This window comes from Flavobacterium plurextorum (assembly GCF_024638035.1).
Classification (GTDB): Bacteria; Bacteroidota; Bacteroidia; order Flavobacteriales; family Flavobacteriaceae; genus Flavobacterium; species Flavobacterium plurextorum.
Window position 1 is genome coordinate 230,052 of the sequence record NZ_CP100442.1, and the last position, 57,671, is coordinate 287,722.

The 57,671-nt window shown below is 33.8% G+C and carries 41 protein-coding genes, 4 tRNA genes, 3 rRNA genes and 2 pseudogenes (2 of these 50 cut by a window edge); 15 read left to right on the forward strand and 35 right to left on the reverse strand.

The features are described 5' to 3' along the window. The 6 genes from ffh to NLG42_RS01170 all read right to left on the reverse strand — a co-directional run. Positions 1-888 carry the 5' portion of a signal recognition particle protein gene (gene ffh / locus NLG42_RS01145; RefSeq protein WP_257682772.1) on the reverse strand. It extends 477 nt beyond the left edge of the window, so the window shows 888 of its 1,365 coding nt (coding positions 1-888); it begins with the start codon at positions 886-888; its stop codon lies beyond the left edge, outside the window. Between the two features lie 290 nt (positions 889-1,178). Then, on the reverse strand, positions 1,179-2,858 hold the full coding sequence (locus NLG42_RS01150; protein WP_089057951.1) for an MBOAT family O-acyltransferase: 1,680 nt from the start codon (positions 2,856-2,858) through the stop codon (positions 1,179-1,181). A 1-nt stretch (position 2,859) separates the two neighbouring features. Then, positions 2,860-4,191, reverse strand: a complete 1,332-nt coding sequence (locus NLG42_RS01155) for a GDSL-type esterase/lipase family protein (protein ID WP_257682773.1) — start codon at positions 4,189-4,191, stop codon at positions 2,860-2,862. A gap of 82 nt (positions 4,192-4,273) precedes the next feature. After that, on the reverse strand, positions 4,274-5,755 hold the full coding sequence (locus tag NLG42_RS01160) for an SGNH/GDSL hydrolase family protein (protein ID WP_257682774.1): 1,482 nt from the start codon (positions 5,753-5,755) through the stop codon (positions 4,274-4,276). 233 nt (positions 5,756-5,988) lie between these two features. After that, on the reverse strand, positions 5,989-7,080 hold the full coding sequence (locus NLG42_RS01165) for an HmuY family protein (RefSeq protein ID WP_257682775.1): 1,092 nt from the start codon (positions 7,078-7,080) through the stop codon (positions 5,989-5,991). Positions 7,081-7,097: 17 nt separating this feature from the next. Next, positions 7,098-9,212: a TonB-dependent receptor plug domain-containing protein gene (locus tag NLG42_RS01170; protein WP_257682776.1), complete on the reverse strand. Its 2,115-nt coding sequence runs from the start codon at positions 9,210-9,212 to the stop codon at positions 7,098-7,100. Positions 9,213-9,316: 104 nt separating this feature from the next. Between NLG42_RS01170 and NLG42_RS01175 the strand changes: the two genes are divergently transcribed. After that, a complete protein-coding gene (locus NLG42_RS01175) occupies positions 9,317-10,222 on the forward strand; it encodes a DUF6607 family protein (RefSeq protein WP_257682777.1) in 906 nt (301 codons plus the stop codon). Between the two features lie 185 nt (positions 10,223-10,407). On the opposite strand, the gene NLG42_RS01180 is transcribed toward NLG42_RS01175, so the two are convergent. From NLG42_RS01180 to argS, 5 genes are all read right to left on the reverse strand, one after another. Continuing rightward, the gene (locus tag NLG42_RS01180; protein ID WP_257682778.1) at positions 10,408-11,910 is read right to left on the reverse strand and encodes a SusD/RagB family nutrient-binding outer membrane lipoprotein; all 1,503 of its coding nucleotides are present in this window, start codon (positions 11,908-11,910) and stop codon (positions 10,408-10,410) included. Between the two features lie 9 nt (positions 11,911-11,919). Further along, positions 11,920-15,123, reverse strand: coding sequence for a SusC/RagA family TonB-linked outer membrane protein (locus NLG42_RS01185; RefSeq protein WP_257682779.1), 3,204 nt, complete (start codon positions 15,121-15,123; stop codon positions 11,920-11,922). Between the two features lie 643 nt (positions 15,124-15,766). Further along, on the reverse strand, positions 15,767-16,063 hold the full coding sequence (locus NLG42_RS01190) for a hypothetical protein (protein WP_257682780.1): 297 nt from the start codon (positions 16,061-16,063) through the stop codon (positions 15,767-15,769). Between the two features lie 75 nt (positions 16,064-16,138). Further along, positions 16,139-16,477 (reverse strand): YgdI/YgdR family lipoprotein, encoded by a 339-nt coding sequence (locus NLG42_RS01195; RefSeq protein ID WP_257682781.1) that lies wholly within the window; start codon positions 16,475-16,477, stop codon positions 16,139-16,141. 332 nt (positions 16,478-16,809) lie between these two features. Beyond that, positions 16,810-18,588: an arginine--tRNA ligase gene (gene argS, locus NLG42_RS01200; protein WP_089057942.1), complete on the reverse strand. Its 1,779-nt coding sequence runs from the start codon at positions 18,586-18,588 to the stop codon at positions 16,810-16,812. A gap of 323 nt (positions 18,589-18,911) precedes the next feature. On the opposite strand from argS, the gene NLG42_RS01205 reads away from it, so the two are divergent. After that, the gene (locus NLG42_RS01205) at positions 18,912-21,329 is read left to right on the forward strand and encodes a TonB-dependent receptor (protein WP_089057941.1); all 2,418 of its coding nucleotides are present in this window, start codon (positions 18,912-18,914) and stop codon (positions 21,327-21,329) included. 93 nt (positions 21,330-21,422) lie between these two features. Here the strand turns inward: NLG42_RS01205 and NLG42_RS01210 are convergent, their stop codons facing one another. From NLG42_RS01210 to NLG42_RS01220, 3 genes and pseudogenes are all read right to left on the reverse strand, one after another. Next, positions 21,423-22,094: a copper homeostasis protein CutC gene (locus NLG42_RS01210; protein ID WP_257682782.1), complete on the reverse strand. Its 672-nt coding sequence runs from the start codon at positions 22,092-22,094 to the stop codon at positions 21,423-21,425. Positions 22,095-22,313: 219 nt separating this feature from the next. Further along, a pseudogene (locus tag NLG42_RS24470) lies at positions 22,314-22,523 on the reverse strand (GIY-YIG nuclease family protein); the annotation flags it as partial. A 228-nt stretch (positions 22,524-22,751) separates the two neighbouring features. Further along, positions 22,752-23,759, reverse strand: a complete 1,008-nt coding sequence (locus NLG42_RS01220) for a 3-oxoacyl-ACP synthase III family protein (protein ID WP_056200855.1) — start codon at positions 23,757-23,759, stop codon at positions 22,752-22,754. Positions 23,760-24,024: 265 nt separating this feature from the next. On the opposite strand from NLG42_RS01220, the gene NLG42_RS01225 reads away from it, so the two are divergent. Next, positions 24,025-26,436 carry a S9 family peptidase gene (locus NLG42_RS01225; protein ID WP_257682783.1) on the forward strand — a complete coding sequence of 804 codons (2,412 nt, stop codon included), beginning with the start codon at positions 24,025-24,027 and terminating at the stop codon, positions 26,434-26,436. 61 nt (positions 26,437-26,497) lie between these two features. Here NLG42_RS01225 and NLG42_RS01230 read toward each other — a convergent pair whose 3' ends face one another. The 3 genes from NLG42_RS01230 to NLG42_RS01240 all read right to left on the reverse strand — a co-directional run bounded on the left by NLG42_RS01230 (position 26,498) and on the right by NLG42_RS01240 (position 28,775). Further along, a complete protein-coding gene (locus NLG42_RS01230; protein ID WP_089057938.1) occupies positions 26,498-27,448 on the reverse strand; it encodes an ABC transporter ATP-binding protein in 951 nt (316 codons plus the stop codon). Positions 27,449-27,553: 105 nt separating this feature from the next. Next, positions 27,554-28,249, reverse strand: coding sequence for a YiaD family glycine zipper/OmpA-like lipoprotein (locus NLG42_RS01235; RefSeq protein WP_257682784.1), 696 nt, complete (start codon positions 28,247-28,249; stop codon positions 27,554-27,556). A 19-nt stretch (positions 28,250-28,268) separates the two neighbouring features. Further along, complete coding sequence (locus NLG42_RS01240) at positions 28,269-28,775, reverse strand: lipocalin family protein (RefSeq protein ID WP_165768057.1); 507 nt, start codon at positions 28,773-28,775, stop codon at positions 28,269-28,271. 203 nt (positions 28,776-28,978) lie between these two features. On the opposite strand from NLG42_RS01240, the gene htpG reads away from it, so the two are divergent. From htpG to NLG42_RS01255, 3 genes are all read left to right on the forward strand, one after another. Next, positions 28,979-30,862, forward strand: coding sequence for a molecular chaperone HtpG (htpG, locus tag NLG42_RS01245; protein WP_257682785.1), 1,884 nt, complete (start codon positions 28,979-28,981; stop codon positions 30,860-30,862). Between the two features lie 121 nt (positions 30,863-30,983). Next, the gene (locus NLG42_RS01250) at positions 30,984-31,811 is read left to right on the forward strand and encodes a hypothetical protein (protein WP_257682786.1); all 828 of its coding nucleotides are present in this window, start codon (positions 30,984-30,986) and stop codon (positions 31,809-31,811) included. A gap of 131 nt (positions 31,812-31,942) precedes the next feature. Beyond that, positions 31,943-32,659, forward strand: coding sequence for a DUF4369 domain-containing protein (locus NLG42_RS01255; RefSeq protein WP_089057934.1), 717 nt, complete (start codon positions 31,943-31,945; stop codon positions 32,657-32,659). 897 nt (positions 32,660-33,556) lie between these two features. Here NLG42_RS01255 and rrf read toward each other — a convergent pair. The 13 genes and pseudogenes from rrf to idi form a co-directional block, all read right to left on the reverse strand. Next, a 5S ribosomal RNA gene (gene rrf / locus NLG42_RS01260) occupies positions 33,557-33,666 on the reverse strand. Positions 33,667-33,823: 157 nt separating this feature from the next. Beyond that, a 23S ribosomal RNA gene (locus NLG42_RS01265) occupies positions 33,824-36,707 on the reverse strand. Between the two features lie 137 nt (positions 36,708-36,844). Beyond that, positions 36,845-36,918: transfer RNA gene (locus tag NLG42_RS01270), tRNA-Ala, on the reverse strand. 99 nt (positions 36,919-37,017) lie between these two features. Beyond that, positions 37,018-37,091 (reverse strand) — tRNA-Ile (locus tag NLG42_RS01275). Positions 37,092-37,217: 126 nt separating this feature from the next. Further along, positions 37,218-38,731: ribosomal RNA gene (locus tag NLG42_RS01280) — 16S ribosomal RNA — on the reverse strand. Together the 16S, 23S and 5S rRNA genes with 2 tRNA genes alongside form the textbook arrangement of a ribosomal RNA operon. A 961-nt stretch (positions 38,732-39,692) precedes the next feature. Continuing rightward, positions 39,693-40,184: pseudogene (locus tag NLG42_RS01285) on the reverse strand (DUF4294 domain-containing protein); the annotation flags it as partial. 112 nt (positions 40,185-40,296) lie between these two features. Further along, positions 40,297-40,373 (reverse strand) — tRNA-Thr (locus tag NLG42_RS01290). Positions 40,374-40,482: 109 nt separating this feature from the next. Then, positions 40,483-40,556, reverse strand: a tRNA-Thr gene (locus tag NLG42_RS01295). Between the two features lie 77 nt (positions 40,557-40,633). Further along, positions 40,634-40,900: a hypothetical protein gene (locus tag NLG42_RS01300; RefSeq protein ID WP_068843886.1), complete on the reverse strand. Its 267-nt coding sequence runs from the start codon at positions 40,898-40,900 to the stop codon at positions 40,634-40,636. A 57-nt stretch (positions 40,901-40,957) separates the two neighbouring features. Further along, positions 40,958-41,926 (reverse strand): type I phosphomannose isomerase catalytic subunit, encoded by a 969-nt coding sequence (locus NLG42_RS01305; RefSeq protein WP_257682787.1) that lies wholly within the window; start codon positions 41,924-41,926, stop codon positions 40,958-40,960. A 59-nt stretch (positions 41,927-41,985) separates the two neighbouring features. After that, positions 41,986-42,444 (reverse strand): peroxiredoxin, encoded by a 459-nt coding sequence (locus NLG42_RS01310; RefSeq protein ID WP_089059631.1) that lies wholly within the window; start codon positions 42,442-42,444, stop codon positions 41,986-41,988. A 3-nt stretch (positions 42,445-42,447) separates the two neighbouring features. Beyond that, entirely contained in the window at positions 42,448-42,858 is a 411-nt protein-coding gene (locus tag NLG42_RS01315) for a 6-carboxytetrahydropterin synthase (RefSeq protein WP_099720455.1), read from the reverse strand. Between the two features lie 20 nt (positions 42,859-42,878). Then, the gene (gene idi / locus NLG42_RS01320) at positions 42,879-43,406 is read right to left on the reverse strand and encodes an isopentenyl-diphosphate Delta-isomerase (RefSeq protein ID WP_089059633.1); all 528 of its coding nucleotides are present in this window, start codon (positions 43,404-43,406) and stop codon (positions 42,879-42,881) included. A gap of 299 nt (positions 43,407-43,705) precedes the next feature. Between idi and msrB the strand changes: the two genes are divergently transcribed. Next, entirely contained in the window at positions 43,706-44,263 is a 558-nt protein-coding gene (msrB, locus tag NLG42_RS01325) for a peptide-methionine (R)-S-oxide reductase MsrB (protein ID WP_257682788.1), read from the forward strand. Between the two features lie 8 nt (positions 44,264-44,271). Next, positions 44,272-44,880, forward strand: coding sequence for a peptide-methionine (S)-S-oxide reductase MsrA (gene msrA / locus NLG42_RS01330; RefSeq protein ID WP_089059635.1), 609 nt, complete (start codon positions 44,272-44,274; stop codon positions 44,878-44,880). A gap of 64 nt (positions 44,881-44,944) precedes the next feature. On the opposite strand, the gene NLG42_RS01335 is transcribed toward msrA, so the two are convergent. Beyond that, positions 44,945-45,382, reverse strand: coding sequence for an META domain-containing protein (locus tag NLG42_RS01335; RefSeq protein ID WP_257682789.1), 438 nt, complete (start codon positions 45,380-45,382; stop codon positions 44,945-44,947). Positions 45,383-45,699: 317 nt separating this feature from the next. On the opposite strand from NLG42_RS01335, the gene NLG42_RS01340 reads away from it, so the two are divergent. Beyond that, complete coding sequence (locus NLG42_RS01340; protein ID WP_257682790.1) at positions 45,700-47,103, forward strand: aminopeptidase P N-terminal domain-containing protein; 1,404 nt, start codon at positions 45,700-45,702, stop codon at positions 47,101-47,103. Between the two features lie 122 nt (positions 47,104-47,225). Beyond that, positions 47,226-48,182: a quinone oxidoreductase family protein gene (locus NLG42_RS01345; protein ID WP_257682791.1), complete on the forward strand. Its 957-nt coding sequence runs from the start codon at positions 47,226-47,228 to the stop codon at positions 48,180-48,182. 94 nt (positions 48,183-48,276) lie between these two features. Here NLG42_RS01345 and NLG42_RS01350 read toward each other — a convergent pair whose 3' ends face one another. Both NLG42_RS01350 and NLG42_RS01355 read right to left on the reverse strand, forming a co-directional pair. Then, positions 48,277-49,356: a DUF6630 family protein gene (locus tag NLG42_RS01350; protein ID WP_257682792.1), complete on the reverse strand. Its 1,080-nt coding sequence runs from the start codon at positions 49,354-49,356 to the stop codon at positions 48,277-48,279. Positions 49,357-49,515: 159 nt separating this feature from the next. Continuing rightward, on the reverse strand, positions 49,516-51,075 hold the full coding sequence (locus tag NLG42_RS01355) for an NAD(P)/FAD-dependent oxidoreductase (RefSeq protein WP_257682793.1): 1,560 nt from the start codon (positions 51,073-51,075) through the stop codon (positions 49,516-49,518). A gap of 308 nt (positions 51,076-51,383) precedes the next feature. On the opposite strand from NLG42_RS01355, the gene NLG42_RS01360 reads away from it, so the two are divergent. Beyond that, positions 51,384-51,623, forward strand: a complete 240-nt coding sequence (locus tag NLG42_RS01360) for a hypothetical protein (RefSeq protein WP_099720447.1) — start codon at positions 51,384-51,386, stop codon at positions 51,621-51,623. A gap of 63 nt (positions 51,624-51,686) precedes the next feature. On the opposite strand, the gene recQ is transcribed toward NLG42_RS01360, so the two are convergent. Continuing rightward, positions 51,687-53,882 carry a DNA helicase RecQ gene (gene recQ / locus NLG42_RS01365; RefSeq protein ID WP_129024667.1) on the reverse strand — a complete coding sequence of 732 codons (2,196 nt, stop codon included), beginning with the start codon at positions 53,880-53,882 and terminating at the stop codon, positions 51,687-51,689. An 88-nt stretch (positions 53,883-53,970) separates the two neighbouring features. Here recQ and NLG42_RS01370 point away from each other — a divergent pair, with 88 nt between their 5' ends. The 4 genes from NLG42_RS01370 (at position 53,971) to lptB (ending at position 56,976) form a co-directional block, all read left to right on the forward strand. Then, on the forward strand, positions 53,971-54,936 hold the full coding sequence (locus tag NLG42_RS01370; protein WP_164975037.1) for a KpsF/GutQ family sugar-phosphate isomerase: 966 nt from the start codon (positions 53,971-53,973) through the stop codon (positions 54,934-54,936). Continuing rightward, positions 54,936-55,751 carry a twin-arginine translocase subunit TatC gene (tatC, locus tag NLG42_RS01375; RefSeq protein WP_257682794.1) on the forward strand — a complete coding sequence of 272 codons (816 nt, stop codon included), beginning with the start codon at positions 54,936-54,938 and terminating at the stop codon, positions 55,749-55,751. Before NLG42_RS01370 ends, tatC begins: the two co-directional genes overlap by 1 nt. Continuing rightward, on the forward strand, positions 55,744-56,094 hold the full coding sequence (locus NLG42_RS01380; protein WP_257682795.1) for a carboxymuconolactone decarboxylase family protein: 351 nt from the start codon (positions 55,744-55,746) through the stop codon (positions 56,092-56,094). The genes tatC and NLG42_RS01380 overlap by 8 nt, the downstream gene beginning before the upstream one ends. Before the next feature lie 141 nt (positions 56,095-56,235). Further along, positions 56,236-56,976 carry an LPS export ABC transporter ATP-binding protein gene (lptB, locus tag NLG42_RS01385; RefSeq protein ID WP_089055265.1) on the forward strand — a complete coding sequence of 247 codons (741 nt, stop codon included), beginning with the start codon at positions 56,236-56,238 and terminating at the stop codon, positions 56,974-56,976. An 85-nt stretch (positions 56,977-57,061) separates the two neighbouring features. Here lptB and NLG42_RS01390 read toward each other — a convergent pair whose 3' ends face one another. Next, positions 57,062-57,671: the 3' portion of a glycoside hydrolase family 25 protein gene (locus tag NLG42_RS01390; RefSeq protein ID WP_257682796.1), read on the reverse strand. 248 nt of this gene lie beyond the right edge of the window; the window shows 610 of its 858 coding nt (coding positions 249-858); the start codon falls outside the window, past its right edge; it ends in the stop codon at positions 57,062-57,064.

Consider the following 57,671-nt stretch of genomic DNA (forward strand, 5'->3'; position numbering starts at 1 on the left):
CATACCAAGAATACGCTCAGCCATACGATCTGGATAGAAAACATCAATTGCTTCCATCTTCTCGCCTGTACCTACAAATTTGATTGGCTTATTTACAACCGATTTAATCGAGATTGCAGCTCCACCACGAGTATCACCATCTAATTTCGTTAAGATAACTCCATCAAAGTTTAAGATATCGTTAAAGGCTTTTGCTGTATTTACAGCATCTTGTCCTGTCATAGAGTCTACAACGAACAATGTTTCTTGTGGTTGAATTGCTTTGTGAACACGTGCAATTTCATCCATCATTTCCTGATCAACTGCTAAACGTCCAGCTGTATCGACAATAACAACGTTGAAACCGTTTGCTTTTGCATGTTTAATTGCATTTTGAGCAATCTCTACAGGATTTTTGTTTTCTGGTTCTGAGTAAACCTCAACACCTATTTGATCTCCAACAACATGTAACTGATTAATCGCCGCAGGACGGTAGATATCACACGCTACAAGAAGTGGTTTTTTATTTTTCTTTGTTTTTAAGAAGTTGGCTAATTTTCCTGAGAAAGTAGTTTTACCAGAACCTTGAAGTCCAGACATTAAAATAACGCTTGGATTTCCAGAAAGATTAACTCCGGCTACATCACCTCCCATTAATTCTGTCAGCTCATCTTTTACCAGCTTCACCAATAATTGTCCTGGTTGAAGCGTTGTTAAAACGTCCTGACCAATTGCTTTTTCTTTTACTTTTGTTGTAAAATCCTTAGCAATTTTAAAGTTAACATCGGCATCAAGTAAGGCACGACGAACTTCTTTTAAGGTATCGGCAACGTTTACTTCTGTAATTTTACCGTGTCCTTTTAATATATGGAACGCTTTATCTAACTTATCACTTAAATTATCAAACATACTATTTTCTTTATTTGAAGTGCAAAGATAATCTAAATAGCTATTTCAGGCAATTTTTATTTATACGCATTTTTTGCCACAAAGACACATAGGCGCAAAGTTTTTTTGCCACGAATTACACTAATTTCCCTAATTGCAAAAATTATTTTTTCACTCTCGCAGATTGGGCAGATTACTTTTTAGAGTAAACATAAAAATCAGCTATATCTGCTAAATCTGCGAGAAACAAAAAAGGCGCAAAGAATAAAACCTTTGCGCCTTTGTGACTTTGTATCTATGAACCTATTATTTTAAAACTGGAAGTAAATAAATGGCTGTGAACCAGCAACCGCTGTTGCATAAACAATCCAATAAACGAAACCTAGAATTACTGCTTTTAGTAATAATGGTGTTTTGTCAAAAACGAATTTCATTTTATCTGTTATTACTTCTGGCAAGAAATGCCAAACGTACCCAAACAACATTAATAAAAACACATTTTTATAGCCTAAAATTATTGCCTGCCAATGTTCTGGTTCGAAAGTTAGCTGACCAATATTATTAATTACCTGCAAAGCGGTTTCGAAATCTCTTGCACGGAAAAAGATCCAACAGAAAACTACAAAATGAAATGTAATCACGATTGAAAAGAATCTCCATAAAAAATTTGAACCTTCTTTTTTAGATGGAAAAAATTCCATAAAAATCTTATGAACGGCTAATGCTAAACCATGTAATGCTCCCCAAACAATAAATTGTGCTCCTGCTCCATGCCATAATCCTCCTAAAAGCATTGTTGTAAACAAATTCAAATTTGTTACTAAAGTTTGTTGGCGCTTGCTTGAAAGTAAAAAAGACAAGCAAAAAAGTGCAATTGAACCAAATGCAATTATTAACGGAATTACACTAGTATTATAACTTGTTATTCCCCATAACAGCAATCCGAAAAAGAACAAACTCGGAAATAAATATCCTGCAAATGATCCTTCTCTGTTTCCACCGATCGAAATATACAAGAAATCTTTTAACCAGGTTGAAAGCGAAATATGCCATCTTCTCCAGAAATCTGTAATCGATGTTGACTTATATGGTGTTCTAAAGTTGGCTGGTAATTTGAATCCGAGCAATAAAGCGATTCCTATTGCCATATCTGAATATCCAGAGAAATCACAATAAATTTGAATAGCATAACCGTAAGAAGCCATTAAATTTTCGAATGAAGTATAACTCATCGGCGTATCAAAAACACGGTCGACAAAATTTACTGAAATGTAATTTGAAATTACTGTTTTCTTAATTAATCCTCCAATAATCAAAAACAAAGCATTGTTAACGTCTTGCTTTGTCAAGTTTAATTTTTGATAAATCTGAGGAAGGAAATCTTTAGCGCGTACAATTGGCCCAGCAACTAATTGCGGAAAAAAGGAAACGAAAAACAAATATTCGATGTAGTTTTTTGTAGGCTTAATTTCTTCTCGATAAATTTCAATAATATAACTCATCGATTGAAAAGTATAAAACGAAATCCCGACTGGAAGAAATATATCATGGAGCTTAAAATTACCATTGAACATATCATTATAAGTCGCAATCATAAAGTTAGTGTACTTGAAATATCCAAGCAATCCTAAATTTAAAATTACACTAATAACTAGATATAGTTTTTTTCGACTGTCTTTTGTTTCATTATAGATAATTTGGCTCAAACCATAATCTACAACTGAAGAAAGCAGCAACAGTAAAAAGTAAATTCCACTTGACTTATAATAAAAGAAAAGCGAGAAGAGAATAACGTACGTTAATCTTAAATAAAATGTTTTGCGCAAAAAGCCATACACAAAATAAAAAACCAGAAATAATCCTAAGAATAATCCCGTATTAAATAATAGCTTTTCCTCTGGATTATAAATAAACCAGCTTTTTACTTGTTCTATTGTTATTGCACCAAAATGACCTATGAACCAATCATTAATGCTGTCTATTGTTATCAATTTAATTCTTTGATTTAAAATTTTCGTATGCTTTTAAAAATGCCTCTGTAAACAAATTCCCTTGTTTTTCATATCCTTTTTTGGAATAATGAACCCAATCTGGCCCAATTAATCCGGTAGTTTTCAGATTCCGAATTCCTTCCATTCCGCCAAGTTCTCCATATAAATCCCAAACTGCAAAGCCATCTTTTTTTGCAATTTCAAGAATACTTTTTGCATAATCTCTAATATAAACATTTGGTTTTCTCGCTTTGAGTAAAGAAGGCGGCGGTGTTGTTACTATTATAGAAACATTACTGTTGTGTTCTTTTACTTTTTTTATAAAATCGCGTAATTCTTCTATATAAGCAGTACTCTCCATATGATCATAACTTTCATTTGTTCCTAGTGAAAGAACTAACAAGTCTGGATGCAATGATTTTAACTGCTCAAAAAACAAAGGATATTTATTATAATCCGAGAACTTTGCGCCATTCACACCAATTCCGCTATAAATAATTCCTGGAGCATCTTTTTCTAAAACAATTCCATTAAGCTCATATTTATCTGCATTTTTGTTAGGAAGCAAATAAATTTTATCCAGCGGTTTGTCTGAATGATAGGTATGAGAAAAAGAATCTGATTCTAAATCTAAAGTGACAAATTCTGAACTTACAATATTCTTTGGTCTGGTTTCGTTTGTTGAAATTTTTAATGTTCGTCCTGCACGAATATTGTTTGATTTTAAATGATTTTCTCTTTTTATTTCGGCAATTGACACATTGTATTTATCTGCAATTGTTGAAATTGCTTCTCCCTTTTTTATTTTATGTGTTATGACTTTTCGCTCTGTTGTCTGAATCGTTTTTGTTTGGGTTGATGTTGCCAAATTAAACATATCCTCGTTTTGAGGTGTTATTATATAAATGGAATTAAATTTATAGGCTGCATCTTTAATATTCAATTCAACAACAAAACCGTCATTATTCCTCCAAAGTGCAATTCCGCTTAAACCAACAGGACAGTTTTTAAAAGGAAGAATATTGCGATAGCTTTCCCAAGCTCTATTTGAATAAAAACGTTCGTTGTAAGAGCCGTTTGTTTTTGCCAGTTGATAAGGAAAAACTAAACCTCGGCCTGCATTTCCAAATTTTTGCTGGAGATTTTTCCTAATTTCATTGGTCATTAAATCACTCTGAATATGAGAATCTCCAATGTGAGCAATATTAATTTTATGATTATTATTACTTTCATTATCCTTTACTTTCTTAAAAAACGACTCTAATACAACTGCATTATAAATTTGATTACCTGAAATAGGCTCAACTACTGCTGTATCAATCTTATGAATCATGTTTTTTGTTATTGAAAGTGAATCTGTCTTGGGAGTTTTATCGTTTGTTGAGAAAAAGAGACAACAAAAGAAAATAATTAGTCTATTCATTTACGCTGTCTATTTTTACAGATACGGAATCTGTTTTGGGCTTTTTACTTGTTCTAGTTGTAACGCCTGATTCGCGTTTTTCACGTAAAACCTTATATTGCTCGTAACCTTTGTTTAATTGATTGTACAACAAATTACCAATTGCTTTTGCACCTCTTTGATTAAAGTGTGTATAATCTTTATTGGCTTTTGCCGGAGCTTCGTCAACCCATTTTACCATTGAACCATCACCTCCCATTAAGGTATATAAATTGACAAATCCAGATTCTGTTTCCAGTGCATATCTTTTTTGAGCTTTCATTAAAGGAACTACTGCCGAATCTGTTTTCATTTCCAAATCATATTTAGTCGATTTATCTGCGGTTGAAACAATTAAAATAGAAACTCCCGGAAATGATTCTTTTATTTTGTTTACGGTTTTTGTCATTCCTTTTTCGTACCAGAAATAATTTTTGGTTCCGTAATTCAATACGTTGGTTCCGTAATGAAGAATAATCAAATCGTATTTTAAGCTGTTATTAAAAGCCTTCATCACACTGGCATCGAACATCGAAATTGGAAGTCCTGAGTTTCCTCTTTGAGAGAAATTATCAACATGAACACCGCTGCCATTATCAAAATTAAATCCATAAATTGGAATTGAATCGGCATGAATAAAATTTGCTTTAAATCCTTTTATACTTCCCGAAGTCACTTTTAAACTGTTTACTAGATTACTTGGAGCAAGCGTTTTTCGAAGTGTATCTTTTCCGATTATAAAGTTTACATTTCCTTTTTTAGAAGATCTTCCGTAAAATAACGTTGGATTATCTAAGGTTTTTGTATGTTTTGGAAGCCCGGCTTCGTACTGAACCCAAGTTGTATTTGATTTGTCATTTGCAAAAAACACATGTCCGTTTACACCAAAAGGACTTGCTGGTCTTTTTACATTTAAATAGGATTGGGTTTTCCAGTTTTTAGAATAAGTCGATTTTACTGATCCGCGTGAAGCTGCAGATTCTGATGTTATAGGTACAAAACCAACTCCATTTCCGCCAAATCGATCTTGATAATTTGTTCGAACATCTTGCACAATTAAATCTCCGTCTGTCATCGAATCTCCATAATAAGCAATTCGGACTTTACTTTGCGGATTTTGTTCCAGCTGATATAATTTTTCATAAAAAGAAATCAGGTATTGATATCCTTTATAGTTATCAAAAGTTTCTGACGGAAATTCGATTCCTTCAGATGCATCATAAACAATTTTTTCCTGCCCAAGTTTACGTTCGCTTTCCTCAATACTGTCGCTTTTTGAAGACAAAGAATCTTTTGCGACAGACTCTAGAAGCAGACTGTCGATTAGTACATTTTTTGAATCTACTTTACTGTCAGAAAAAATCTTATCTGGCAAGATTTGCTTAAATCCAATGAAAGCTACAAACGCTAATGCTACGATTGCAAAAGACTGAAAGAAATATGATTTTGTATTCACTTACTAATTATAATTTGAAGAATAGAATGACAAGAATTAATTATCAAAATTCCTGTTAATTCTGTTTAAAAAAATTGATGCGCAAAGATAGAATTAAATCATTCATTTTTGGTTCATTTTAACAATAAAGAAAACAAAAAAAAGAGGTTAGAAAAATCTAACCTCTTTATCAAAAAAAAATAAAAAAACAAAGTTAATGATTAACTGAATTTTAGTTTGGTATTATTTAAAAATTACTTTAAGATAGCGTATTCCAAAACAATATTACCTCTTTCTCCCGCATCATTTGTCATTGCAAGGAATTTAACTTTATAATAGTTTCCTGCAGCATCTTTAACTACATAAAAACGATCTGTTCTAATGCTTGGTAATGAACCATTTTGACCTCCGCCATTTCTCCAGTTAGCCCCAATCATTCTTTGATCAGTAACAGAAGGTTTAAAACTATCTTCTACCACTTTTGCTTTTGTAAAATCAGCGTAAGATCCTCCCGCGGAAACTAAAACTTGGTAAACTTGCGTTCCTCCTTTTAAATTTGTAGTAATAAAATCTGAATATCCATAAGTAACTTCACCGCTAGGTCCCATGTTTAAATAATTCGTAAACACAGTGAAGTTTAAGTCCCATTTCGCTTTTGCAGGTTCAACTGAAACCGTATTTCCTGAAGTTAAACTAAAAAATGTGAAATTAAAATCAGCATCTTTAGAAACTGTTTTTTCTGTAAACGTTTTTGAAGCTAAATCAGCATACTGAATTTTATACCCATTACCACTTCTTAAAATTCTAATTTTTTTCCATCCTCTAGGATCTCCGTCAACTACAACACTACCAACATTTGGTTTTGCTGTACCTACTGCATATCCAAGATTTACCAAATACACTTTGTTATCAGCATCTGTAGCCGAAATTTCTGCAATTGCAGTACCGACACCTGCTCCTGCTCCTGTCAAAACCCCAGTAGGATTATCAACATATCCGTTGGAAGCTAGAGTTTCTCCTCCTCCTGCTAAAACTTTTATATCGATTTCTTGTGTTACTGTAATGTCAGATGTTTCTAATTTTTTAACAGCCATTTTAAGTGATCCATTAATGATTACTCTAAAATCTGTACCTGTAGAAAATCCAAAATCCCAAGCTGCTCTATTTATAGACTTAGATTCTGCTGTACTTAAATCAAGATAAACTTGATTTGGCTGATTGCCTCCACCTACTGATTCTTTCAAAGTTTCTCCTACCGTTGGAACTTCAACTGGATTACTATCATCATCACTTGAACATGCAGCCAGCGACAATAGGGCGATTGATAAAAATAAAAGTTTTTTCATTGTATTCTGTATTTATATTAAAGATTAAGGTTATATGCTAATTTTAAAAAATAGGAACGGCCGTATGCAAGCATTACTTCTCCTGGTGAAGCATGCACCGCATTTTGATTTGTTCCAGATTGAATCACATTGGTTACATCTAGAATATTTCTTGCTCCTATAGTGACTTCAAATTGATCTTTAAAGAAGTTTTGTCGAATTGAAGCATCAAGCCAATTGCTTGGGTCAATTGTAGATAAAAGATAAGATGATGACCCTTCTACAAATTGCTGTGTTCTACCGTTATATTTATAATAACCAGAAATTATAGTTTTCCATTTCGGAATTGTATATGAAGCACTTACATTTAGATTGAAGGAATAAAGAAACTTATAGTCTGATGTAAATACTTGATTTTTTATCTCTTGAGAAATTCCAACAATCGCTGCACCAAAATTAAAAGATAGATTGCCTTTTTTAAATTGGTTCATTGTCGAGAAATTCCACATTCTGTATTTACTGATATTAACGTATTCGTATTCTGGATTACCTGTGTCAGGATTGAATCTTACCAAAGCCATATCAATTCTATCATCAACATCTAAATAACTTCCAGCAAACGTGTTTGAAAGTTGAATTCCTGATGAAAAAACAGTTGTTTTTTTAAGACTAGCTTCATAAGACATACTTGTTTCTGGAATAAGATTTTCGTTTCCAGTAAAAAAATGCCCGTCAAAGATTTGTTTTGAATATAACTCTTCGAAAGTCGGCGTTCTAAATGAGCTTCCGTAAGAGCCTCGAAGTTCAATCCCTTTATCAAACAAATATCTCAAACCAAGAGATGAAGCATATTGATTATCAAATTGAGATTGCGCAGAAAATCGTATTCCTGGTCTAATAGAAAATCGCTGCGTTGCCATGATTTCTGAAGAAGCAAAAAAATCATAGTTTTCAAGTGTTTTTCGAACGGGCGACATAATATTATTTGCTTCTTGAACAAGGGAATAACCACGATTATTGACAAACTCATATCCAATTTGCAGATCAACTTTTTTGTCTGAAAAAAAGTTATTCAACGTTCCTGTAGAATAAAGTACTTCCATCGACTGATCTTTGACCGTAACATTATTTGCTTCTGTTTTAGTAGATAAGTAATATCTAAAATCTTCTACATCACGCGCTTGTTTTTGATGAGAAAGAGAAACATTGTAATTCAATTGTGAAAACAGTTTACCTGTCGCATTTAAGTTATGAAAATAACGATTTGTTAAATATCGTTTATCATCAGCATAACGATACGAACCCAAAGTAGAATTGTATCCAGATTGTACTGTACTATTATAATAATCTACATTTTCATCCAAATACTCGAATTTGTAGAAAAATCGAAAATTATCTTTATGGTATGCGATTACTGCCGAACCGTTTAACTGGTCTTTTGGAAGCCATCGATATCCTCTTGTACCATCATTTTCACTATAATCAATTCCATTTTTATCGCTCAAATATCCTTGAAAATCATTTCGATTGGCACCTAATGAAAAATACCAGTTTTTATTAAATGTATGAGATACTTTTAAAGCCTGTACGTGGCGTCCTTCCTTAAAAAGAGAATATTCATCACTAACCGTTTCTTCTTGAACTGATGCTGTAATTCCCCATTTATATTTCGAAGATTTTTTGGTTATAATATTTAAAACACCACTTACAGCATTAGCCCCATAGGTAACTCCCATTGAACCTTCAACAATTTCAATATGATCAACATCATTTAAATTAATTTGCGATAAATCAACATTATTTCCTAAACCTGCCTCATTAACCAATGGAACATTATCTATCAAAATTTTAAAATACTGTGCATCTAATCCAAATAAAGAAACTGTAGATCGACCGCTTGTTCCACTTGGTCTTACTGTAATATTTAAATATTGATTTAAAACATCAGCCAAATTATTTGCTGCTAAATTTTGTATATCCTGATTTGAAATCACACGAACATTAAACACCGATTTCTTAATTGATTGTGGTTCAAACTGCCCGGTAACAACCACTTCAGAAAGTTTTTCTCGTGAAGCAATAGTATCTTTTTGCTGTGCAAAAGAAATTTGACAAAAAGGCAATGCTGCAAAAAGGATAAATTTTAGTTTCATTATTTTTATTCAGTCTTAATAATCGATGCAAATATATAACTATTTTTAATTGTTCTAAATAAAATTTATATATTTGCAAAAATTTAAAAACAAAACAATAAGTTATGATTTCAAAAAGCCTCTACTTTTCAGCCATTATGGCTTTGACATGCAGCCTTGGTTTCAGTCAGGACGCAAAAAAACAGCAAGACATTAAATCGATCAAATCGATGTGCGGTTGTTATGAAGTGAAATTTAATTTTGCAGAAACTTTTCAATATGCTAAAGATTCAGCAACATACAAACCATCACAAACTAAGCATGAATCTGCTTTAGAATGGGTAGAATTGCTAGAAGACACTCCTAACAAAATTGTAATGCAGCACTTATTAATTGTAAGTGATGATATGATTATTAAACACTGGAGACAAGATTGGCTTTACGAAAACACAGACTTATATTCATTTGATAAAGGGAATTCTTGGAAGTATAAAAAATTAGATAAAAAAGCCGTAAAAGGACAGTGGACTCAAAAAGTATATCAAGTAGATGATAGTCCAAGATATGAAGGATCTTCAACTTGGGTACATGTTGACGGAAAAGATTATTGGGCAAACGTTGCTGATGCACCATTACCAAGAAGAGAGCAAACTCACCGTAATGATTACAATGTTTTAAAAAGAAGAAACATTCATGAGATCACTGCAACTGGCTGGAATCATGAGCAAGATAATGACAAATTAATTAGAGATGACAGCGGAAAAGATGTTTTGTTAGCTCAGGAAAAAGGATTTGATGTTTATACAAAAGTACCAGATATTAAATGTATCGCTGGTCAAAAATGGTGGGCTGCAAACAATGCACTTTGGAAAAATGTTCGTGATAAATGGCAAACTTTGTTCGACAGACATCAAGATTTAAACTTAGAAGCTAAAGTTGACAGAAAAGCACTTTACTCACTTTTGTTTGACTTAAAACCAAACGCAACAAAAGCTGAGAGTGATGCAATCATCAACAAGTTCGTAAAATAAAAAATGTTTGTGTTAGTTGTAAAAAAGCCGGTAGTTATAAAAACTATCGGCTTTTTACTTTAAACAAAATATGATTTGAAATTTAATTACAATTGCTAACTCTTAATTTCTTTTTTATCAAAAGCAACCAATCTTAAATAGTTAAAATCAAGTAATACTTATTTACTTTGAAGGATTAAAACTGCTTAATTTTTATCCCAAAATAATTTTGTAGATAATTTATCTCCTCCAATTGCTGCGGCAGCAGCATTATAATTTGTAGCATTTAAAGTTTGTTCTCTAATTGGATAAGCCATTCTTGAAGGAATTTGTCCATCTGAAGCCGCATCAGCATTTGGCGGCGGCGTCAAAGCAGGAAAATTCAATCTTCTTGTAAATGTCCAACCTTCAAAACCTCTGTTATACATGGCATACCATGCCTGCTCTCCTATTTTTTGCTGCCAAGTACCTGCAGCAGTACTATACGCTACGGTCGGCTGAGCTAAATAACTATCAGCAGCATCTGTTGGTATTCCCCAATCTTGCATTGAAGCTTTAATTGCATTATTGTAATGGGACTCAGCACTACCGCTAACCGCAATACCTCTTTCTACCGCTTCTGCTAATAGAAATTCAACTTCTGCATAGTCTAAATAAGTTCCTTTGAAATCAGGTGCTTGGATTAGATCATTTATGTGTGTAAATTTTCCAAAACTATTTTTAACTCCAATGACTCCTCCTTTATAAGGTAACGGATTTCCATTTTCATCTTGTAAATTTTGAGCAAAATAAACTTTTGTTCTAGGATCGTTCTTAGCTACTAATACATCAACAAATGGCTTTGCAGGTACAAAATCATGTCTTCCTCCAAAAACTAAATCTACAAAAAGAGGATTAGTATTAGGTACACTTTTCTCATACGCTATTTTTGCATTATCACCATTAGATGTAAATACATTTTCTGAAGCTGATACAATAGCAGCATCTGCAATAGCATCTTCTAAACCTGAAGCTTTAAGATTTATACCTAATTTTAATTTAATGCTATTTGCAAATTTTATCCAAGAAGTTAAATTATCTCTGTAAATAACATCTGCGCTTCCAAATGCCGCATATCCATTCTCAATGTTTGCAATGTCATTATCAAGACGTACAATCAAATCTTTATAGATATCAACAGCTTTGTCATATTTTGGAAGATAATTCCCTGATCCTTTTAACGCATCTGAGTAAGGGATATCTCCAAAAGTATCCACCAAAATTTGATAAGAGTAAACAGTTAAAATATCAATTAAAGCAAGTTTATTCTTTTTTATTGCTGTCTTAGCCGCAAAATTAGGATCAGAGGCCAAGATAAATTCATTTTCTACTGCCAATTTTGCCATGACTAAATCACTTAGAGACCCATCATTTGTCGTTGTCCCTGAAAAATAAGCATTCCAATGATTCCCTGAGATATTTCTGGTTGTCCATTGATAAACCGATTCATCAATATAAGTAGTCTCAGTCCACTGCTGATTCACTAATCTGAAGATGTTTTTATTTACACTGGTATTTACAACTTGTTCCGCAATACCTTTTTGAGCACTTGTAAAAAGTGAAGCAGCTGGAACTTCAGAAGGATTTTTTTTATCTGTATTTAGATCCGTCAAATCACTGCAAGAACTTGTAAGTGCTAAAACACTTAAAAAATAAATTATTTTTTTCATGATATTGTATTAAAATTTAAATGTTAAGTTAAACCCAATGTCTCTTGTTGTAGGCAATGATCCAACAGAATAACCTCTCGAATTATTCCCAGAAGACAATCCACTTTCAGGATCTGCATAAGGCAGATTTTTGCTTATAATCCATAAATTGGATCCTAACAAACTAAAAGTAGCGGAGTTAACAAATGTTCCTTGGAACATACTCTTAGGGAAATTGTATGAAATAGAGACTTCTCTCAATTTTACATATGAAGCATCGTAAACAAATGCTTTAGCCGGTTCTGCTAAATAACCATAGTTATTAGAATAAACTCCAGGATTTTGTGACATTACTGTATTTGGAGTTCCATCAGGAGCAACTCCAGCATTTAAAATACCTGTTTCACGAATAGTACCCACGGCAGTTTCTTTATATAAACCGGTAGCTAGTCCGTAGTACATATCTAGAGAAAAAATATCGCCTCCTTTTTGAGTATCTATTAAGAAGCCTAAAGAAACATTCTTATACGTAAATTTGTTTCGAATACCGCCTATCCAATCAGGTGTAATATTTCCTATTGTATTATCAGATGTATTTGTGACCATATACTTACCAGTCTTTTGATCTATTGTAGGCTGGCCATTTGTATAAACATAATCAGTACCCTTTATACTTCCATAAGCCTCATTAAGAGTTGCATTAGTCGTAACTCCTCCCTGAAAAGCAGCTAGTTGTAAGTTTTCTATACCGCCTGGTAAGGAAACAACTTTACTTCTATTATTAGACCAATTCACAATAATGTCCCAACTAAAATCCTTTGTTTTTATGGGAGTTCCTATGATTTGAATCTCCAAACCTTTATTCTCTATATTACCACCATTTACCCAAGCATTAGTAAATCCTGATCCAGAAGATACTGCTGCAGATACAATTTGATCTACAGAATTTGTTTTATAATAAGTAACATCTAATCCTAAACGTCTATTAAACATGCTCGTTTCTAAACCAACTTCGAAAGATTTTGTCCTTTCAGGTTTTAGATTAGGATTTCTATTAAGATTAGGTAAAGTATACATTGGTTCATTATTAAAATTAGAACTTCTTGTATAAGTATTTGTTAGTTGCAATGCATCTGCATCATTACCAACTTCTGCATAATTCATTCTAAACTTCCCTAAATTCATCCATTCTGCTTTCATTAAATTGGAGAATAAAACAGATCCTGAAACTGCTGGATATATATAAGAATTATTTCCTTTTGGAAGTGTTGAAGACTCATCACGTCTAACAGAGGCATCTATAAAATAAGTGTCTTTAAAGCCCAAAGATGCTTGTGCATAAATGCCGTTTACCTGTTTTGTATATTTTGCTTCGGTAGGAAAGGGCAATGCATACCTTGAATTTGATAATGCATATATCCCAGGTGTTACTAAACCCCCAATTGTAGATGAAAGAACACTCTCTTTATCGTCTCTTCTTACATTCGCCCCTAATATTCCGGTCAAGCTAAAATTCTCTGCAAATTTCTTATTGAAGTTTAACATAAAATCATAATTGATTTCCTGAAAATTATTGTCATATCTTTTGTAACCTGAAGTTTCATTGACAGGAGATAAACCAAAACCTGAAGCAATAGAACCAACAGCTCTTCTTTCTTCTTGAAGTTCTTTATAAGTATCTAGAGATACACGACCTAAAGCACTTAACCAATCAGTAATTTTATAATCTAGAGAAGCATAACTAAACAAACGTGTTCTGTTATCTGAAGAATAATTTTGATAACGAGTAAAATAAGGATTATCCCAATAAGCAGGTACTAAACCTTCTGCCGAAGTGGGATCAGACCAATTCCAAGTAACATTTTGTCCTCCAGAAGCTTTATAAACATTTTCTAACTCTTTTAGGTCAGTATTGGTTTGCCACCATTGTCTAAAATTTCCTAAAATATTATCATTGTAACCTGTAGAGTTTCTACCAACAGTACTTTGCAGCGTCACAGCAGCATATGCATTTGCAGTTAATTTGTCGGTAATTTTTTGACTAAATCTAGCGCTTAACTGATTCTTTTTTAATTCACTATTTGGTAAAATCCCTGATTGAAGTGTATTTACATAAGACAATGAAAGACTTGATCTTTCAGTCGCTTTTTCAAGAGATAAACTATTTACATTTGTTTGAGCCGTTTTAAAAAAAGTAATCGGTCCATTTTTAGCAGCACTCCAAGGAGTCGCTTGTCCATAATTTTTTGAATATGGAGTAAAGGCGTCCCATTGATAAACAGGTTGTCCAGTAAAAGCATCTCCGTAAGAGGCATCGTTAGAAGTATCTACAGTAGGAATTGAACTTTCTGGATCAAGAAATGAACTTCCAATTCCATATCCTGCTCCATATTTAGTTTGGTATTTAGGAAACGTCGATTTATCAACTGTCCCTACTGTAAAGCTGCTTGAAAAAGTAAATCCAACTTTTTGGTCTGCTATCTTTCCTTTTTTTGTTGTTACCATAACAACTCCATTAGCTGCCCTAGATCCATATAAAGCAGTAGCAGCAGCTCCTTTAAGAATATTAATACTTTCGATATCTTCCTGATTAATATCAGAAACGCTATTTCCATAATCATATCCCCCACGTCCCGTTATCTGAGTTGTCGAATTAGAGTTTGAATTATCTACAGGTACACCATCAATAACCCAAAGTGCCTGATTATTTCCTGTTAGAGATTTGTTACCACGAATCACCACGTTTGTTGATCCTCCAAAATTTGTATTTCTTGAAACTTCAACACCAGCCGCTTTTCCTGCTAAAAGATTAGCCACATTTGCATTGCCTGCTCCACCATCTAAATCTTTCCCTGAAATTTGCTGTGTTGCATATCCTAAAGATTTTTTTTCTCTTTTAACTCCCATTGCAGTGGTTACCACTACACCTTCAAGTTCTGTAGCATTGTCGACTAATTTTATATTAATCAAAGAGGAATTCACAACTACTTCTTGTGTTTTCATTCCGACATAACTAAAGATTAAAACCTGATTTGTGTTGGCTTTAATTGCATACTTTCCATCAAAATCTGTTTGAGTTCCTGACTTGGTTCCTTTCACTAATACACTAACTCCCGGCAAAGGTACTCCTGCATTATCAGAAACTGTTCCTGTGATTTTTTTCTCTTGTGCAAAGATTAATTGCATACTAAGAACAAAAATGAAGACCATTAATCCTTTTAATTTTTGTTTCATTGTTTTTTTGTTTAGAATTATTTGGCCGAACTTATTAAATTAAAATAATTTTAACAAGTTTTTTACATCATTTAACATTATTAAAAATAATAATTTTACTACAATAAAAATTATTTAAATCAAAAACACCAGTAATAACCTACAATAATTACAAAACAGCTAGGAAAAAGGAAGAAATGTAGTCAACTAAGGAAATAACATATTTTTTAAAAGTGTACTCGACAAAATAGAAACCAATACGTCGAATAAAAAAAACCGTCTAAAAAATTAGACGGCCTTAACTCCTTACCATTTTATGCTAAAAGGATTACTAATTCAATATAGACTAAAATGAATATAAGGAAGATATTTTCATCTTACATTTGACAACAAAAAGGTGGATTTTTTATAGAAATGGCTGTTTTGCTTCGAGCACAAAACATTATAATTTGTAAGAAAGGGGATCTTACACTGCCAAACAAGATTTGTTTTTTTAATTCTGAAGCAAATATAATAAAATAAAAGTCATTTCCTACAAAATAATACTACAAAACAAAACATATCTTACTTTAGTATTTTATTTTCTCTTTTCAGTAATAACAAAAAAAGCCAATAGTTGAAAACTATTGGCTTTATATAATTTAAAGAATGCTGTTGTTAAATACTAACTTGGATCAACACACTCAGAATAAGTAACGATATGTTTAGTTAAATCTGTCCATTTTGGCTCAGGATTTTCAGAAATTACTTTTTCACAACTTCCCCATAATGGTTGAAATTCTTTTTTGTAATCTTTTTTCTTTAATAAAAATGCTGGAGAATCTTTTTTAGCAACATAATATGATTTTGCATCTCCACCAACGAATTTAACTCCGCCTACTCCTAAAGATGTAGTTTCTTTAGCATAAGGATCACAATATACTTTAACATCTTTACTAAATCCAGGATTTAAAAGTTGCATTAATAATTTTGAATTTTTCTTTTTAACTTTTACATCAGCAGTTTCAAAATAAGCATATCCTTGGTTTAAGAAATCTTAATTTAATTTCTCATCATTCCACTTTTTGAAATCTTCAAGAAAATTTAATTTTTTTCCTAAATTATCAAGTCCACTTGGCGGCAAATACATAAACTTAATATCTTCTGGTTTTAGTTTGTGTTTTTTTCCAGCTCCATCTTGCAATTTGATGAACTCAATTAATCCTTTATCTCTGTCAATATCTCTAATAGTTCCATTAATTTCAGTTCCGTCAGCTAAAGTTATGTACGCTGTTTTACTGTGTGAAAATCCATAAGATGGGGAAATTAAATTTTGTGCTTTCACTGCAGTAAATGCAACGAAAAGCATCATAAAAAGTAAAGATTTTTTAATCATTATTTTGGTTTTAGAATTGTGCCTACTCTTACGATTTTCGGCTTCCTCGCTTTATTTTCAGAACACAAAGGAAACATTAGCTCCCTAAAAAATATTCGTGTTTTTAACTACTATTGACAATCATTTTCTTACTGTAAACATAATTATAAAAACGAAATATACAAGGCATAATTCTTTTTTTTTACACGAAAATTCACTCATACAATCCGTAACATTTCACTAACACTAACTTTAAATTTTCTACACTTTTCAAAAAAAAAGCAGTCAAACTAATTCAAAAAAAAAGCTGATAATTGTTTCCAATTATCAGCTTTTCTGTGGGTTTTCTTCAATTACATTCTTTCAGGAACTTCAATACCTAATAATGTAAATGCAGATTTTATAACTTCGGCAACTTTTTGTGAAAGCTGTACTCTGAATATTTTTTTTATTAAATCTACTTCGCCTAATATATGAACTGATTGATAAAACGAATTGTATTCTTTTACTAAATCATAGGTATAATTAGCAATTAATGCTGGGCTGTGATTTTGTGCAGCATTTTGAATTATCTCAGGAAAAAGCTCAATTTGTTTTACGAGTTCTTTTTCTTTTTCGTGTAACTCTTGAATCTCTGATTTAGCCGAAAAATCAAAATCGGCTTTACGAATAATTGATTGGATTCTTGCATAAGTATATTGAATAAACGGACCTGTATTTCCTGCAAAATCAACAGATTCTTCTGGATTAAACAAAATACGTTTCTTCGGATCTACTTTTAAAATATAATATTTTAATGCCCCAAGACCAATCGTTTTATACAATTTAGCTTTCTCTTCGGCAGAATAACTTTCTAACTTTCCTAAATCTTCAGAGATTTGTTTTGCGGTATCAGCCATATCCTGCATCAAATCATCTGCATCAACAACAGTTCCTTCACGGCTTTTCATTTTTCCAGAAGGCAAATCAACCATTCCGTATGATAAATGATATAAGCTTGAAGCCCAATCAAATCCTAATTTTTTAAGGATTAAAAACAAAACTTTAAAATGATAATCTTGCTCATTTCCAACGGTATAAACCATTCCGCCAACATCTGGCATATCTTTAACACGCTGAATTGCCGTTCCAATATCTTGTGTCATATAAACAGCTGTTCCATCAGAACGTAATACAATTTTACGATCTAAACCTTCATCTGTCAAATCAATCCAAACAGAACCGTCAGGATCTTTTTCAAAAACACCTTTATCAAGACCAACTTGAACAACATCTTTCCCTAATAAATAAGTATTGCTTTCGTAATAGTATTTATCAAAATTAACTCCAAGATTAGAATACGTTACAGCAAAACCGTCATAAACCCATTGGTTCATTTTTTTCCAAAGTGCAATAACTTTCTCGTCTCCAGCTTCCCATTTTTTAAGCATTTCTTGCGCTTCAATAATAATTGGCGCTTGTTTTTTTGCTTCTTCTTCGGTTTTACCAGTCTCTATTAATTGATTTATTTCTGCTTTATAAGCTTTATCAAATTCAACGTAATATTTACCAACTAATTTATCTCCTTTTAAATTTGAACTTTCAGGAGTTTCTCCGTTTCCAAATTTCTCCCAAGCCAGCATCGATTTACAGATATGAATTCCACGATCATTAATGATCTGTGTTTTGTAAACTTTTTTACCTGATGCTTTGATAATTTCAGCAACTGAATATCCTAACAAATTGTTACGTACGTGACCTAAGTGTAAAGGCTTATTTGTATTTGGCGAAGAATATTCGACCATAATTGCTTTATCTTCAGAATTTGGAGTTACATATCCAAATTTAGAATTGTCTTTTATTTCATTAAAGAAATTCAAATAATAACTGTCTGATATTACAATATTCAAGAAACCGGAAACTACATTGAAACGAGCAACTTCTGAAACATTTTCAACGAGATAATTTCCAATTTTATTACCTAATTCCGCAGGATTGCTTTTAATAACTTTTACCAAAGGAAAAATCACCATTGTAATATCGCCTTCAAACTCTTTTCTAGTAGTTTGAAATTCGATTTTATCAACTGTAACGTCAAATAATGCTTGTATTGCTTTTTGTATAGAAGGTGTAAGAATTTGTGATAATGACATGTAAACTTATTTTTAAAGTGAGCAAAGATACTGCTTATTCATCAATAACAGAAAATGAATAACATATAAAATACTATATAACTATTAGAATTTCTTAAAACCATCTTGCTTTCAAGTGTTAAAATTATCAAAAAACAAAAACCTTAATCCCTTACAAAACAGAAGCATTCGTGAAATTACATTTTTTTTTAACTTTTTATGTGTAACATATCGCTGACTAAAGAGTCTTAATAGGGACTCTAATTTTATTATGAAGAACAAAAAAAACAAAAAAACGAAAAACAACCGCATCATCAATCAATCAAAATAATCATTATCGCATTATGAAACTAAAATTCTTTCTGTTGGTATTACTAGGTGTAATCTCGACAGTACAAGCTCAAAACTCAGGAACGGTCTCTGGAAAAATTACTGAAAAATCTAATAGTGCGCCTATTTCTTATGCTACCGTATCTATTAAAGATAACGGAAAAGTTGTTTCGGGCGTAAACACAGATGATAACGGAGATTTTACCTTTAAAAACTTAGCTTTAAAAAGTTATACAATTGAAATTCAATATATCGGTTTTAGAAAATATATTGGTTCAATCATTTTAAGTGAAAACAAGAAATCTGCAACTGTAAATGTTTCTCTTGAAGAAGAAGCAACGCAATTAAAAGGTGTAAACATAGTTGCTGAGCGCTCTACAATCGAACAAAAAATTGACAGAAAAGTAGTTAATGTTGGTAAAGATTTAACCACTGCCGGCGCTTCTGCTTCAGATATTATGAACAATATTCCTTCTGTAAATGTAGATCAAGATGGAAAACTTTCGCTTCGCGGAAATGATAATGTTCGTGTATTAATTGACGGAAGACCTTCGAATATTGATCCAGCACAATTGTTAAAACAAATTCCATCGACTTCAATCAAAAAAATTGAGTTAATTACGAACCCAAGTGCAAAATACAATCCGGAAGGAATGTCTGGAATCATCAATATAATTTTGCACAAAAATGCAAATGTTGGTTTTAATGGAAGCTACAGTGGAGGTATTACTTTTGGAGAAACGGCTAAATACAACCAATCTCTAGATTTAAATTATAAAACTGGAAAAGTAAATTTCTTTGGAAATGTAGGACAGAATTTCGGTACATATCATAACAAAGGATTTATTAATAGATTTGACGAAGATATCAGCCAAAAAATTAACGTTTTAAACGACAACGATTCTTATTTGTACAAGATTGGAATGGATTATTTAATTGATGATCATAATACGCTGTCTATCTATACTAATCAGAATAAATCGGACGGAAAAGGTTTTGTAGATACTGACATTGATTATAATAATGTAACTGGTTCTGATATCTCAAATATTTTTCAGAAATCAAGATACTGGGGACCAGATCAAGTTGGAACTTATAACTTAGCTTATAAACACATCTTTAAAAAAGAAGGCCATACTTTAGATTTTGAAGCAAATTACAGTGATAATAAAAAAACACAAAACGCTTCTTTTGATACTAAAACAACAAAAATTGACAATACTAGTGCTGATTTACTGTACAATGATTTCTTAAAAGGGACACGAAAATTAAGTACTGTAAACATAGATTATGTGAACCCGTTAAACGAGAAAACTACTCTTGAAGCTGGTGCAGAAGCGAGAATTACAAAAACTGGAAACGATTATATCACAGGAAATCCTTTGATGCCAATTGCTGATCGTGTTTCAAATTACACTTACGATACTGATATATACTCAGCGTATGTAACGTTTGGGCAAAAATTCAAAAAATTCAGTTATCAATTAGGTGCACGTTTTGAGAGTTATAAAGTAGCTGCTAATTTAAATCACGGTAAAGATAAATTTGATGATGACTATATTACATTATATCCATCTGCTTATTTAACTTATAATTTGAATGAGAAAAATACTTTGCAATTTAGTTACAGCCGTCGTGTTGACCGTCCAAGTTTAGAGCAGACAAAACCTATTCGTGAGTTTGCAACTCCTTTAGTAACTTCTTTAGGAAATCCTGAATTAAGACCTCAATTTACTAATTCTGTGGAAGTAAATTATACTAAAACACTTGAAAAAGGAAGTTTTACTGCTGGTGTTTTCGTAAGAAGTATTAATGATCAAATCAGCAGAGTTTTATATCCAGATCTAGCAGATCCAAGCAATGAAAAGCAAATTATGTCTTATACAAACTTTGATCACAACACTTCATATGGATTTGAGGTATCTCTTAACTATAAAATCACAAAATGGTGGGACATTCAACCATCTATTGATTTTTCAAGCATTAATCAGGAAGGAATTGTGTACAAATATGTTGCAGGCGACAAAAGTATTCCAGAGCAAAAAACAGTTACCGTTGCAGCATTCAATGGTCGTATGAATTCAAACTTTAAAGTAAACAAACGTTTAAGCTTCTTATTATTTGGATTCTATAGAGGTGCGGTTGATGGTCTTCAAAATAACAGCCATGAAATGTACAAAATGGACATTGGTTCACGTTATACTTTATTGAACAACAAAATGAATATCAGTGTACGTTTTAATGACGTTTTCAATACCATGAAATATGCTTTTGACACTATGTCTCCTTATCCTCAAGCAGGACAGTTTACTTGGGAAAGTCAAACGGTTTATTTAGGTTTAACATACAACTTTGGAGGTGCAAAAATCAAAAACTTACAACGTAAACAAAGAGAAGATAACACTAATAAAGGCGGCGGCGGAATGTTCTAATCTCGCTTTTATTAGATCTATTTTAATATTTTTTAAATAATTTCTTGTAGAAAAAAAGCCTGAAGTTTGCCAACTTCAGGCTTTTTTATTTATTTACAAAAAATTTTTCAGTTCTTTTACTTCTTCAGGATTTGCTGTTTCTGTATTATCAGTAATTGCGGATGAATGGTAGAAAGTCGGCTCTAGTTTATCTTGGAGCAGTTTTATATTTGAAGATCTCAATCCGCCGCCTGGCATAATTTCAATTCGATCTTTTGCCAGCTTTTGTATCAGTACCAAGTCAAAAATACCTTCTTCAACATTTTTTCCTCGTCCAGAAGTTAGAATTGTATTGAAACCACACTCAATAACATCTTCTAGTGATTGCTCAAAATCATTAACCACATCAAACGCACGGTGAAAAGTACAAGAAAGTGAACCTGCTAAATTAACCAGCTCTTGATTTTGTTTTTTATTTACGTTGCCGTCAGTATTCAAAATTCCAAAAACAAAACCATCAACTCCTAGTTTTTTAAACTGTTTGATATCTTGTTTCATTTCAACAAACTCCTCATCAGTATAAACAAAATCTCCTCCGCGTGGTCGTATAATTACATGCATTTTTATAGTCAGTTTTTCACGAACTCTTACTGTCGATATTGTATTTGGAGTAGTTCCGCCAAGCTGCATATTATCGCATAATTCGATTCGGTCAGCACCATTTTCTTGCGCAATTATTGCCGATTCATAGTTGAAACAGGCTATTTCTAGTTGATTTTTTTTCATTTTAAATATCTAAAAAGGCTTCGGCTATAATCAGCCAAATAAATCATTATTAAGTGAATTTTAACTCAGTTGTCATCCTGAGCGAAGTCGAAGGCTAAATTACAATTAAAGTTCTTTTTTATTAAAATTTTTATGAGTGGATTCGTTTAAACATTCTGATAATTTTTTCAAATCTTCTCATTTGTCATTTATTATCGCCTCTTTCTTTTTTCTACTCTAACCTTTAACTTGCTTCTCAAATGCAATAGCCTGATTTACATCATTAAATTCAGTATAAAAAACTAATTGTAAAGGTCTTTTATTAAAAGTGTAACATTCCTTATTTAAACCCCAATTATGTTCATTTAATCTTCTTTCGATATTATTTGTAAATCCTGTATAGTAGCTATTATCCGAACATTTTAATATATAAACATAATATAGTTTCATAATACTTAAATTTTCAATAGTACAAATTCAAAACAAAAGTAAGAAAATACCTTTGTAAAAACACGCCTAATTTTAAAAATTCTGAGCGGAATTAGAATCGCACTATCGAAACATGGGCTTCGACTTCGCTCAGCCTGACAATAAAATTCGCTCAACTGACCAGCGGATATAAAAAAACCTGCTCCAAAATGAAGCAGGTTTTCAAAATATAATGCAAGATGAATTAATTTACCATTTAATGATTGCACTTGCCCAAGTAAATCCACTTCCAAAAGCAGCTAAAACTACCGTATCTCCAGATTTAATTTTACCTTGTTCCCAAGCTTCTGTCAAAGCAATTGGAATAGATGCTGCAGTTGTATTTCCGTACTTTTGAATATTATTATGTACTTGATCGTCTGACAATTTGAATTTGTTTTGAATGAATTGTGAAATTCTCAAGTTTGCCTGATGCGGAATCAACATATCAATATCTGAAACCTGTAACCCATTTGCTTCTAAACCTTCATTTATTACTTCAGCGAAACGAACTACTGCATTCTTGAATACAAACTGTCCATTCATATACGGATAATAACTTTCGTCATTTGGATCATTATCAGCAATAATATCCGTTACCCAACGAGCTCCCATTCCAGGTGCCTGCAAAGCCAATTCTTCGGCATGCTGACCTTCTGAGTGTAAATGTGTTGATAAAATTCCTTTCGTCAAATCTTCTTCGCGACTTAAAACAGCTGCTCCTGCTCCATCTCCAAAAATAACTGAAACTCCGCGTCCGCGAGTTGTCATATCTAATCCTGTCGAATGCACTTCAGAACCTATTACCAAAATATTTTTATACATTCCTGTTTTAATATATTGATCTGCAACAGAAATAGCATAAACGAATCCAGAACATTGATTTCTAACATCTAAAGCTCCTACTGTTCTTAATCCTAAATCACGCTGTACTAAAACTCCAGGCCCTGGAAAATAGTAATCTGGACTTAATGTAGCAAAAACTACAAAATCTATATCTTCTTTGGCTACACCAGAACGCTCGATTGCAATTTTAGCAGCTTTAACTCCCATTGAAGTTGTAGTATCTTCTCCACGAATGATATGTCTTCTTTCCTGAATTCCGGTACGCTCCTGAATCCATTCATCATTGGTATCTATAATCTTAGACAAATCATCATTTGTCACGACATTTGAAGGAACATAATATCCTAAGCCCGCTATTTTTGAATGATACATATTCTTTTTATTGTTTGTTAAAAATTTAGAATGCAAATTTAAGTATACTTTAAAAAATTAGCATACAAATTAGTCTTTTTTTCGTAATTATCAGTTTAATATCTTTTAATTATAAGACTATTTAAAAACATTTAATTCCTAATTAAACAGCTTTTTAAACAAATAACTGAAAAGAATGAAAAATAACCTATAAAATGTAACAAGACTACTGTATCTTAGACAAACATTTTAAGTGTTCTTAATTCAAATCCAAAAAATCCAAATCATGAAATTAAAGGTTACTCTATTCTTACTTTTACACCTTGGTTTATTTTCTTTTGCACAAGAAAATTTAACGTATCAAAAACCCCCTAAATCTATCCTAGATCTAGCTGATTATCAAAGAGCCCCAAGTGTATCGATGGATACAAAAAAAGAAAACATGCTCTTATTGTATCGAAGCACATACAAAACTCTTGACGATTTAAACCAAGAAGAACTTCGTTTAGCTGGTTTAAGAATCAATCCTATTACTAACATTTCAAGTACTGTTACTTATGTGACTAATCTTAAAGTTAGAAAAATAAGCGGAAAAGATGAAATTCAGGTTTCTGGACTTCCAACCGACCCTAAAATAAGTAATATCCTTTGGTCACCAAATGACAAAAAAGTATTGTTCTCTCACACTACAAACTCTGGTGTTGAACTTTGGGTACTAGATATTGCAACAGCTCAAGCTTCAAAACTTACTGAAGCAAATGTAAATGCAAATCTTGGAAATCCTTTCAGCTGGTTTTTAGACAATGAAACTATTTTGGTAAAAATGCTGCCAAAAAACAGACAGCCTCTTTTAGACTCTAAAAAAGATTTACCAACTGGCCCAATTATTTCTAACACTTCTGGAGAAAAATCTCAAAATAGAACTTATCCTGATATGTTGAAAAACAAAAACGATGAGGCTAATTTTGAAAACATCATTACATCTGAATTATACAAAGTTAAACTAAATGGAGATACTACTCTATTTAAAGAAGCTGCTATGTTTGCAGGTGAAAGAATTTCTCCAGATGGTAATTATATAATGCTGACTACTATTCAAAAACCTTTTTCATATGTAGTTCCATTAAATAGATTTCCTTCTAAAACAGTTGTTTATGACTTAAGAGGAAAAGAAATTAAAACTGTAAACGAAGTTCCTTTAAATGAAATCATGCCAAAAGGTTTTATGGCAGTTCGTAAGGGAAAAAGAGAAATGAACTGGAGAAATGACAAACCTGCAACTTTATCTTATGTAACAGCTTTAGACGAAGGTAATCCGGCAAACAAAGTAGATTTTAGAGATGAAGTTTTTCTATGGGAAGCTCCATTTACAAATGATGCTGCAACATTAGTAAAGCTTCCTCAACGCTATAGTTATATCACTTGGGGGAACGATAATATTGCTTTTATTACTGATGAATGGTACGACACTCGTAACACTAAAACATACTTAATCAATCCGTCAAATCCAGGACAGCAACCAAAAGTAATTACAGATAGAAACCAACAAGATGTTTATTCAGATCCGGGAGTTTTTGAAACTAAAAAGAATGAATACAATAGAAATGTTTTAGCGATCGAAAAAGACAATGCTTTCCGAATTGGTGACGGATATACAAAAGAAGGACAATTCCCTTTTATTGATGAATTCAATTTAAAAACTTTAAAATCAAAACGCATCTATACTTCTCCGTACAAGGATAAGAAAGAAGATTTAATAGAAATTGAAGACTTCAAAACTGGAAAAGTTTTAGTACAGATTCAATCTAAGAGTGAATATCCAAATTACTACTTTAGAAATATCAAAAAGCAAAACAGTATAACACCTATTACTGCTTTTAAAAATCCATTTGAAAGTATTAAAGATGTTAGTAAAGAAGTAATCAAATACAAACGTAAGGATGGATTAGAACTTTCTGGAACTTTATATCTGCCTGTTGGCTATGATAAAGCTAAAAAAGAGAAAATGCCTTTATTAATCTGGGCTTATCCTGCTGAATATAAAGACAGAAACAGTGCAAGTCAATCAACTCAAAACTCTAACGAATTTACGTTTCCATATTATGGATCATTTGTATATTGGGTAACAAGAGGATATGTAGTTCTTGATGATGCTGCTTTTCCAATTATCGGAGAAGGAACTACAGAACCAAACGATAATTTTATATCACAATTAGTAGACAATGCTGCAGCTGCAATTGATGCAGTTGATGCGTTAGGTTATATTGATCGCAAAAAAGTGGCTGTTGGAGGACATTCTTACGGTGCATTTATGACTGCTAATTTATTAACTCATTCTAACTTATTTGCGTGCGGAATTGCAAGAAGTGGTGCTTACAACAGAACACTAACTCCATTTGGATTCCAATCTGAACAAAGAAATTACTGGGAAGCTCCTGAAGTTTACAACACAATGTCACCATTTATGAACGCTGATAAAATGAAAACACCATTATTATTAGTTCACGGTGAAGCAGATAACAATCCTGGAACTTTTACTTTGCAGACGGAACGTTATTTTCAAGCATTAAAAGGTTTAGGTGCTCCAGCTAGAATGGTAATTTTACCAAAAGAATCTCACAGTTATGTTGCTAAAGAAAACATTTTACACTTGCTTTGGGAACAAGATCAGTTTTTAGAAAAGTATTTGAAAAAATAAATCACTATAAACGATTATAAAAATAAACCCGATAGATTTAAAATCTATCGGGTTTTATATTTTACAAGTAATTTAAACCTAGAAATATTTCTTGATCTAACGGAAGATCTATTTCACTTTCAAAAAACACCAGCTGTCTTTTATAAACCGTTTCAATTAAAAAATGACTTCCTCGAAAATAAGTTCTTCTAATCTTTACAGGAAGTTTCGATTCTGAAACCATTTTAAATTGATGTGGATAAACTAATGTTTTATGTGTTTCATCTTCATAAGGAAGCAATAAATGTGTTGCAATTTCATTTACTTCACCAAACAATGAAGCTACATATTTAGTTTCTGGATCCTCGTATATTTTTGTTGGATTATCTTTGACAATTATTTCTCCATGACGCATAACAATTGCTTCGTCTGCAAATGACAAAGCATCTGTACTGTCGTGGGTGGCAATTATACAAGTAATTCCTTTTTGCTTTAAATAACGAAATAAGTTACGACGCAAAGCGTTTTTACGGAAAGCATCAATTTGACTAAAAGGTTCGTCTAACAAAATAACTTCGGGTTCTAAAGCCAAAACTCTTACCAAAGCCACTCGCTGCTGCTGACCGCCGCTCAAAAATTTTGCTTTTACATTAGAGAACGATTCCATTTCTACCATCTCTAATAACTCCTGAACACGAAGTTTTTTCATATTAGCAAAACCATTCGATAGAAACTTCCCGACATTCTCAGCAACTGTTTCATATGGAGATAAATCAAAATCCTGCGCTAAATATTTCATAAATGGCATACCAGGAATCAAATTATACTTTGGTCCTAAAATTGGTTTCTCACCATAGAACATTTTTCCTTCGTCTAGATTATATAAACCATATATTAGTTTTAGCAGCGTGCTTTTTCCACAGCCACTTTCACCAATAATAGCAATATTCTCGCCTTTGTTTATAGTAAAAGAAACGTCTTTAATAACAGGTTTATCGGTATACGTAAAAGAGATATTCTGAATGTCGAGCATGAGTTATATTTGAAAGTCCAAATTTACAATGTTTAATTTCTAATGTCAAAAAAAAAGCTGCATCAATTAAGAAACAGCTTTTTTTATATTTTATTTTATCTGAAATTATTTTCCAGCTTCTGCTTTAGCATCATTAACCATTTTGTCGTTTGCAGTAATAGAGAATTCTACACGACGGTTTTGAGCTCTTCCTTCTGGAGTATCATTTGTTGCAATAGGATCAACGATACCTAAACCTGAAGTTTTAAAACGACTTGATTTCAATCCTTTAGAAACTAAATAAGCTTGCACAGAAGCAGCTCTTTGTCCTGAAAGTGTCAAATTATATTCTGGTTTACCAGTATTGTCTGTATAACCAAAAATTTGAATATCTGTATCTCCATAAGCATTAAACACAGGAACTAATTTATCTAAGTTCGCTTTTGCCTGAGCAGTAAGAGTTGATTTATTAGTATCAAAACGAACAGCATTTTCATTTAAAGTTAAGTGAATTCCTTCACCAACTCTTTCAACATCTGCGCCTGGTAAAGCCTGATCAATTTCACGAGCCTGTTTATCCATTTTGTTTCCAATAAGAGCACCAGTTCCACCACCTACAGCAGCCCCAATAGCAGCACCTAAAGCAGCATTTCCGCCATGTCCTAAATTATTACCTAAAATACCACCAATAAGTCCACCAGCAACTACTCCAATTCCAGCACCTTTTTGTGTATTATTTGCATTTTGCACTGAGTCGCAGCTTATAAATAAACTAACTAATACAAGTAAGCTACTTAATCCTAAAACTGTTATCTTTTTCATTTTTTTCCTTTTTTATATATTAATTAGCTCTCTGAAATTGATAAGTAACATCTGTTACTTGTCCACCAACATTAATGTTGTCAATTAACTGAAATGAATTATCAGTAAGTCCTGCAACTTTAAGTAAGTATCCTGATTTAACATTTTTTGATTTTGTTCCTGGATCAACAATTTTAAGTACAAAAAGTCCTTGATTGTTAATACTCCAAACAATTGGTGAAGTAAAACCTGTACAACTTGGAGCTGTTAAAGCCATAGTACCTTTATTATTATTTGAAATAAAACTCCAAGTACTACCTATAAAACACTTAGAATCTGCAAGATCAAAAGAAGTTACTTTGATATAATCAGAGCCTGGATAAGACACATTAGTAAGTACCCAATTTCCTTTAAGTGCAACTTGAGTCGGTCGATCAAGTTTAGTCGAAAGCGTTGGTGCTTCATTAGAAGAAGCTGTTGTAGACGAAGCTGATTTACACGCAAAAAACATCGCGGCAACCATGCAAATGAAAATAATTTTCTTCATTTTGTTACATTATTTAAGTTAATACTTACTCGTTTAACAATTATTATACCACAAATATACGATTCGTAAGGACAAAATTTGTTTTAGAATCTATTTATTTTCTTTCAAAATTAACACTTACGACAATTTGTCACCTTAAAAACAATTGGTATTTTATTTGACAGAATGAAAATCATCAAGTTAAACTCAAAAAATTAAAAAATATGACAACAGGTAAAATTAATGTTTCGGTAGAAAACATCTTTCCCTTAATCAAAAAGTTTTTATACAGCGATCACGAAATTTTTCTTCGTGAGCTGGTTTCAAATGGAACCGATGCTACTTTAAAATTAAAGCATCTTATCAGTATTGGAGAAGCCAAAGTAGAATATGGAAATCCGGTTATTGAAATCAAAGTTGATAAAGAAGGTAAAAAAATCCACATTATCGACCAAGGTTTAGGTATGACTGCTGATGAAGTAGAAAAGTACATTAATCAAGTTGCTTTTTCGGGAGCAGAAGAGTTCTTAGACAAATACAAGGATTCTGCAAAAGATTCAGGCATTATAGGACATTTTGGTCTTGGTTTTTATTCCGCTTTTATGGTTGCAGAAAAAGTAGAAATCATTACAAAATCATACAAAGATGAACCTGCAGCGCACTGGACTTGCGACGGAAGTCCTGAATTTACTTTAGAGCCAGCTGACAAAACTTCACGTGGTACAGAAATCATCCTTCACGTTGCCGAAGATTCTTTAGAATTTTTAGAAGATTCTAAAATCAGTAGTTTATTGAACAAGTATAACAAGTTTATGCCTATTCCAATTAAATTTGGAACAAGAACTGAAACTCTTCCAAAACCTGAAGATGCTCCAGAGGATTATGTAAATGAAACTGTCGAAATTGACAACATCATTAACAACCCAAATCCAGCTTGGACAAAACAGCCATCTGAATTATCTGACGAAGATTATAAAAACTTCTACAGAGAATTGTATCCAATGCAATTTGAAGAGCCGTTATTCAACATTCACTTAAATGTGGATTATCCGTTTAACCTAACTGGAATTTTATATTTCCCTAAATTAGGTTCGGACATGCAAATTCAAAAAGATAAAATTCAATTGTACCAAAACCAAGTTTACGTTACTGATAACGTAGAAGGAATTGTACCTGAATTTTTAACGATGCTTAAAGGTGTAATTGATTCACCAGACATTCCGTTAAATGTTTCTCGTTCAGGCTTACAAGCTGATGGTGCCGTTAAGAAAATTTCAAATTATATCACTCGTAAAGTAGCTGATAAATTGAAGGCTTTATTTAATGAAAACCGCGCTGATTTTGAAGCGAAATGGAACGATATTAAAATTGTTTTAGAGTACGGAATGCTTTCTGAAGATAAATTCTACGAAAAAGCTGGTGCATTTGTTTTGTATCCAACAGTAGATAATACTTATTTCACTTTAGAAGAATTAAAAGAGAAATTAAAAGAAAACCAAACTAACAAAGATGGTAAACTTGTAGTTCTATATGCAGGAAATAAAGAAGAGCAACACTCTTACATCGAAACTGCAAAAGAAAAAGGTTACGAAGTATTACTTTTAGATTCTCCTATTATTTCGCATTTAATTCAAAAAATTGAAAACGACAATACAGATTTAACTTTTGTTCGTGTAGACTCTGATCATATTGATAATTTAATCAAAAAAGATGAAAACACGATTTCAAAATTATCTGATGAAGAAAAAGAAACTTTAAAATCATCATTAGAAGCTTATATTCCAAAAGCATACAGCGTACAACTTCAAGCTATGGACAGCCAAGCAGCTCCATTTATCATTACGCAGCCAGAATTTATGCGTAGAATGAAAGAAATGAGTCAAAGCGGCGGCGGCGGAATGTTCGGAATGAACAACATGCCAGAAATGTACAACTTAGTTGTAAACACCAATTCTGACTTAGCTACAAGCATCTTAAATACTGAAGACAAAACACATCAAGAGCACTTGGTGAAACAAGCTTTAGATTTAGCCAAATTATCACAAAATCTATTAAAAGGTGAAGCATTAACTGCTTTTGTAAAAAGAAGTTTTGAGATGATTAAATAATCATTCTCAAAAAAAATCACTTTTAAAATCCTACAGCACAATGCTGTGGGATTTTTTTTTGAGATTCATTTTTTTCATTACATTTGGATACCCTATTAATCTAACCTTAAACAAAACTACTATGAAAAAATCTTTTTTTCTATTTGCAACAATCTGCCTTTCTTCATTTTTTTACATTTCATGTTCAAGCAATGATGATATTGTAAACCAAACAGACACCAGCTCTATTGGCGCTTCAGTTTTGATTGATGCCACAAACGATATGGATATAAAAACAGGATTAGCTGTAACAACAAATAACAGCTCAACAGCCAAAACTACTGAAAATGTATCTGGAATTTGCGGTACTATTACCTTAGAAAATTCAAATCAAAATTCTTATCCAAAAATTTTCATTATTGATTATGGAACTTCAGGTTGTGCAAACAATCAAATACTTAGAAAAGGAAAACTAAAAATTACACTTTCTGGTCCGATAATTACGACAGGAAGTAAAATGACAATCGAACGAATTGACTATTCAATAAACAATCTTAAACTAGAAGGAACAATTGAATACACCAATACTACAACTGTTCCAACTGTACCACAATTTAGTCGAAAAGTAATTAACGGCAAACTAACAGATATAACAGGAAGGGTTTATTTAAATTCAGGACTCGTTAGAGTTAAACAAACCGCTGGTGTTGACACACCTTTTGTTTTAGAAGACAATGTTTATGAAATGCCAGAAGGAACGCATACTATCACGACTGATAAAGGAGGAACTTTAACATTGACTGTACAAGAAACTCTAGTAAAAAAATATTCTTGTGAGTTTATCTCTAAAGGAAAATTAAAAATCACTGGCGGCTTTTTAAACGGTGTAGTTGATTATGGAAATCTAGAATGTGATACGAAATACACTTACATACATGAAAATGGGACTGCCTACATTTTAACAATGTAAACGATTCATAATTAAAAATATATGCAAATCTCAATTTAGAAATAAATTGGGATTTTATTTTTATTAAAATTTAATTCCCATTCATTACATTCAAACTATTTTCTTTATTTTGCACCAAAATCTAAAAACTAATGAAAAAATCAATTATTGCCTTTGTTACTCTTGCACTACTTGCATCATGCAGCAAAAAAGAATCTGCTGACAACTTACATATAACCGGAAATATAAAAGGTTTAAAAAGCGGAACCCTTTATATTCAACGATTTGCTGACACATCGCTTGTTGCAATAGACAGCATTAAAATTGATGGAAATTCAGCATTTGAAAGAGATATAAAATTAGAATCACCAGAAGTATTGTATTTATTTCTAGATCGTGGTACATCAAATTCTTTAGACAATAATATTTTATTTTTTGCAGAACCAGGAAATATCAATATCGAAACTAATTTGGATAATTTTATCGCAAGTGCAAAAATCACTGGATCAAAAAATCAGGAGTTATACGAACAATATCAAAAAATAAACTCTCGTTTCATAGATGAAAACCTTACTATGGTACAGTCGAAATTCAAAGCCATAAAAAGACAAGATCAAAAAGCAATAGATAGTATAGATGCGAAGCAACAATCAAATATTAAAAGAAAATATTTGTATGCGACAAACTTCGCTATTAACAATAAGGATTATGAAGTAGCGCCATATATCGCGCTAGCCGAAATTTATGATATTAATGTTAAATTTCTTGATACGATTCAAAAAACGATGACTCCTAAAGTAGCAAAATCACTTTATGGAAAAAAACTTACCAAATATGTAGCCGAAATCAAAAAGGCTGAACAAAAATAATCTTTGATATTATAAGGTCCTGAAGTATTCAGGGCCTTTTTTTATACTTCAAATTCAAACATTAAGAATCATAAGTTTCAAGAGCTACAACTAAGAACTCAATTGAATCGGTATAAAAAAACACAAAACAAATAGTACTTGATTTCTAGAATACTACCATCATAGATTTTATTAGCTTTTATTGCAAGTAAAGAAGAGCTATTTCATTGATACATAAAAGAGATAAATTAATAAGCTTCAGAATTTCTTTTCGATCCAACAAAAGCAGCTTCTTCCATAAAATAAAAGCCACAGAATAACTTTTCTCATCCGAAGACAATCTTTCTCATAAAAAACAAAAAACAGCTTTAAAACTGCTAAAAGTAAAAACTGCAATTCAACTAATACAATTTTAGGGCGTTTCCCTTCGGGCCGGGCTGTCCGCTGTATCTTTTGCAAATAGCTTTCAGAGGAAAAAAGATCTTTATACTCCTGCAAAAGGATGACGCTTCCATCCCTAACGCAAACAAATTACAAGACATCTTTCTCTCTTTTGTCGCATTCTATCAATAAAAAAGATAAACCCAAGTTCGTATTTTCGACTGCCGAGATACAATATGTATTTCACAACACTGATTTGTAAAACCACTATAAACCAAAAAATCCTCATCAAGTAAATAATGAGGATTCTTAAAAGAAAGGCGATGACCCCCGATAACTCTCGGGGCTCCCGCAATACTGTATACTTTTGGGTATTTGCGTAAAAACAAAAAATCCTCATCAAGTAAATGATGAGCATTCTTAAAAGAAAGGCGATGACCCCCGATGGCTGTCGGGGCTCCCGCAATACTGTATCCCTTTGGGTATTTGCGTAAAAACAAAAAATCCTCATCAAATAAATGATGAGGATTCTTAAAAGAAAGGCGACGACATACTCTCCCACATAACTGCAGTACCATCTGCGCAGGCGGGCTTAACTACTCTGTTCGGGATGGGAAGAGGTGAGCCCCGCCGCAATAACCACCTTAAGGTTGTTAGTTGCTTTAGGCAACTTTTTAATTATTAATTATCAATTGTAAATTGTTAATTATCAATTAAAGAATATCTTAACATACTGAGATAAAGAAAAGTACTTTTATTTACTATTTTAGAAAGTTTCTTCCCCGCCGAAGCGGGGAAAAGGGTGTACATAAGCTTACGGATTATTAGTACTACTCGACTATGACATTACTGCCTTTACATCTATAGCCTATCAACGTGGTCATCTTCCACGATCCTTAAAAGAAATCTCATCTTGTGGTGGGTTTCGCGCTTATATGCTTTCAGCGCTTATCCCTTCCCAACGTAGCTACTCTGCGGTGCCCCTGGCGGGACAACAGATACACTAGAGGTTAGTCCAATTCGGTCCTCTCGTACTAGAATCAGATCCACTCAAATTTCTTGCGCCCACAGTAGATAGAGACCGAACTGTCTCACGACGTTCTGAACCCAGCTCGCGTGCCACTTTAATGGGCGAACAGCCCAACCCTTGGGACCTTCTCCAGCCCCAGGATGTGACGAGCCGACATCGAGGTGCCAAACCCCCCCGTCGATATGAGCTCTTGGGGGAGATCAGCCTGTTATCCCCGGCGTACCTTTTATCCTTTGAGCGATGGCCCTTCCATGCGGAACCACCGGATCACTATGCTCTACTTTCGTACCTGATCGACCTGTATGTCTCTCAGTCAAGCTCCCTTATGCCATTGCACTCTACGCACGGTTACCAAGCGTACTGAGGGAACCTTTAGAAGCCTCCGTTACTCTTTTGGAGGCGACCACCCCAGTCAAACTACCCACCAAGCAATGTCCCCCACAACGCGGGGTTAGGCCTCAGATAAACAAAGGGTTGTATTTCAACAATGACTCCACAACGCCTGGCGACGCCGCTTCATAGTCTCCAACCTATCCTACACATCATTTATCCAAGGTCAATACTAAGCTATAGTAAAGGTGCACAGGGTCTTTTCGTCCCACTGCGGGTAAACGGCATCTTCACCGTTACTACAATTTCACCGAGCTCATGGCTGAGACAGTGTCCAGATCGTTACACCATTCGTGCAGGTCGGAACTTACCCGACAAGGAATTTCGCTACCTTAGGACCGTTATAGTTACGGCCGCCGTTTACTGGGGCTTCAATTCAATGCTTCTCCGAAGATAACATCTCCTCTTAACCTTCCAGCACCGGGCAGGTGTCAGGCCCTATACTTCATCTTACGATTTTGCAGAGCCCTGTGTTTTTGATAAACAGTCGCCTGGACCTCTTCACTGCGGCCAGCATTGCTGCTGGCGACCTTTCTCCCGAAGTTACAGGTCTATTTTGCCTAATTCCTTAGCCATGAATCTCTCGAGCACCTTAGGATTCTCTCCTCAACTACCTGTGTCGGTTTACGGTACTGGTACTAATTACCTGAAGTTTAGAGGTTTTTCTTGGAAGCCCTTAGGCGCACTATCTCTTTGTCCGAAGACTCCGAGTACTATCGTATTTCACCATTCTCTACGGATTTGCCTATAGAGAATATAGCTAGGTACTTCAACGAACTATTCCGTCAGTTCGCGGCGCTTTCATCACTCCGTCACCCCATCACAGTAATTAGTAGTACGGGAATATTAACCCGTTAGCCATCGACTGTCCCTTTCGGGTTCGCCTTAGGACCAGACTAACCCACAGCTGATTAGCATAGCTGTGGAAACCTTAGTTTTTCGGTGTGCGGGTTTCTCGCCCGCATTATCGTTACTTATGCCTACATTTTCTTTTCTAACCAGTCCAGCATACCTTACGATACACCTTCAACCCTGTTAGAATGCTCCCCTACCACTTAGAGTAAACTCTAAATCCATAGCTTCGGTAATATGCTTATGCCCGATTATTATCCATGCTCGTCCGCTCGACTAGTGAGCTGTTACGCACTCTTTAAATGAATGGCTGCTTCCAAGCCAACATCCTAGCTGTCTGGGCAGACAAACCTCGTTCTTTCAACTTAGCATATATTTGGGGACCTTAGCTGATGGTCTGGGTTCTTTCCCTCTCGGACTTGGACCTTAGCACCCAAGCCCTCACTGTTAGTGAACATTATATAGCATTCGGAGTTTGTCAGGAATTGGTAGGCGGTGAAGCCCCCGCATCCAATCAGTAGCTCTACCTCTATATAACTTTATAACTAACGCTGCACCTAAATGCATTTCGGGGAGTACGAGCTATTTCCGAGTTTGATTGGCCTTTCACCCCTACCCACAGGTCATCCGAAGACTTTTCAACGTCAACCGGTTCGGTCCTCCACTGTGTGTTACCACAGCTTCAACCTGCCCATGGGTAGATCACACGGTTTCGCGTCTAACACTACTGACTAAAGCGCCCTATTCAGACTCGCTTTCGCTACGGATCCGTGACTTAATCACTTAACCTTGCCAGCAACGTTAACTCGTAGGCTCATTATGCAAAAGGCACGCCGTCACCCCACGAAAGGGCTCCGACCGCTTGTAAGCGTATGGTTTCAGGATCTATTTCACTCCGTTATTCACGGTTCTTTTCACCTTTCCCTCACGGTACTGGTTCACTATCGGTCTCTCAGGAGTATTTAGCCTTAGCGGATGGTCCCGCCAAATTCAGACAGGGTTTCACGTGCCCCGCCCTACTCAGGATACCACTATCTATTACATTTATTACCCATACGAGGCTATCACTCTCTATGGCCCGACTTTCCAGTCAGTTCTGGTTCTGCATGCATAAAATGTCGTGGTCCTACAACCCCAACATTGCCGTAACAACATTGGTTTGGGCTAATCCGCGTTCGCTCGCCACTACTTACGGAATCACTTTTGTTTTCTTCTCCTCCGCCTACTTAGATGTTTCAGTTCAGCGGGTTTGCCCACCTATCGGTGTACTATGTCTTCAACATAGTGGGTTGCCCCATTCAGGTATCTGCGGATCAATCGGTGTGTGCCCGTCCCCGCAGCTTTTCGCAGCTTATCACGCCTTTCATCGCCTCTGAGAGCCTAGGCATCCCCCATACGCCCTTATTTTGCTTATTGTACCAATCATAAAATCAATTATGACCGTTTTTTTTTGTCTTTTATTATTCGTATTACTACTATAACAAAAAACGCTTTCTACTTTTTATTATTTTCTTATCTCAATATGTCAATGAACTTTTGTCCTTTCGGACCAGTGGAGAATAACGGAGTCGAACCGTTGACCTCCTGCGTGCAAGGCAGGCGCTCTAGCCAGCTGAGCTAATCCCCCATTTTAATTAAAAATCAAAAATCGTGAATTAAAAATTATGAACTTTTTGATTCTTAATCTTTCAACTTCTAAAATTTCCTTGTAATTAAGTTAAAAGAGTAGTCCCGGGCAGACTCGAACTGCCGACCCCTACATTATCAGTGTAGTACTCTAACCAGCTGAGCTACGAGACTCTGTTTTACTTAATTTTCATTTTTTTTTAAATTAACAGCAAGAGTAATACAATCTCCAATTCAGAATCCTATAAATAATCATCTTGTTTCCTCAACGTGTGCAAGCACTAACATTTGAGGCTCTAGAAAGGAGGTGTTCCAGCCGCACCTTCCGGTACGGCTACCTTGTTACGACTTAGCCCTAGTTACCAGTTTTACCCTAGGCAGCTCCTTGCGGTCACCGACTTCAGGCACCCCCAGCTTCCATGGCTTGACGGGCGGTGTGTACAAGGCCCGGGAACGTATTCACCGGATCATGGCTGATATCCGATTACTAGCGATTCCAGCTTCACGGAGTCGAGTTGCAGACTCCGATCCGAACTGTGACCGGTTTTATAGATTCGCTCCTGGTCGCCCAGTGGCTGCTCTCTGTACCGGCCATTGTAGCACGTGTGTAGCCCAAGGCGTAAGGGCCGTGATGATTTGACGTCATCCCCACCTTCCTCACAGTTTGCACTGGCAGTCTTGTTAGAGTTCCCGACATGACTCGCTGGCAACTAACAACAGGGGTTGCGCTCGTTATAGGACTTAACCTGACACCTCACGGCACGAGCTGACGACAACCATGCAGCACCTTGTAAATTGTCTTGCGAAAGATCTGTTTCCAAACCGGTCAATCTACATTTAAGCCTTGGTAAGGTTCCTCGCGTATCATCGAATTAAACCACATGCTCCACCGCTTGTGCGGGCCCCCGTCAATTCCTTTGAGTTTCATTCTTGCGAACGTACTCCCCAGGTGGGATACTTATCACTTTCGCTTAGCCACTGAGATTGCTCCCAACAGCTAGTATCCATCGTTTACGGCGTGGACTACCAGGGTATCTAATCCTGTTCGCTCCCCACGCTTTCGTCCATCAGCGTCAATCAATTAGTAGTAACCTGCCTTCGCAATTGGTATTCCATGTAATCTCTAAGCATTTCACCGCTACACTACATATTCTAGTTACTTCCTAATAATTCAAGTTCAGCAGTATCAATGGCCGTTCCACCGTTGAGCGATGGGCTTTCACCACTGACTTACTAAACCGCCTACGGACCCTTTAAACCCAATGATTCCGGATAACGCTTGGATCCTCCGTATTACCGCGGCTGCTGGCACGGAGTTAGCCGATCCTTATTCTTACGATACCGTCAAGCTGCTTCACGAAGCAGTGTTTCTTCTCGTACAAAAGCAGTTTACAATCCATAGGACCGTCATCCTGCACGCGGCATGGCTGGATCAGGCTTGCGCCCATTGTCCAATATTCCTCACTGCTGCCTCCCGTAGGAGTCTGGTCCGTGTCTCAGTACCAGTGTGGGGGATCTCCCTCTCAGGACCCCTACCCATCGTTGCCTTGGTAAGCCGTTACCTTACCAACTAGCTAATGGGACGCATGCTCATCTTTTACCGTTGTGACTTTAATAGTACTACCATGCGGTAGAGCTATACTATGAGGTATTAATCCAAATTTCTCTGGGCTATCCCTCTGTAAAAGGTAGATTGCATACGCGTTACGCACCCGTGCGCCGGTCTCTATATCCGAAGACATATACCCCTCGACTTGCATGTGTTAAGCCTGCCGCTAGCGTTCATCCTGAGCCAGGATCAAACTCTTCATCGTATATTTTAATATTATATTGCGATGATGATCTATCGGTTCTTTTCGAATCTTACGATTCTATTACTCTTATTCTTTTGTTTTGAAATCTCTTTCAAAACGGCTGTCAATTCAATATGTCTACGAACGTGTATTTCTTTATTTTCTACGCCTTAATTTGTTTCTCAAAGCGGGTGCAAAACTAAAAATTTATTTTGTTTCCTGCAAGAAAAATTTAAAAAATTTTGAAACTTTTTTTTCGTCTCATTTTCTCATTTTCCTTACCAGTCTTTCAAATAACTTTCCGCATTTTGCGGGGTGCAAATGTAATATCCGTTTTCCATTCTCACAAGCTTTTCGCAATATTTTTTTGAAAATTTCTTCTCTGCTTATTTGCCTTGCTTGTCAGTATTTCGGTGAACGTTTATCGCTGTTGCGGGTGCAAAAGTACACAACAATTCCACTTAAACAAGCCTTTTTTGAAAGTTTTTTTATTCTTTTTTTACTTTATTTCTTAACTAACTGATAACGGATTCTTTACAAAACAGCTTTCCTCAATCTATTGTAAGGGTTTTCTCCATTACAGTGCCGTTTCTTTATTTTCTATGCTTTTAAGCCCTCTGCTTTTGCAGAGTTTTCAGCGTTTTTCTTATTCTGTGATGAAGAATCTAAGATTTACAATCTCTTTTTAAAGCTTATTTGATCTTTAAAAGAACTTAATTCTTCTTTTCCTCCTTTAATAACTCATTCTCCAGCCCCGATAGAAGTGGAAATCCTTTTATTTGGGGGTTCAAAATAAAAGATTGAAACGAATAGCGGGAAAAAGCTGCCAAAAAATACAAAACCTAAATATCTTTTGACTACTCTCCTTTTTTTTTACTCTTATATAGTATAGCAGCATTTTACTCTTATATATATGTATAAAGAAAACAAACCCGACAGGCTCTGAGAACCTGTCGGGTTATTACAACTATATATTATAGTATTACTTTTTATTGATTGCTTTTGCTTTCACTTCCCAATGCTCCATCAAATTATCATAATCTACAGGATTAGCAGGAGTTTGATTCAGTAAACGTCCAGATTCAAAAGCACGAACCAGAATTGTTTCGATTAGATAGTCTTCATTTACTTCATATGGCTTATACTCGGTTTTCAGACTTATATCGAATAAATTCGCTGTTGTATTCGACACAAACGCTTTGAAACCGCTTTTTAAAGTTTTTATCAACTCATATGTTGTTATTCCTGTTTGGCGATGAATCAATTTTACAAGAATCTGACCTTGTTTCCTAGACAACTTCTTTAACCTGTCTTCAAACTCATTATTAAGATAATCCTCAACGATCTTGAAATACTTTTTCTTTTCGCGATTACTATTCAATCGCGCCATACCTTTATTCAATGCAGTCAGCCTATCTGAAGCTAATTTTGCATATGGGTAAACTTTATAAACTCTATTCTGAAGAATCTGAAATCACAATTCAAATTCCTCAACCAAAAAACAAACCTCAACATCTACATACCAAAAAATAAATTACCATAGAGCACAAATAAAAAAACCATCACAAAATGTGATGATTTTCTTTTGGAGCCGATAGAGGGACTCGAACCCACGACCTGCTGATTACAAATCAGCTGCTCTAGCCAGCTGAGCTACATCGGCCTATTTTCCGGGTGCAAAGATAAAATTGTTTTTTAATATTCCAAAAAAAATTTCACACCACTCTCTATTATTAAAAAAACCACCACATTTCTGTGATGGTTTTATATTGAGCCGATAGAGGGACTCGAACCCACGACCTGCTGATTACAAATCAGCTGCTCTAGCCAGCTGAGCTACATCGGCCTCATTACGGGTGCAAATATAAAGCGGTTTTTCGTTTTACCAAAATAAATTTGCCCTTTTTTATACTTTTTTTTCGCTTACAATTCGTTGATTTTAGCAATCAATTGATTAGCAGTTTCTTCCAATTCAACATTTATTTGTTTGAAGTGTGCTTTTTTATTTTCAACGTTCTTTGCATTCACTTTTGTGATCAAAGTATCAAAAGCAGTGATCGCTTCATCAACTAAAGCATTCGTTTCTGGAGTAGGATTTCCCGTTGTAGACATTTCAAACAAGTAAACCGCTTCAATAATATCTCCTAATACAAAATTGATGTCTTTCTTTAAATTTTTAACGTTTGCCATTTTTATTATAATTTTAATTTGCGTCTGCAAAAATACACATAATCTTTATATTACACGCTATGAAATGTAAATTTCTAAAATTGAAGCTTTTCCATTCAAAACAAACGTTCTTATAGCGGCAGGAATTAATACTGTATCTCCTTTTATATAAGTATGCTTGAAGTTATCATATTCAATTTCAAAACTTCCTTCAATACACATATAAACAGTAAATGTTTCACCAGATTTAGAAATTTCAGTATTACTTTCTAATGGAATAAAATTCGTGGTAAAATAAGGACAATCAACTACAACATTTGAAGTGTTTATTTTTGAATCGTATTTTTTCTGAGTATTAACTTTATTGTAGTTAATTGCATCAAGCGCTAAATCTACATGAAGTTCTCGTTTGTTTCCCTGCGCATCTACACGATCAAAATCATATAAACGATAGGTAATGTCTGATGTCTGCTGAATCTCTGCAACTACCAAACCAGCACCAATTGCATGAACAGTTCCTGTTTCTAAAAAGAAAACATCTCCTGCTTTTGCTTTTACATCATCTAGAATGGTAACTAAAGTATTATCCTGTAAATGTTTTAAATATTCCTCTTTACTAGAATCCTCTTTAAAACCAACAATAATTCTAGAGTCAGCATCGGCTTGCATTACATACCACATTTCTGTTTTGCCAAATGAATTATGGCGCTCTTTTGCTAATTTATCATTTGGATGAACTTGAATCGAAAGATCTTCTCTTGCATCTAAATATTTAAACAGTAACGGAAATTGTTTCCCGAAACGCTCATGAACTCTTGTTCCTAAAAGCTCATTTGGAGTTTCAGCAATAAGCTCCATTAATGATTTTCCTTTTAATTCTCCGTTAGATACAATACTAACATCACCTTCTACTGTAGACAATTCCCAACTTTCGCCAGTAATTTTAGACGTAATTGGCTTATTTAATACCGTTTTTAATTTTTCTCCTCCCCAGATTCTTTCTTTTAGAATTGGCTCAAATTGCAAAGGATATAAACTTGATTTCATAATTTAATTTTGAAGCTAATAGCTATTAAATAAATAATGAGCTAAGAGCATTATTTCATTTATAATACTAACTCTTTAATTATTTCTAATGCTTTTGGAATATGCTTTGATGCATTTACACTATCAAAAATATAAATAACAACACCATTTCGATCAATAATATAAGTAACACGTCCAGGCAAAAGACCAAACAAATTGTTACGAACACCAAAAAGATGACGTATTTTTTTATCTTGATCAGAAAGTAAGATGAAAGGCAGCTGGTGTTTATCTGCAAATTTATGATGCGACTTTACACTATCACTACTAATACCAATAACTTCTGCACCTAAAGTTGCAAAATCTTCATATTGATCTCTAAAACTGCAAGCTTCAGTTGTACAGCCAGGCGTATTATCTTTTGGATAAAAATAAATCACTAATGGCTTACGCCCCAAAACACTCTGGCTTTCAAAAATATCCCCGTGATTATCTTTTGCAGTAAAATTCGGAACTATATCTCCTATTTTTAATGACATTTATTATTCTCCTTTATAAGTTACAAAATTGCGATCTGTTTCATAAAGCACGATTTCTAGATCAAAATCAGGCTGAATTCGTTTTCTAATTTTATTCCATATCACAACAGCTATATTTTCTGCGGTTGGATTCAAATCTTGAAATTCTGGAACATCCAGATTCAGATTTTTGTGATCAAACGGAACTTCAACTTCTTCAAGTATAATGTCCGCTAATACTTTCACATCTAAAACAAAACCAGTTTCTGGATCAATTTTACCTGTAACACTTACTGTTAAACCATAATTATGACCATGAAAATTGGGATTATTACATTTTCCAAAAACAGCATTGTTCTTTTCTAATGTCCAATCTTTTCTATGTAATCGATGTGCAGCATTAAAATGCGCTTTTCTTGATATGGTTACTCTCATTTAGGTTTGGTTAGCTTTGGTTATAATTTGTGATCTTCGAGATAATGATCAAATTCATCAAAAATTATCTTAAACCACACCGTATAAATTTCAGGTTGTTTTTCAATATCAGCTTTAACATCTTCTATTTTCATCCATTTCCAGTCTTCTACTTCATCTGGATTTATTGACGGCTCTTCATTATAATACCCAATCATTACATGATCAAGTTCATGCTCCGTCAAACCGTTATCAAAAGGTGCTTTATATATAAAGTGAAACAATTCTTTCAGCTCCGCTTTAAAACCCATTTCTTCAAACAGCCTTCGACTTCCAGCCTCTATATTGGTTTCACCTTCACGCTGGTGACTGCAGCATGTATTAGTCCAGAGTAATGGAGAATGGTATTTATGATGTGCACGCTGCTGCAGCATCATTTCATTTTTATTATTTAAAATAAAAACTGAAAAAGCACGATGTAAAACAGCTTTTTCATGAGCTTCTAATTTTGGCATCAAACCAATCTGCTCATCATTTTGGTTAACTAATATTACGTTTTCTTCTGTCATATGGCGCATTAATCAAACAAAAATACGAAAAAAGAAATGGCTTAAAAATCTCAGCAAACATTGTGAAAAGTTTAACTCGCCGAGAATCTGTACAAAATACTGAATTACAACACACTGCACTTTGCCTTTTCTTGAAAAATCCTTTAAAAATAAGATTTAAAAACTGCAATGCTAAGTTTTACGTAGATAATAAAAAGTTAAAACATACTTAAATATATCTGAATTGTAAAATACACGACATTTGAAGGAAAAATGTAGTCGTATCTTTGAAAAAGAAACAGAATTAAAGCTTAAAAAAAATGAAAACAAAAAACAAAATTCTTAGTCTTTGCTTTTTAATTCCACTTTTTATTTTACAGGCATGCGGGCAAAATACTAAAAAACAAACTGCAAATACTGTTACTATAATGGAAAACAAAATCAACAAACCTGGAAATCCGTACTATTCAAATACTGACACAACTAAATTAAATGTGAGTAATGCCGAATGGAAAAAAGTACTTCCTGCTGATGTTTATGCGGTTATGCGCGAAGCTGACACTGAAAGACCTTTTACTGGAAAATACTGGAATACTGATGAAAAAGGAACTTATTACTGCGCTTCGTGCGGAAACAAACTTTTTAGATCTGGAGCCAAATTCTCTAGCAGCTGCGGCTGGCCAAGCTTTTTTGAGCAAGACAATAAAAAAAGTGTGGTTTACAAAAATGATAATTCTCTTGGGATGGAAAGAATAGAAGCACTTTGCGGCCGCTGTGGAGGACACTTAGGACATTTATTTGATGACGGCCCCGCTCCTACAGGAAAACGTTATTGCATGAATTCGATAGCTCTTGATTTTATTCCTGACAACAAATAAACTGAAAAATGAAAAATACAATTTTAATCTCCCTTTTTGCCCTGGCCTTAAACGGATTTTCGCAAACTAAAAAAGCTTCAAATCTAGATACTATTACACTTGGTGGAGGATGTTACTGGTGCGTTGAAGCTGTTTACGAGAATCTGAATGGGGTAAAATCTGTTGTTTCTGGGTTTTCTGGCGGAAAAAATGCAAATCCGACTTATGAAGAAGTCTGCACAGGCACAACTGGTCATGCAGAAGTAGTTCAAATTACATTCGACAAAAATGTAACAGACATAAACGAAATCTTCAAAGTTTTTTTTACTGTCCATGATCCAACTACACTAAACAGACAAGGCGCTGATGTTGGAACACAATATAGGTCTGTGATTTTTTATAAAAATGCTGAACAGAAAAAAGCTGCCGAATCTATTATTGCCGAATTAAACAAAGCAAAAGTTTACAATAGTCCTATAGTAACTAAAGTCGAACCTTTCAAAGCGTTTTATAAAGCTGAAGATTATCATCAAGATTATTATTCAAACAACAAGAATCAACCTTATTGTAAAATGGTAATTCAACCTAAACTGGAAAAATTTGAAAAAGTTTTTAAAGACAAACTAAAGAAGAAATAAAAAACCAAAGTGTATAAAAAAGGGGAAATGAAAAATCATTTCCCCTTTTTTATTGCTTCTAAAATTATTGTTTAGCTATTTTTTTAAATCTCATCATTGGCACATCGCCTTGAATTAGATTTAATTTTCCATCTTTATCAATAGAGTAACTTGTAATTTTTCTCATTTGCTTTAAAAATTGCTGTTCGCCGCCGCCTTCACAAAACATCATTGTTGTTGGTCCTGGTTCTCCAAAAGTCAGCGATTTTCCGTTTAAAGTATACGGTGCACTGTAACCGTTACATCCATTATTACCAAAAACCTTTGTTTCTTTCTGATCAAAAGTAATTTGTGGTTTTTTATTTGGATACAAACCTTCAAAAGCAATTCTAGGCCCCGAAATATATTCTAATTCCCAAGTTGTATCATAAATATTCGTTGCGCTTTTACTCTCTTTTGATGCCATACATGAAGTAAGTAATAAGGTTAAAACTGAAACGACTGCAAGTGTAAGTTTTTTCATAAAGATGTTTTTTTTTAGATTAATATTTTTTTGTTCTCGAAAATTAAAATCCTTCTACAAACAGCACTTTCTCAATATTCATGCCTGTTTGCACAGATTGCTAAAAATTATAAATCTTTAAAATTTAATTTTAGCACAAAAAATGTACTTCAGCAACAAATTACATTTCAATATAAATCACACTTTTCTGATATCTAAGTTACATATTTTTATTTAAAATATTACAAATCAAATATTTAAAACAAAAATATTCGATTGCATTTTTTTGTAATTTGCAATAATCAAAAAACCAAAATCATCCATAAAAACCAAAGATAATGAAGCAGTTCTTTTTATTTTTATTCGTTTTAACAACGATTAATCAGATTCACTCACAAGAAAATCTTCCAACGGATTATCTTTCAAAAGAATTTCACAAGAGCCGTCGCGAAGCATTTAGAAATTTAATGCCCGTTAATTCTGTCGCTGTTGTTTTTTCATATCCTGAGAGAGTATTTTCTAAAGATATTAATTACAATTTTCATCAAAATCCAGATATGTATTATTTAACTGGATACAAAGAACCTGATGCTGTATTATTACTTTTTAAAGAACCTCAAGGAGATGAAAAATACACTGAAGTCCTTTTTGTAAGAGAAAGAAATGCTCTTAAAGAAACCTGGACGGGAAGGCGCTTAGGAATTGAAGGCGCAAAATCTAAATTAGGTTTTACGAAGGTTTATAATGGAGTAGATTTTCACAGTTTTGCAATTGACTATAAAAAATTTGATAAAATCATTTATGATCAGTTTTTGACTAATGTAACTGCAAGTAATTCCCCGGAAAGTCTGTATTTGATTATACAAGCTTTCAAAACCAAAGCTGGAATAACAAAAGAAGATGCTGCTTCTGTAGATTTATTTACTAGTATTACCAATTCACTTCGAGAAATAAAGACTTCGGAAGAAATGGAGTTAATGCGAAAAACGGTAAAACTTTCCTGTATTGCGCACAATGAAGTAATGAAAGCAATTGGACCTGATATGAGCGAAAATGAAGCAGATGGAATTCATGCTTATATTCATAGAAAATATGGTGCCGAAGGCGAAGGTTATCCTCCAATTGTTGGTGCTGGAGCAAACGGATGCATTTTACATTACGGAGAAAACAATGCTGCAAAAATGGAAAATCAATTATTATTGATGGATGTTGGTTCTGAATATCACGGCTATTCCGCAGATGTCACAAGAACTGTTCCTGCTAATGGAAAATTTACCGAAGAACAAAAAGCTATTTATCAAATTGTTTACGATGCACAGGAAGAAGTTTTTAAAATTTGTAAAGAAGGAACACCTTTTCAGGATTTAAATAAAAAAGCAACAGAAGTTGTCGCAGCGGGATTAATAAAACTAGGAATTATTTCTGATCCCAAAGATGTTAAAATTTATTATCCGCATGGTTGTTCTCATTTTCTAGGTTTAGATGTTCATGACAAAGGAAATTATCTTGGAACTTTAAAAGAGAATATGGTCTTGACCGTTGAACCTGGAATTTACATTCCTGCAAACAGTAAATGTGATAAAAAATGGTGGAATATTGGTGTTAGAATTGAAGATGATATTGCCATAAAAAAAGACTCTTACGAAAATCTATCCATTGATTCTCCAAGAAAATGGCAAGATGTCGAAGCTTTAGCAAAACAAAAGAGTACTTTCAACGAAATGAAGTTTCCTAAAATTTAGTTTTTGAAGTAGATTAAAATATTAAAAAAAAAGCTTTTAATACTCTTTTAATCTACAACAAGAAAACATTCTAAACTAAAAACTAATTTTCATTTACTTTGCATTCTAATAATTAATTTAAAATGAAAGCACTTACCTTCTCTACTTTTGGAAATTCAGATGTTTTAGAATATATTGAAATCCCAAATCCGCAATTAAAGAACGATGAAATTCTTGTCGAAATGAAAGCCATCGGATTAAATTTTGCGGATGTTTATAGACGAAAGGGAAATTATCATTTAAAAGGAAACCCTCCTTTTATTGCTGGATATGAAGGCGCAGGAATAGTTGTTGAGTCTAATAATTCAGATTATAAAATAGGAGATCGTGTGGCTTTTGCCGATGTTCCTTTTGCTAATGCTGAATTAGTCGCTGTTAATACAAATCATGTTATTCCTTTACCGGACGATATTTCTTTTGAAACTGCTGCTTCTGTTTTACTTCAGGGTTTGACTGCACATTATTTAGCAACTGACAGCCACAAAACCATAAAAGGCGAAACTGTTTTAATTCATGCAGCTGCCGGCGGGGTTGGTCAGCTTTTAACACAAATCAGTAAATTGTTGGGCGCAAATGTTATCGGTTTAACCTCATCTGCTGAAAAAGCAAAAACAGCAATTGAACAAGGAGTTGATCATGTTTTACTATATAATGAGGATTGGAAATCAGATCTTTTTAAGATAATCCCGAAAGGCGTTGATGTGGTTTACGACAGTATTGGAAGTACTTTAATGGAAAGTTTTGAAGTTACAAAAGAATGCGGTCAAGTTGTTTTCTTCGGAATGGCGGGCGGAGATCCTGAATTTGTAAATCCGAGAATGTTAATGGATAGTTCTAAAACTTTAACTGGAGGCGATTTATGGAGTTATTTAAATTCTAAGGAAGAAAGAACAAAAAGAGCCAATCAATTATTTCATTGGATTTTAGACGGAAAAATTAAACTTTCAAAGCCAACTTCATTCAAATTATCCGAAGGAAAAACAGCACACGATTTTTTAGAAAGCAGAAAAAGCACTGGAAAAATAATTTTGATTCCTTAATTTTTTTTCGCCGCGACCCGACCGGAAGGAACAAATGAAGTAATTCACAAATCATTCAAAATAAAACTCGTGAATTCGTAGTGATTAATATAGTTTACAATTGATCAATTTCGATTTTAGTTAACTCTGACAATTCTAAAATTCTATCAACTTCACTTTTGTTAGCAACAAAAAATAAATAGCTATCTCCTTTTGTGTCGTAACTCATTAACTCTAATTCTTGTTTTGCTAACTCCTTTTGTATGTAAGGAAACAAATCGTGACTGTAGGTTTCTTCAGGATAATCAAATTTAAAATCCTGATCAATCAAATCAGATACTATTGCTTCAGCCTCTTCTGCATCAAATTTCCAATCGCTGTTCCAACAATTTACACCTTCAAAAAAATCAAACTCGTCATCATAATCGTAATCCTCGACACCTTCCTCAAAAGCTTCAAAAAGAATCTGCGCCTGACTTTCTAACAACTCTTCTTCCATCTCTCCTCTTGAAATCAATTTCAAAAATTCTTGAAAATGTTCAACTGAAGTACTTTCAGCTATTAGACTTTCTGCTGAAGGTTTTACAACTGTTGCAGGTATTTCGGCTCCTAAATATTCGCAAATACCCTGCAAAACAATTTCAAAGTCCTTAAAACCTATTTTCTGAATTTCATTAGTTGGTTCTTTTATATCGACTGCTTTAAGTTCTAAAAGCCCGCGTGTATAATCATAAAAATAGCTGTTATTATACAGTAATTTAAAATCGTTTGTTTCCGCACTGTTAGTACAACAAAAGAAAACAATGAAATTATTCAAAACATGCTTCAAATGTTTTTTCATTTCTGGAGCAGGCTTTGAGAAAAATTCGATGTGAATGTAGTAATAATTCAATCCTTCCTTTATCTCTTCATCTGAAAGCGGTCCTATATTTACCTTTTTATATACCTCATTTAAAATTTCATATGCATTATTAAAACCCGCTTTTTTAATTTCTGCTTTTCCCTCATCATGATCAAATGAATCTGGAATTGAATATAAGGCTACAGAAACAGTGTCATGAATTCCTTTCATTTTGAAATTCAATCTGCTGGATTCGTGGTATAAATGAGAATAAACTTCGTATAAAACATCAAAAGAAACAATCGACTTTGGGTCATTATTTCTATTAAACAAATTAGAAAAAAAACTGCTCATTGAAATCAAGGTTTAAAAAATCGAAATAATAGTAAAATTAAGTATTCAAAACTATGGTTTATTTACTACAAAAAGAACAAACCAATATATTTTTTATACCTAATATATATTGTTTAACGATTTATAAATAGATTAAAATACGTTGCAGCAAAAAAACTATTATTTCAATGTTTCTGCAATCATCAAAGCACATTTCTCTCCGTCGATTGCGGCAGAAATAATACCACCTGCATAACCCGCTCCTTCACCACAAGGATACAATCCTTTTATTTGCAAATGCTCTAAAGTTTGAGCGTCTCTCGGAATCCTAACTGGCGATGAAGTTCTGCTTTCTGGTGCGTGTAAAATTGCCTCATTAGTTAAATAACCTCGCATTGATTTACCAAACTCCTTAAAACCTTCACGTAAAATCTGTGATAAAAATCCCGGAAAAACCTGTCCCATTTCGACAGAAGTAGTTCCTGGAACGTAAGAAGTTTTTGGAATATCAGCAGAAACTTTGTTTTGTGTAAAATCAACCATTCTCTGAGCCGGAACTTTTTGAGTTTGTCCAGCTAAATGCCATGCTTTTTGTTCAATGCTTTTTTGAAATTCCATTCCAGCAAGAGCGCCAAATTTTGCAAAAGGTTTAAAATCTTCTAGCTTCAACTCAATTACAATTCCTGAATTTGCTGTTGCTTGATCACGTTTCGATGGCGACCAGCCATTTGTAACTACTTCGCCTGGACTTGTAGCACAAGGTGCAATTACTCCACCCGGACACATACAGAACGAATACATTCCACGACCGTTTACTTGTTTTACAATCGAATATGGTGCCGGCGGCAAATGTTCACCGCGATAATCACAGCTGTATTGAATACTATCGATTAATTCCTGCGAATGTTCTGCACGAACTCCCAAAGCAAAAGGTTTTGCTTCGATTAAAATTTTCTTTTTATCTAATAATTCAAAAATATCTCGCGCTGAATGTCCAGTTGCTAATATTAGTTTATTAGCCAGAATCTTATCTCCATTTTGAGTTACGATTCCTTCTACTTCATTGTTTTTTACTAAAATATCAGTTACTCTAGTATCAAACAAAACTTGACCACCAAACTCAATGATTTTATTTCTAATATCTTCAATAATTTTTGGCAGTTTATTAGTCCCAATATGTGGATGTGCTTCAACCAAAATATCTTCTGAAGCTCCAAAAGCAACCAAAAGTTCTAAAATCCTAATAACGTCACCACGCTTTTTAGAACGTGTATACAATTTACCATCAGAATAAGTTCCTGCTCCTCCTTCACCAAAACAATAGTTTGAATCTTCATTTACGATATGTTCAACATTTATTGCTTTTAAATCACGTCGGCGTCCGCGAACATCTTTTCCACGTTCGAGTACAATTGGTTTTAAACCTAATTCAATTAATTGCAAAGCGGCAAAAAGTCCGGCCGGACCAGCACCAACAACAATGACTTCCTGTGCAGAAGAAACGTCTTTATATATAGGAAGTTCAATTTTAGTTTCCTGAAAAGCTTCCCCTTTTAAATATATTATAACTTTCAAATTGATTTTTATCGCTTTTTGGCGCGCATCAATCGAACGTTTTAAAATTGTAATATGCTGAATTTCGTTGGGAGAAACCTTTATTTGTTTTGATAAATAATCTTTAAGCAACAATTCGTTTGCTGCAGTTTCTGGAGTTACCTGAAGTAAAAGTTCTCTTGGCATTGTATCTTATTTATTAGCTTTTCTTTCTATGAAAAGAAGTTGCAAAAATAACATTTTAAAATGAGATTTTATATTTAATGCAAAATTTGCACACATATTGGCGCAGATCTGAACCGATTTTATGATTGTTTTATTTTTAGCCACTGATTATTTTGATCAAAAAGATTTCTTTAAAAATAGGCTAGACGCAATGCAGTGTGTCTCTACCGTAAAAAACTCAGAACCTTAGTCCCTCAGAACCTCATAACCTTTTTTTTCAAATAGACTTTGTACCTTTGTTACTTTGAACCTTTGCACCTATAAAAATAATGTCTAGAAAAATAAAATTAATCTGGGATTTTCGCGGTCCAGCTTCTGCAAAAACAGCTGAACATCATGAAATTCATTTAAAAGAATACATCACAATCGAAAAACTACCTTTAAACATTACGGGATTTAAAATCATAGACGATATGTACGCCATAGCTTTTATGGTGGTAACCGATGAAAATATGATTCAGGTAAGAGATGCTTTGAAACCGCATCGTGGGGAAGTTTATTCTGAGTAAGATGTAAAATAAAAAATGTGAGATGATTCAAAATACATTTAACATCTCACATTTTTCATTTAACTAATTAGCTACTTCACTAATAAACTTAATACGCATTAAACGTAATTCATCAATATCGTAATCGCCGTCGAATTCTTTTAGAGCGTCTTCGATTTTATCTGATTCGGATTCCATGAAATAATCGTGAATTTCCTCTTGCTGATCATCATCGAGCATATCATCAACCCAATATTTAATATTCAGTTTTGTTCCTGAATATACTATTTGCTCCATTTCTTTAATCAATGCATCCATCGAAAGCCCTTTTGCAGAAGCAATATCACTTAAAGGTAATTTTCGATCAATATTCTGAATGATATACAATTTATTGGCAGAATTTACTCCGGTAGATTTTACCACTAAATCATCTGGACGAATAATATCATTATCTTCAACATATCTGCTTATTAAGGTAACAAATTCGCTTCCATATTTTTTAGCTTTTCCTTCACCAACTCCATGAATATTGTACAATTCAGTTAATGAAATTGGATATTTTAAAGCCATGTCTTCAAGTGAAGGATCTTGAAAAACAACAAATGGAGGAACACCTAATTTTTTAGCCACCTTTTTACGTAGTTCACGCAGCATTCCCATTAAAACTTCATCTGCGGTACCTGATGATTTTGATGATGCAACAATAGCTTCATCATCAGCTTCACTGTATTCGTGATCTTCTGACATCAGGAATGAAACTGGTTTTTTAATAAAATCTAAACCTTGTTTGGTAATTTTTATTACGCCATAAGTTTCAATATCTTTTGATAAATAGCCGCTTACTAAAACTTGTCTAAGCAAAGCCATCCAATATTTCTCGTCATGATCTGAACCTGAACCAAAGAAAGACTGCGTATCTGTTTTATGCGCTTTTATAACGGCATTAACGCGACCTATTAAGGTAAAGACAATTTCTTTCGACTTATATATATGTTTGGTATCGCGAACAATTTCAAGCAACTTAACGACTTGATCTTTGGCTTCAACTTTATTTTTAGGATTACGAACATTGTCATCCATATCTGCGCCTTCGCCAGTTTCGCTGTCAAATTCTTCACCAAAGTAATGGAGTAAAAATTTACGGCGTGACATAGAGGTTTCTGCATAAGCGACAACTTCTTGCAGAAGAGCAAAACCAATTTCTTGTTCGGCAACTGGTTTACCAGACATAAATTTTTCTAGTTTCTCTACATCTTTATACGAGTAATATGCCAAGCAATGTCCTTCCCCGCCATCACGGCCAGCGCGTCCTGTTTCTTGATAATAGCTTTCTAGTGATTTTGGAATATCGTGGTGAATTACAAAACGAACATCGGGTTTGTCTATTCCCATTCCGAAAGCAATTGTTGCAACTACTACATCAACGTCTTCCATCAAAAACATATCCTGATGTTTTGCTCTTGTTTTTGCATCTAAACCAGCGTGGTAAGGAACAGCGCTAATTCCATTTACTTGTAAAACCTCAGCAATCGATTCTACTTTTTTACGGCTCAAACAGTAAATAATTCCTGATTTGCCTTTATGTTGTTTGATAAATCGAATAATATCCGACTCAATATTTTTAGTTTTTGTACGTACTTCGTAATATAAATTAGGTCTGTTAAACGAAGCTTTAAAAGTATTTGCATCTACCATATCCAAGTTCTTCAGGATATCTTCCTGTACCTTTGGCGTGGCAGTAGCGGTAAGTCCAATAATTGGAACTTTACCTAATTGTTTAATTATGTTTCTAAGATTCCGGTATTCTGGTCTAAAATCATGACCCCATTCTGAAATACAATGTGCTTCATCGATAGCAACAAATGAAATGGGTACACTTTGCAAGAAAGTAACATATTCTTCTTTCGTTAAAGATTCTGGAGCCACATACAAGAGTTTAGTCAATCCAGACGAAATGTCTTTTTTAACTTGTGCAATTTCTGTTTTAGTAAGTGAGGAATTCAGTACATGTGCAATTCCGTTTTCTGAAGAAAGGCTTCGAATCGCATCTACCTGATTTTTCATCAAAGCAATTAAAGGAGATACAACAATGGCTGTTCCTTCCTGAATTAAAGCGGGTAATTGATAACAAAGAGACTTTCCTCCGCCAGTAGGCATAATTACAAAAGTATTCTTTTTATCTAAAATACTCGTAATGACTTGCTCTTGCAAGCCTTTAAATTGGCTAAAGCCGAAATACTTCTTTAATTCCTTATGTATTTCAATTTCGTTTGAATTCATTCTTTATTTAAATGGATATTTTTGTATAAATTTGCAACACATAAAGATACAACTTTCTTTTATACATACAAATTTTAAATATTCTGTTTTGATCACAAAAGAAAATATATTGGCGATTGCCAAAAAAACCATACTCTCTGAAAGTGAAGCAATTACAAAGTTAATCGATTTTCTTGATGAAAATTTCTTCGAAGCAACCCAGCGCATATATGAAACTAAAGGTCGTTTAATCGTTACCGGCATAGGAAAAAGCGCCATTATTGCTCAAAAAATGGTTGCTACTTTCAACTCTACCGGAACGCCTTCTATGTTCCTGCATGCTTCAGAGGCAATTCACGGCGATTTAGGAATGATACAAAATGAAGACATCATTATTTGCATTTCAAAAAGCGGCAACAGCCCTGAAATTAAAGTACTAGTACCGTTATTAAAACGCTTCGGAAATACTTTAATCGCAATTACAGGAAATATAACTTCGGCTTTAGCCAAAGGTTCTGATTATGTTTTAAATACTACTGTAGATACTGAGGCCTGCCCTATTAATCTAGCTCCAACAAACAGCACTACTGCACAACTTGTAATGGGAGACGCACTTGCTGTATGCCTTATGGAAATGCGTGATTTTAAACCTGAAGATTTTGCGGTTTATCATCCGGGAGGTGCTTTGGGTAAAAAATTACTGCTTCGCGTAAAAGATATGATTGAGCATTCGTTAAAACCAATGGTAACTCCTGAAACGTCTGTTAAAAAGGTAATTTTTGAAATCTCTGAAAAAAGGCTAGGAGTTACAGCAGTTATTGAAAATGACAAAATCGTAGGCATTATCACTGATGGAGACATTAGAAGAATGCTGAACGACAGAGATTCTATTGCAGATTTGACTGCTAAAGACATTATGTCTAAAAACCCAAAATTAGTATCTTCAGAAACTATGGCTGTTGACGCCTTAAATATTCTAGAAGATTTTTCTATAACACAGCTTATCGTTGCAGACAACGGCGAATACAAAGGAGTACTGCATTTACATGACATTTTAAAAGAAGGAATCGTATAATGGCAAAGAAAAATCTTGGCGAAATGTCATTTTTAGATCATCTTGAAGAACTAAGATGGTTATTAGTTAGAAGTACTTTTGCTATATGTATTATGGCATTTGTTACTTATTTTATTAGTGATTATTTGTTTGATGAAATTATTCTAGGTCCAACAAGACCTACTTTTTTCACTTATCAATGGTTTTGCGACTTATCTCATCAATTAGGATTTGCTGACAGCATTTGTATTACTGAATTGAATTTCATTATTCAGAATACAGAAATGGAAGGACAGGTTAATATTTTTGTATGGATGTGTCTTTTGGCTGGTTTTATTTTAAGTTTTCCTTATATTTTATGGGAAGTTTGGAAATTCATCAGTCCTGCATTGTATGAAAAAGAAAGAAAAAATGCGAAGGTTTTTATATTTACCTCTTCGTTACTTTTCTTTTTAGGAGTAATATTTGGTTATTATGTTGTAATACCAATGTCAGTGAATTTCGTCGCTACTTTCTCTATAAGTAAAATGGTTGTAAATCAGTTTACAATAGAATCTTATATGGGAATGGTAAAAACGAGTATTCTGGCGAGCGGATTGTTTTTTGAACTGCCAATTATCATTTATTTCTTAACTAAATTAGGTTTAGTAACCCCTGATTTTTTAAGAAAATATTGGAAATACGCTGTTGTTATCATTCTAATCGTAGCCGCAATTGTTACTCCGCCAGATGTAGTGAGCCAAACAATTGTAGCTATACCAATGTTAATCATCTACGAAGTAAGTATTCTAATATCTAAAATTGTTTATAAAAATAAATTGAAAGAGAATGTCTGATATTATTCAAGAATTCAACGACTACCGTTCTAAAATGAACGAAAAACTGCTTGCTGATAACAACAAAATTGTAAAGCGAATTTTTAATCTTGACACTAATGCTTATGCGCCAGGAGCTCTTGATGTAAAAACCAAAGAACTTTTAGGATTAGTAGCATCTGCAGTTTTGCGTTGTGATGATTGTGTAAAATATCATCTAGAAACAAGTCATAAAGAAGGCGTTACAAAGGAAGAAATGATGGAAGCGATGGGAATTGCAACTCTTGTTGGAGGAACAATTGTAATCCCGCATTTAAGAAGAGCTTACGAGTTTTGGGAAGCTCTTGAAGAGCAGGGCAATTAGAAAATGAGACAATTAGTCAATTAGATAATTTTCTTGACAATATGTTAATTCATTTATCCTATTGATTTATTTTCCTTTATTTTGCCCATTGGAGATGTAATCATCTCATTATCAAATTGACATATTATCTAATTAAAAAAAATGAAGCTAAGAGCCGATAATTTAATCAAAACGTATAAAGGCCGTAGTGTTGTAAAAGGAATCTCTGTTGAAGTAAATCAAGGAGAAATCGTTGGACTTTTGGGACCAAATGGTGCTGGAAAAACAACTTCTTTTTACATGATCGTAGGATTGGTAAAACCAAACTCAGGAAATATTTATCTTGACGATTTGAACATTACTGATTACCCGATGTACAAACGTGCTCAGCAAGGAATTGGCTATTTGGCACAAGAAGCATCTGTTTTTAGAAAGTTAAGTATTGAAGACAATATCTTGAGTGTTTTGCAGCTGACAAAACTTTCTAAGGAAGAACAATATGCTAAGATGGAGAGCTTAATTGAAGAATTCAGTTTAGAACATATTCGCACGAATCGAGGTGATTTACTTTCTGGAGGTGAGCGTCGTCGTACCGAAATTGCTCGCGCATTAGCAACAGATCCCAAATTTATTTTGCTTGATGAACCTTTCGCTGGAGTTGACCCTGTTGCGGTTGAAGATATTCAGAGAATTGTGGCACAATTAAAGAACAAAAATATCGGAATCTTAATTACTGACCACAACGTTCAGGAAACTTTAGCAATTACCGATAAAACATATTTAATGTTTGAAGGAGGAATCCTAAAAGCAGGAATTCCAGAAGAACTTGTTGAAGACGAAATGGTTCGCCGTGTATATCTTGGACAAAACTTCGAACTTCGTAAAAAGAAATTGGAATTCTAATTTATAGTATTAAGTGTTCAGGTCTTTAGTGATCAGTTCTTAAAAAAGTAATCATTGATCAGTTTTTTTTAAGAACTGATCAATGTCAATCAACTGTAATAAACTGCAGCTGTTCTAAATCACCATTATAAATATTCACATCTACACGATGTTTTATTCCCGGCAGAGAAGCTTTTTCTGTAAACTGCCAAAACAGCCATTCTTCATCAATTTTTTCTCTATAAAAGTTGTAATTGGCGATCCAAAATAAATATTCTCCAAATTCTTCTTTTAAAAAATCTGAGTAATACCGTTCTCCTGAGTAAATGATAGGGCGAACTTGATAATGTGCTTCTACTTTGTTAAGCCAGCGCTTTAATCCTTTTTTTAAACTATCAATAGATTGATTTTTTGGAAGCTTTTCGATATCAAGAACCGGCGGTAAATCGCCTTTTTTCAACTTTACTGTTTTTATAAAAAGATCTGCTTGCTCTATAGAATTTTCATTCGGGCGATAATAGTGATAAGCACCTCGTATGATTTTATTTTTTTTAGCTTCTTCCCAATTGTATTTAAACTGCCTGTCAACTCTGTCATTTCCTGCTGTTGCACGAATAAAAACAAATTGCACAGGGTATTTTTCTTCTAGAATCTCAACCTCATCCCAATCGACAGTTCCTTGAAATTCAGAAACATCAATTCCAATTACCTTTCCT

Coding starts and splice junctions, on each gene's coding strand:
- NLG42_RS01155 (WP_257682773.1), bottom strand. CDS start 4,191: ATGATTCATAAGATTGATACAGCAGTAGTTGAGCCTATTTCAGGTAAT.
- NLG42_RS01165 (WP_257682775.1), bottom strand. CDS start 7,080: ATGAAAAAACTTTTATTTTTATCAATCGCCCTATTGTCGCTGGCTGCA.
- NLG42_RS01170 (WP_257682776.1), bottom strand. CDS start 9,212: ATGAAACTAAAATTTATCCTTTTTGCAGCATTGCCTTTTTGTCAAATT.
- NLG42_RS01175 (WP_257682777.1), top strand. CDS start 9,317: ATGATTTCAAAAAGCCTCTACTTTTCAGCCATTATGGCTTTGACATGC.
- NLG42_RS01180 (WP_257682778.1), bottom strand. CDS start 11,910: ATGAAAAAAATAATTTATTTTTTAAGTGTTTTAGCACTTACAAGTTCT.
- NLG42_RS01185 (WP_257682779.1), bottom strand. CDS start 15,123: ATGAAACAAAAATTAAAAGGATTAATGGTCTTCATTTTTGTTCTTAGT.
- NLG42_RS01190 (WP_257682780.1), bottom strand. CDS start 16,063: ATGCAACTTTTAAATCCTGGATTTAGTAAAGATGTTAAAGTATATTGT.
- NLG42_RS01195 (WP_257682781.1), bottom strand. CDS start 16,477: ATGATTAAAAAATCTTTACTTTTTATGATGCTTTTCGTTGCATTTACT.
- argS (WP_089057942.1), bottom strand. CDS start 18,588: ATGTCATTATCACAAATTCTTACACCTTCTATACAAAAAGCAATACAA.
- NLG42_RS01205 (WP_089057941.1), top strand. CDS start 18,912: ATGAAACTAAAATTCTTTCTGTTGGTATTACTAGGTGTAATCTCGACA.
- NLG42_RS01210 (WP_257682782.1), bottom strand. CDS start 22,094: ATGAAAAAAAATCAACTAGAAATAGCCTGTTTCAACTATGAATCGGCA.
- NLG42_RS01220 (WP_056200855.1), bottom strand. CDS start 23,759: ATGTATCATTCAAAAATAGCGGGCTTAGGATATTATGTTCCTTCAAAT.
- NLG42_RS01225 (WP_257682783.1), top strand. CDS start 24,025: ATGAAATTAAAGGTTACTCTATTCTTACTTTTACACCTTGGTTTATTT.
- NLG42_RS01230 (WP_089057938.1), bottom strand. CDS start 27,448: ATGCTCGACATTCAGAATATCTCTTTTACGTATACCGATAAACCTGTT.
- NLG42_RS01235 (WP_257682784.1), bottom strand. CDS start 28,249: ATGAAAAAGATAACAGTTTTAGGATTAAGTAGCTTACTTGTATTAGTT.
- NLG42_RS01240 (WP_165768057.1), bottom strand. CDS start 28,775: ATGAAGAAAATTATTTTCATTTGCATGGTTGCCGCGATGTTTTTTGCG.
- htpG (WP_257682785.1), top strand. CDS start 28,979: ATGACAACAGGTAAAATTAATGTTTCGGTAGAAAACATCTTTCCCTTA.
- NLG42_RS01250 (WP_257682786.1), top strand. CDS start 30,984: ATGAAAAAATCTTTTTTTCTATTTGCAACAATCTGCCTTTCTTCATTT.
- NLG42_RS01255 (WP_089057934.1), top strand. CDS start 31,943: ATGAAAAAATCAATTATTGCCTTTGTTACTCTTGCACTACTTGCATCA.
- NLG42_RS01300 (WP_068843886.1), bottom strand. CDS start 40,900: ATGGCAAACGTTAAAAATTTAAAGAAAGACATCAATTTTGTATTAGGA.
- NLG42_RS01305 (WP_257682787.1), bottom strand. CDS start 41,926: ATGAAATCAAGTTTATATCCTTTGCAATTTGAGCCAATTCTAAAAGAA.
- NLG42_RS01310 (WP_089059631.1), bottom strand. CDS start 42,444: ATGTCATTAAAAATAGGAGATATAGTTCCGAATTTTACTGCAAAAGAT.
- NLG42_RS01315 (WP_099720455.1), bottom strand. CDS start 42,858: ATGAGAGTAACCATATCAAGAAAAGCGCATTTTAATGCTGCACATCGA.
- idi (WP_089059633.1), bottom strand. CDS start 43,406: ATGACAGAAGAAAACGTAATATTAGTTAACCAAAATGATGAGCAGATT.
- msrB (WP_257682788.1), top strand. CDS start 43,706: ATGAAAACAAAAAACAAAATTCTTAGTCTTTGCTTTTTAATTCCACTT.
- msrA (WP_089059635.1), top strand. CDS start 44,272: ATGAAAAATACAATTTTAATCTCCCTTTTTGCCCTGGCCTTAAACGGA.
- NLG42_RS01335 (WP_257682789.1), bottom strand. CDS start 45,382: ATGAAAAAACTTACACTTGCAGTCGTTTCAGTTTTAACCTTATTACTT.
- NLG42_RS01340 (WP_257682790.1), top strand. CDS start 45,700: ATGAAGCAGTTCTTTTTATTTTTATTCGTTTTAACAACGATTAATCAG.
- NLG42_RS01345 (WP_257682791.1), top strand. CDS start 47,226: ATGAAAGCACTTACCTTCTCTACTTTTGGAAATTCAGATGTTTTAGAA.
- NLG42_RS01350 (WP_257682792.1), bottom strand. CDS start 49,356: ATGAGCAGTTTTTTTTCTAATTTGTTTAATAGAAATAATGACCCAAAG.
- NLG42_RS01355 (WP_257682793.1), bottom strand. CDS start 51,075: ATGCCAAGAGAACTTTTACTTCAGGTAACTCCAGAAACTGCAGCAAAC.
- NLG42_RS01360 (WP_099720447.1), top strand. CDS start 51,384: ATGTCTAGAAAAATAAAATTAATCTGGGATTTTCGCGGTCCAGCTTCT.
- recQ (WP_129024667.1), bottom strand. CDS start 53,882: ATGAATTCAAACGAAATTGAAATACATAAGGAATTAAAGAAGTATTTC.
- tatC (WP_257682794.1), top strand. CDS start 54,936: ATGGCAAAGAAAAATCTTGGCGAAATGTCATTTTTAGATCATCTTGAA.
- NLG42_RS01380 (WP_257682795.1), top strand. CDS start 55,744: ATGTCTGATATTATTCAAGAATTCAACGACTACCGTTCTAAAATGAAC.
- lptB (WP_089055265.1), top strand. CDS start 56,236: ATGAAGCTAAGAGCCGATAATTTAATCAAAACGTATAAAGGCCGTAGT.